Genomic DNA, 57,671 nt, shown 5'->3' with positions numbered 1-57,671 from the left:
TCGAGCTATTTCGCTGACCTTGTCCAAGAAGACCCAGAATTTGCATTATCCATTTGTGCGGAACCGCCAGGCTGGTGTCCAGTAATCGAGGTCTAAATCTCATGTCTCTCAAACAAAAAAAGCAAATCTCATCTCCCGCACAGCTTGCATCATGCGAGTAAGATTTGCTTCTCTATGTCCAAAATAAAATTGTTATTTCGCCGGAAGAACATACAGCAATATGGCGAAGAAATGGACGATTGAACCGCCAAGTACAAACAGATGCCACACTGCATGATGGTAAGGAAAAGCGCGCCACATATAGAATACCGTGCCGAACGTATACAGTAATCCTCCTGTCACGAGCAGCTGCACCCCGCCTGGAGCTAGATGTGTTGTGAGCGGCTTCCATGCCAGCACGATTATCCATCCCATTGCGATGTATATGATCGTTGATGTGAATAGAAATTTTGATGCAAAAAAAGCTTTGAACGCTACGCCGACTAAGGCCGCTCCCCAAACGACGCCAAACAACACCCATCCAAGCGTACCTTGCACAATATGGAACAGAATCGGAGTATAAGTACCTGCTATAAAGACATAAATAAACGAATGATCCAGTGACTCAAATACCCGCTTCGCTTTTCCCTCTGGAAAGCTGTGAACGAGCGTGGAAGCCGCGTATAGCAGCAACATGGCTGATCCATATATAGTAAAGCTGACAACATGAAAGGCTGTTCCTTTCGTTGCCGCGAATACAATCAACACGACAAGCGCCGCAATGCTGAGTACAGCCCCAATCCCATGTGTGATGGCATTCGCAATCTCTTCCTTCTTTGTATACGTATGAGTGTTCGCCATGGGTCCTTCACCTCCTAAGTCGTAAGCCCCTCGCCCTAAAAAATGACAAGCTATTGCTTACTCTAACCTTAGTGTATAGGATCAGACCCACCCTTTCAACCAACCCCGCACGCGATCCACTGTTTTGTCGAGATTGCAAACAGCCTCTTGGTCGCTAAAGTCCTCCGTATGGCGGAAATAATCCGCATGCCCGCCCACAGTAGGTATCCCTTCAACATAACCAGGAGCATACTTCATGCGATTCCACTTTGGCATCGCGTATTTGCTTATGTTCCATCCACCCCATGTCCCGATTCGGCTAATCGGATCATTGAGCTTGCCTAAGCTGTCAATGGAATGAAAATAACTTACTTTCTCCTGCAGTTTTGGTTCGATCGGAGTTCTTGGTGATCCGACTTGTACGATTCGAAAATCCTCGACTTTATCTTGTTCATAAAGCATTTTTGCCGCTTGATAAGCAGCTGCACCGCCTCCGCTATGTCCAATTAGCAGTAAACGCTCGCTGCTCATCGTCTGCTTAATTTTCTCAAGCGCATGTTGCCCACCGATCCGACCAGCCGTTAAACGGTTGGACAAATCACTCTTCACCTCAAGCACTTGTCTAACCAAGCTGCGACTGGCATCGCCATATGGAAATATGACGTGGATGACTGGTTCGACACCGTCGGATTGAAACATTTGTTCCAGCTTAACTTTACATTCCGTAAAAATGCTATTGGATGTTGCGACACCGGCAAGCAAATAGATACTCATTCGTGATGGTTTGGTCGCCGTCATAACGAATCCCTCCGTAATTAACTTAAACGTCATTCATTATCATGTATTAATATTTTTTCTAAATCATCGTTGTATATTCATTATGCGGGATAGTCGATTGATTCATTCTCGCCTATTGCTGTTATTTCCGTCCATTTTAGACATCAACCTTCGAGCTCGCTTCTCCGCTTCTTATATCATTATATAAGAAAAACGCCTAGCTGTTACCAGCTGGCGTTCCTCATTGTTGCTATTTCTGCATTCAAAAAATAAAGTTGAAGCCCAAAGCTACACACCCATTTTTTTACGCTGATTGTTGACTTTCTTCGTGTTCTGGCTCTTCAGTGCCTGCGTCCCCGTAGAAAGATGCGATTGGCCCGGAGCTCCTCCAGCTTTCGCTTGTTTCTTCTGAGCGAGCAATTGCTTCGCTTTCTCCGCTTGAGTCAGCTTCTTAGGCTCCTCTTGGGATTCGTTTTGTTCGATTGTAGACATAGGTTCACCTCGTTTCATGCGCTACATAGTTCTTATTCTACTACACTTATATATCTGGTAAAAGAGGCTTTGCTCAGGGTTGTGCTTTTTATGATCCTCCAAGATGCCAGCTCTAATTGCCTCATGATTGGATCAGTCGTGACAATAACCGCTCGCGTCGCCCACCTTCTTACACTCTCAAGCATAACAAGCTGCTCGCGTTCTGGCAAGACAGAGCATAAATTGTAAGGCATATCCACAATTGCAACATCGTAATGATCCTCGAGAAGGCGCATATCACCTAGTCTTACCCGGTCTGGATAACCAAAATGAGCAAGATTCACGCGCGCGCCCCTCACAGCAAGCGGGTTGATGTCCATGCCTTCGATGTCTAAGCCCATCGACATGCCTTCAATAAGAACGGTTCCCATCCCGCAACATGGATCAATAAGCTTAAGCTGTTCTGCCGCTTGCCCAGCAGCAAGATTCACGATCGCCCGTGCTGCTCTCGTAGGCAGTGCAGTCGAATAATTTTGCGGCTTATTCTGATGTTTAAGCCATATAGCGCCGTTCTCCTCCATCGGTCCAAAGTACCAGCGTCCGTTCAGCTTCATTAAGCCAAACCATTGCTCCGCTTTGCGCATATCCGCTTTGCCGTGAATGACCGCGCCGGCAGCTCGCTCGAGTTGTCTTTGCTCATCGAAGGTGAAGGACTCATCGCCTTGTGTATAAACAACCTTGAACGTATTCCCGCCTAATTCAATTGACGGTAACATAACAATCAATTCTTCCATACTGTTAGCTTCGAGCATGACTGCTATACGCCGTTTCACGAAAGGACTGCGATCAACCGATAGCCTATACGTGCTGCTGACAACTCCTTGTTTCGGCTTCTCGCCTAATAAGGTTTGTAGCTCAAGCTCACATAAAGCTGCTTCATCCTCATGGCATGCATACGTATAAATAAACATTAATGGCCTCACGATCTGTTAAATAAATTATTCCTTTTGTGGAACTTCCGCCTCTTCCTTCGGCTCCGTGCGGATCGTTGCCTTGGATAAACCAAGGAGCTCCGCCTCGGTTGAGAGTTCAGCAAGCTGCTTCTCTAAAGATCTGACTGTCCGCTGCAAGCGTATCTGACGAATCATGCCCAGCAGCCCTACAGTTAAGCCTCCAAGCAATGTCGATCCCAATATGACAAGAATGAGCGGTAGGGTTGCCTTCGTAAATAAAAAGTTCACTTGTACCGAATCGATATTGATCACAGCAAATATTGCAATAAGAAGCGCGAATATTAATGCGGAAATCAGCATTCCCGGTCCTTTCATACCGATTCCTCCCTTTTCCAAAAATCATACCACAAACGCAATCGATTCGCCTATTGGCGATCGGTGAATAAGCATTAATCAAAAAAAAGGCGGGCGTCCTAAGGACACCCGCTATTGCATCGTTATTTGGCTTCTGCTGATTTTCCAGTTGAAGTCGTTTTTCGCAGCTGCGTTAAAATTACCTTTACAATAATAAATGCTAATACGGCTAACTGAGGCAGTGTAGTTTCCCAAGTCGGATAAACACCTAACGCCCCAATGGTCGGCATTCCTGATGCTGTATGTGACGGCACCCACCCTGATACCTGTAAGGAATGAATGCTCTCGCCAAGAAAACGAACAACAAGATAATAGATTAAAGCTGATGCGACAAGGAAAAATGGCCGCACTGGCAGCTTCGTGCTGAATTTAATAATCGCGAATCCGAGCGCAATCAATAGGATGAAGGTTACCCCGAATCCAAGCGCCAGTTGAAGCGGATCGATAGAAGGCGCCATCCCGACATAAAAAATCGTCGTCTCCGCACCTTCGCGAAAGATCGCGAGTCCCGAAACAGCAAACAGCGACCATAAGCTGCCTCGTGCGAGCGCGCTGCCCATTTGCTTATCAATGTATTGATTCCAATTGTTCACATTGGACTTGTTGTGCAGCCAATTGCCAACTGTAATCATAAGAACAACGGAAAGCAAGCCAGCAATCCCTTCAATCGACTCACGCGCACTTCCAGCTGCGACCTGAGCAATGGCATAGGTTAGCACAACAGCCATAATGCCGCTTAGCAATAAACCCACCCATACGCCAGACCATACCCACTTGCGCTTATCTTGATTGCCGGTACGCTGCAAGTATGCAAGTAAAGCAGATAATACAAGGATTGCTTCAAGCCCCTCGCGAAGCAAGATCATCCCCGCATCCCATGCGGTATAACGAGTGTCCTGCATCATCGGTTCCAGCTGTCCAAGCATTTCGGCAATGAGCTTCTCTGCCTTATCTGCCGCTGGAGGATCGGAGAGCAAATACCCGCCTGCCTCAGCCATTCCAATCTCCATACTGCTATATATAGCAGCCGATCGCAGGGCAACAACGCCTTCAATAGCAGGCCACTGCACGATAAAAGCTTCCATCTGTCCGGCCGCTTCTGGATAATGACCCTGCTGAACGTCATTTAATGCCTGATTAAGAATATCGACAGCATCCGCTACCGTTAAACCAGACTCCTTCGCCAATGCTGCTACTTTTCCGTCGCGATATTGTTCAATAAGCTGAATGAGAGCTTGAGCCTCCGTCTCTGCTTGCTCAGCTCGTGGAGGATCAGCTTGAACAGCGATGCGCAGCATGCTCATTTTCGTTTCCAAGCCGCTGTATACGTTGAAATTATCCGCTCGAACTGCCGGCTCGATTTTAAGCCAGCTCTTATTCATCTCACGGTATTCGCCATACGCCTTTTCCCAGTCGCCAGCTTGGATGCTTACAAGCAGCTTCTCTACTAAAGGAAGAATGCTGACTGCTGCATCTTGACCTGATAGCTCAGAAGGTGCATCTTGAACGCTCTTCACGTACTTATTGAGTGCCTTCGCTAGTGTAGATAATGTAGCTTTGGCAGCGTCAGAATCGTTTTCCGGTGCAGTTAACGCTTTTACAGCTCCCGCAATTGCAGAGTCCACTGCTGCCGATTCCTTCGTTGCCGCAGGTTTAAGCTGCTTCCACTTAGCCGACGCATCATCAATATGAGCCGCCGCTTCCTTCCACTTTCCTTGGCCTGCTTCAACAAGAGCACCGCCAACGAGTGGAAGCAAACGATCCAGCTCAGCGGCTTGATCACCCTCAGCAAATGTATATATTCCGCTGTTGCCTAACATTATGATCAACAGTACAAAAACAGAAACGAAACGAATAACCCGTTGTTTCAATCTGCCGCGTTGTGCGAACATAGACGTCCGCCCCTTTCATCATCAAGAGCTATTTTCTTCCCAGCCCATTGCCTTATTTATTTAAAATAACGTTTCTCCGATATACCCGCCTTCACGCACACCGGGAAAACATGCAAACATCGCACTGCCCGTATGAACGACATACTCGTTCATAAGATCACTTTGCCCGAGCTTCGTCTGCATCGGGATAAACTGTTTACGTGAATCCCGGTTAAAACAAATAAACAACAACCCGGCATCCAATTGTCCAGTTTTATGATCGATTCCGCTCGAATACGAGTAGGAGCGGCGCAATATTTTTACCGAGCCATCTCCATGGGCTAGACGCACATGCGAATTCATCGGAAGCAAAGGCTTACCCTTCTCGTCCTTCTTCTCCAAATCGAGCTTATCGAACTCATGAGCTCCGCCAAGCGGGGCCCCGCTGTCCCGATGCCGCCCGAAAGTCGTCTCTTGATCCCCAAGCGTCGAACGATCCCACACCTCAATGCGTATCCGTATGCGCCTAACGACCATATAGCTGCCTTTATCCATCCATGGCGTGCCGTCAGCTGCTGCTGCCCATACAACCTTGTTCATTTCACCATCATCATTAACGTCTGGGTTGCCTGTTCCATCCTTAAAGCCCATCAGGTTGCGAGGCGTAGCACTCGCAGGATCAGCTCCGCTCGTACGCTGGAAGCCTTCCTGCGTCCATCGCAGTACCGCTTTCCCTCTAGCGATTCGAGCCAAGTTGCGTATCGCATGGAAGGCAATCTGCATATCATTGGCATTCACTTGAACCCCAACATCGCCCCCAGACCATTCTTCACGCAGCTCGTCACCTCCAAAAGCAGGCATATCTGCAAGCGCAGCCGGCTTCTTGCCAGCTAATCCATATCTGGCATCAAAGAAAGACGGCCCCACACCGAAAGTAATAGTCGTGCGTGAAGGCAATAGTCCTTCTGCTTCTCCAGTATCGGATGGCGGAAGGTTTAAATTGTCGTTGGCCTTACCGAGCATCTCACCACTTGTCATCGAAGCTGCAGCACTCGTCCACGCTTGAAATAACTTGCGCACCTCATCCAGCGTACTTGCTGTTAAATCAAAGGCAGCGAATAAGATAAAATCTTGTGCCGGCGTCGTGATGCCAGCCTGATTCTCTCCATAAAAGCTGACGATTTGGTCCTTATCTGCTTTGACTAGCTTCGAAGCAGGCTTAGCTGCACTACGCTCCTGCGTGGAAAACAATCCGCCAACTCCTGCTGCCCCAAGCAGCAGTCCTGCTCCACCAACGCCAGCCAGCCGCAGTAAATCTCTGCGGCTGATTTTTTTTGCATCTATTTTTGGATTGCTCTCACTTTGATTCGAATCAATAGGTTCCGTCATGTTGTTAAGCCTCCAATATCGTACCCATTTGAGAAAGCGGCTCGGCAAGCGCATCGATAAGCTGGCTAAGCTTCTTCGTATCTTCCTCTTTCAAATCTAAATAGGACACATAGCCATCACCTGATTTGTAAGCCGACAGCGCTTGCTCAAGATCAGCAAAACCTTTGCCGATTTGCTCATCTAGTGCAGCATCCTTTTTATTCAATTCAGCTTTAACCAGCTGATAAATCTTGTCTGCGCCTTCCACGTTAGCTGCAAAATCATACAGATCTGTATGAGAATAACGTTCTTCCTCACCCGTTACCTTCGAAGAGGATACTTCATTAAGCAGCTCTACCGCTCCAGTGACAAGCAGGCTTGGTTCAACCTCAACCGTCTCCATCAAGGCGCGAAGCAGCTTTACATCCTCCAATAAACGATCAGCATATTCGCCCATACCCTCGGTAGAGTTCTTCTCCCACAGCGCCTGTTCTATGCGGTGGAATCCACGCCAGTCCTTTTCCTCAACGTCATTCTCGCGTGCATCAATGTTCGGATCGAGATCGCCAAGCGCTTCAGCAATCGGCTCAATACGTTCAAAGTACATGCGCGTCGGTGCATACAGCTGTTTAGCTGCAGCAACATCGCCGCTTTTCACAGCTGTTACAAACTTCTCTGTTTCCAAAATAAATGTATCGGCCTGCTCAATCGTAAACTGACGGTAGCTATCCAAGATTGGAGCCCAAACTTCGTCCGAAACGGCAGCTTCGCCTGCTCCATTGCTTACCGCTTGTTTAGGATCATTCTTATCTGCACTATTTGAGCCGCACCCTGTAAAAACAACCGTACAAGCCAGTAAAAAGGTCATTAATTTAAACTTCATTATAATTGCTCCCTACTCCAATAAATTGGATCTGTTTTTGTCCTAAAATGAAGTATATTCGTTAATGATAATCATTGTCAATGGATTATTTCAGTACTAAAGAAAAGTGCTTCCGCAGCTGTTTTAATTAGCTTCGGAAGCACTTTATCATACCTTATTTTATTTTGTATGAAGCTTTAAGTTACTCAGTGAATCCATTTCGATTTCTCCGAGTCTCCATATTGCTGCCTTGCTATAACCGCTTCTCTTAGCGATGTCTAGCCACTGGGATATCGTTACTTGATCAGCATACCATACGGTATGCTTCATATTATCGGTTTCCGCATCTGTATATTCAAAGTACATGCTTCCACTCGCTTGATCACGCTGCGCAGTACTACCTGTCTGCTTTAACAACAGCGCCGCCCTCTCCTCGGTCAAAGCTTCGACCTTGCCATCCTCACGCCAATCAAAGCCGCCAACCGAGAAAGCCATATACGGCTTGCCAGGCAGTACTTCCATTCTGCTTGCCAATTGTTCAATAAAAGCTTTATCAGCATTCGGTCCTGGTCCGCTATGTGAGCCATATAAGTTGTAAGCCATCATAACATAGTCAGGGCCTTCCGGAAGCTTGAATTGTTCAATAGGCGCTCGTGGTTCCAATACAATACGAAGTGATTTTCCTTCTTTCTGCAAGCGAGCATAAAGCTCCGAATAGAAAAGCAGTACCCGCTCCCAATCTTGTTCCTCGACTCGCTCATAATTGATCTCAATACCGTTCACGCCAAATTGATCAACGGCTGCAAGCAATTCATCCACATGTTTCTTACGGCTCTTCTCAGAGGCGACTAACCGCGTGATTAAGCTTGAATCCTTTTGAATAGATTCACCGTTTTCATTGAATTGGTCGTTTACAATGGTCATATATATTTGCTGCTGTTCGTTCTTCTTATATACCTTCATGATTTCAGGCAACGCCTGCTGGAATTTATCCGTAAAATACAGACTATCCTTATAATCGAAATAGGCTGCAAACAGCTGCAAGCTCGTTAATTCACCTTTAATAATACTCAGGTCCTCTAAGCCCTGTTTCCATTGCCAATCCACAATCCATGCTGATAATACAGGTAGTGCGACGTCTGCAGTATGCTGCTTATTCCCATTAGACGAATGCTCCCCTTCCTTCGTGCGATCCATAAGGCTGAAAATAATGATAGCCGCGCCTATAAGCACCACAAGCAAACATGCTGCAATGAGAGCATTTCGTTTCGTCATCCATTTAAACTCCTCGATTAATTAAGTTCTGATTATGTTAGAACGTATTGATCGCCCAGTCGAATGACGCATTGATCGCGTTCTTCATACGACTAATCAACCATCGCACTCTTGTCAAATTATAAAGGCTATCACTACTTTTATTCAAGGTAAATCCCTCACGGTCAAAATGCATACCGAACATCGCTTTAATATTGTGATCGTTCACAAAATAAAAAAAAGACTCTATCACAATAATAGTGATTAGGAGTCTTCTATTTATATAATAATTTAAGCACAGGCTATGCGTCACTCCTGCATGTAATTGGTACCAATTTTGCATAGTGCTAATTGTCCTATTGGCGGTCAAGATCATTCAGTCATCCAGACTTGTCTTTCTGTATAAACCGTTTGTCCTGATGCCATCGCTTCCCCCATCAGTAAGGCCAAGTAGTGATCCTGTGCCGCTTCTGCCAGGCTATAGAAGGAAGCTCCCTGCCCAGAGGCGAGAAGACCCATTCGCAGCAAGCATGTCGCTATTGCAATCTCATCATCACTAAGCCTTGCGGGAGCAACTGGATTCTGGTACAACCATTCTCCATCCGCGATAACCCCGCGATGATAATAACCTTCCAAATTGCCGTGATGACCGGTGTCTACCCTGCGAAGCTCCATATGGATGGGCGTTGCGTAATCCTTTAAATAACTGACTTCCGAGTCTACAAGCTCACCTTTACTGCCTCTTACGAGCATGCGACTGCGCCGTATCCAAGAGAAATACTGATCTCCCGTAAAATCGTACACAGCCAGCTTATCGCCGAATCGGAGAGTTGCGATTCGCTGCACAGATTGAACCATTCGTTCTTCGAGCGGATCCCCTTGTCTGCTCGGCCCTTGCATGATCTTCGATTCGAATGTCTGTCCGATAATGCTTGCCTGCTCGAAGCCAACGCCAAGAAGCTGTCTAATTAAGCTAATCCCGTGATAATCATGAGCAGCTGATACCTGTGCTTGCGATATCTCACCAAGCTTCCCAGAGCGGGCGATCTGAATACGAGCGGCATGCATCGGTTGAAATAAATACTGTTCGGCCACTTGTACCATTGCATCCTTAGGCAGCGAATGATACAGTGCGGTTAATGCTTCCAAATCGGCCGCTGGAGGCGTCTCCGCAAGCACCGGAATTTGCCGTTCGGCTAACTCTTGGATAATAGTAGGAGCCGCTGTTCTCGGAACGGATACGACAGCGAAGCTGAAGTCCTTAGCCGCAGCCGTAAACTGATCCATATTGCGAACAGTCCGTATGCCCCATTTTGCCTCCAGCAGCCGCCCTTTCTCCTCGTCACGAACGAGTATCGTATGAATGTAGAATTTATCAGGCAGTGCTTTTGCAATACGTATGTAAAACTCTGCGCGCCAGCCTCCGCCGACTATTCCAAAGCTTATAACAGACATCGTTAACCAGCCTCCTTGCTGTGATCATTTTTTCGTCATGTTACCACTATAAAAAAGAAAAAGACCTCAACACGTGAGATCTTCTTTACGCCGTTCGGAAGGTTCCAGTTGCTTTTATTTCCTCTTGTACCCCTGTATAAGCGTGCAGCTTACCGTGGTAAACTAACTCTAGTAACGTTGTTTTCTCCAAATCAGCAGGCGTTACGAATAAGGAAGGTTTATTAACAAGATTCACGCCGCTTTCCTCAAAAACAGAGGCTACGAACTGCGAGCAAAAGTATGCGTATTCTCGTTTCATCTCAATATTAAGCATGATGCCAAACATGCCTAGCAGGTTGTATTTATACTGATCGCGATTTTTCTCCATGTAATGAATTTGATTTCTTATGTTTATATATGCACAATGGCTTATTGTACATCTATATAAAGCGCAGGTTGAATTCTCAAAAAAATCGCCCCGTACATCCTCTTTCACAAATCCAGCAAAAAACGGATTGTTCGGATTTTTTCTACCAAAGCTATATACTTCATTCAAATCCCTGTCAAATGCTATTGACGCGTGATTCAGCATATTTTTAGTGTACCATCTGATTGTCTTTGAGAATAGTGTTCCCGTATTCGTTAAGAGAACATAAATTTCAACATCTCTATTCATGCCATACTACCTCCACATTAAAGAACTTTCATCTAGGTATTAACTTTAATGCAGGAGCACTAAATTCTAAACCTGCTCAGGTAATAGATTCATCCCCGACCTTAGTCCAGTTCTATAAGCATAGCGTGACAGAGGTTCATCTACTAACTTCACCTATTTTGTTAATCTTAATCCATTTTACTGGATTTCCTCGTATTACTCAATACAGACTTCGGCTTTTTCTTCCTCATGCTTAAAAAAATGTTAAGATTTTCTTTTTTGAAAAATGATATAGTAGGAAAAGATTGACACCGTTCATATACTATTTATATGCATCAAATCGTTATTTAGTATAGTCGATTGCCTTATATCCCATCGCAGCGGAGGACATTTTCATGGAATGGTTTACCCGTTATATCCCACAGCTCGAGAGTATTTACGCCCAAGCAGAGGCTCGTATTGCGACTTTCCCAACACCGCTTGACAGCATTGGTCTCGTTTATGCACATAAGTTCAATCCCGTTAAGCAGGATAGCAATAAAGACTACATATGCAGCCTTCTACCCTTCTGGATGAAAGAGCCGAGTGAAATTAATGATTCACAATGTGAAGCGCTTGCATTAGCTAATGTATATGGAATGCTTTATTTTTTTATTCAGGATGATGTGATGGACAGCAAGCCTGCATCAAATTGGAAGGAACAGCTGGCGCTCGGCAACCTCCTTCTACTCGAAATGTTCCATGTATTCCGTGATCTGTTTCCATCCGATTCACCATTTTGGGGGTATTACGACCATTATGTAACGAACTGGGCCGAAAGTGTCACCAATGAGGATCGCGATAATTATTTTGTAAACAACCCTATTCGCACAGCTGGCAAAGCAGGTCCCGTCAAAATCGCAAGCACTGGCGCGCTCTTGTTAGCAGGGCGCTCGGAGCTCATTGAGAAGATGGAACTTGCAATTGATATCGTACTGATGACTCTTCAGATGTCTGACGACTACCAGGATTGGAAGGAAGATTTGGCTGAAGGCAGCTACAATGGCTTGCTTGCGATGATTGCTGCTAGTAGGACATCTGACGAGCCTTTAACTGAACAAGAGATTGAGAATGAGATCTTTATTCGGGGATGCCTGGGGCCTTATGTTCAGCTTGCTATGGATAATGAATATCGACTAAGCGACTTGGAAACAGGATCTAGTGAACTAGTAGCATTTCATCGTTATATACTAAATCATTTGAACCACGTTAATAAGACGATAGAATCAAACAAAAAGTTGCTGCTTGAGGGTGGATTTAACTACTTTTTATCTAAAATATCTATATAAAAGGTACAATAGAATCTATTAATTGTCGAATATTTGAAAATTTATATAGAATTTGTCGAAAGGGCATGATAGACTGAGTATGGTAAACTTATACATATTCGGAAGGGTGATTATTGTGTCCAATGAACAACCATTAAAAGATCAAATTATTCAAAAAGCTTGGGAAGATGCCGAATTCAAGAAACAACTTATCGCCAATCCGAAAGAAGCGGTAAAAGAAGCTTTCGGAATCGAAGTTCCGGATACAATCGAAGTAGAGGTTGTTGAAGAATCGGCAAATAAATTTTATTTGGTGCTTCCGGAAAATCCTAAAACTATGAAGAGCGTAGATCAAGTCGAAGCAGCAGCTTGGCAATAAAAGAAAATAGCGCTAATTGCTCTCATAAGAGCAGTTAGCGCTATTTGTTTGCTAATGGAATTTGAATAATAGCTTCAGTACCTACACCCTTCGTACTAATAAATTCAACCTTTCCTTGCATGACTTCAATTATCCGGAAAGTCACCATCAAGCCTAGTCCTGTTCCTTTTGTTTTCTTAGAATAGTAAGGCTCACCCAGCTTTTTCAGATCAGCTTCATTCATCCCCTCGCCATTGTCTTTAATACAAATGACAACGTTTTGAGATTCATCTTGATAAGCTCGTATGATAATAGCCCCTTCTTTATGTAAAGCTTCTATGCTATTTTTAATAATGTTGATAAGCGCTTGTTTGAACTTAGATGAATTACCACGAACATATAAATCAGATGCTAAATCAACCTTAATGACTCCGCCCTGCATCGTTGCTAGTGGCACTAGTATTGCTTCTATCTTCTTAATCTCTTCAGCTATATTCAGAAGTGTCGTATGTTCAAGCTGAGGTTTAGCAAACGTCAAAAAATCCGTTATAATATCTGAAGCTCGGTCTAGCTCATCGATGGCTAGCACCATATAGCCCTTTTCTTTATCGTTCGTCGATTTTTCTCCTAGCAACTGAAGAAAACCTCTTGTCACCTGAAGCGGATTACGAACCTCATGTGCTACTGAAGCAGCCAATTGACTGATGATTTCCATTTTTTCGGATCGTTGCAGTTCATTATTAAAAACCTCAAGCTGCTTCGAGTAGCTAACAACCTGTTCATAATTTTGCAATATTCTTCTAGCTAAAATTATAATTAATGCAGCAATAAAACTAAAAATACCCCATTTCCATAAAAACAAGTCATAGTTCATACCTTTTATAAAATACCATATTACTTCTAATACGCCGATTCCCGCAAAAACGCAAAAACCTATTGTTATAATGATTGCTTCTTTATTTTTTTGCAAACAAAGCCTGATCAGATATACAATTAATAGCCCGTTTCCTATGAGAATTATTCCACTAAATGACATGGTTGTAAATGCTATATAAAAGTATGAAATTTTCTTTGCAATTAGTAAGGAAAGGGACCACCCAATTAACACTGTTGACACTATCACTAACAATTTTCTAAATCGAGTAATCAACCCAAAAGGACCTTTCCCGAATATCTTCTCAAAAAAGAAAAAAACCGAAGGCATTAATAAATTTGAACCGATATCAAACATGAAGTAAATAATAAACCCATATTCCTTATAAACCATATGCAAATAGGGAGATAAAGAGAGAATCATTAATCCAATTGAAAAAATGATGATACAAAGTGAGTTTAGACCGTCTAAATAAGATTTATTTAGGAAAATAAAACACAACAGCATAGCTAGCGAAATAATTAATAAAGATGCACCAATAAAGACGTCAAACATCTCTTTTTTCATAAAAAGCATGCTGAGAGACTGCTCTTCACCAACAATTATTGGTTTCTTCAGACCTAACCAATCTGAATCCGTATGTAAAAGAATATAAACCATGTGATTTGCTTCAGTACCCGTTGTAGACAAAATAATCTCGTTTTTATTGAAAGGATAATTTCGTTTAGACTCATAAACGAGCTTGTTATCAATAAATATTGATACATCTTTGGCAGTAAGCTTGTTAATCAATAATGCTGGCCTTGCTAAATCATAGTCAGGAAGCTGAAACCTGAGCCATGCTGATTGAATATTTGCCGGTTTCACTGGTAAAGTATCACCATAAGAAAAAGGCTGCCACTCACTTGCTCTCGAGTCTGATGCAGCGTCTTGAACAGTGCTGGATGGATCTGCTTCCCACATCATCTCCCAGTCTGTAATTTCTGTGTTTGGTGCATTCGATATGGCATAAGAAGCCGTAGCAGAAAAAGGCGTGACAATGAAGAGTAAAAAAATGAAGATCATCAAAAATTTACGTTGTACTTTCATCATGCACCTCAAAAACTCGATTATGTAAACGCTAATATCATACTATATTTCGACAATGTTCGATATCCCCCTTTCTAAAATTTGCCTGTTGACAAAAAAATTAAACCATTTTATTGTAAGCAGCTGAAAAGAAAAAGCCGCTCCCTCAGATCATGATGATCTTTGGAAACAGCTTTAAACTTACGCTTAAAATAACTTTTTCTTAATGGCTACACGGCGAAGCATCAAATAGTTCAGTGCCACGATGCATGCCATCACAAGAAGCGCAAAGATTACGACTACTGCTAGCGAGGTGCGCTCTACCCCCAATACAGATTGCAAGAGATTGCCAATCCAATCAGACGATAATACAACCTCCATCGCCATCCCTGGCAGTATAGAAACAACTGAAATCAGTACTCCTATTTTCCAATTAAACCGATAAAATCCGGAACCTATAAGCCATCCGCTGCCAAAGTAAGCAAAGAACAAGCAAAAATATTCAATAAAGATCAAGCCCCACTCTGAAGAAGAGGAAAATAAGTGCGGATTTTTCAGCTCTAGTGTCCAATTATTTTTGTCATATATGAACTGCTCGACGGGATAACCTATCGTTAACATAATGGAAAATATAGCTGAGATCATGACGAGTACTAAACTCACCCCGCCTATAAAATGTCTTCGCGTCACTCCGCTGGAAACAAAACTTGCAAGCGACATAGGGGTCAGCAGAATGCCAATGACAAGCAGAAATATTCTCGGAGAAATGGTTGTGCTTTCCCAAATTTCTTGGCCTTCGAAATCAGAGCCTACGATAGCTTCGGAATTCGTTAACACCCCAATACCAATATAAATCAGAATAAAAATGATCCAATACAAGATAATCGTCCAGCGATAGCTGTACATAATATGCTGTGCAACATTAAGCACGGGATGTTTTCTTTTATCGCTCATTGTTCATCCCCCCTTTCTTGGTCAAATGAACGAACAAATCTTGCAGAGATACAGGACCAAGCTCCAGCCCTGCTGCAAGCGCCTGCTTGCGCTTGGCATCTGTGAGATCGCCGAATACGGTGATCGACTTCGTTTTGCCAAGCTGCTGCTCCCCAAGCACCGTCAATCCTTCAGCAACACGATCCACACTCTCGCTTGAACCGGTAATAGATGAGCCGCGCGCCCTCAGCATCTCTGTTTCCTCATGCATGATCAGACGACCCTTATCCAGAATAAGCACCTCTTCAAACAAATTGCCTACTTCCTCAATTAAATGCGTAGATAAAATGAATGTACGAGGCGTTTCCATATAATCATTAAGGAGCTCATCATAAAAGGTATAGCGAGACGGAGCGTCCATGCCTAGATATGCCTCATCAAAAATCGTAACCGGAGCTCGGCTGGCAAGGCCAATTGTCACGCCAAGGGCCGACTTCATTCCACGCGAAAGCGAAGATATACGTTTCTTAATCGGTAGTTCATAATGTCCAATGAGACGCTCTGCATATTTTGCATCCCAATTGGGCCAGCAGCTAGCCGAAAGCTTCAATACATCACGAACGGATAAAGTGTCCGGCATATGGCCGCTTTCTTGGATGAAGCAGACTTGCGCCATGATGCGAGCATTCTCGAAGGGAGCTTCACCATCTATGGCTACTTCGCCACCTGATTGCTGACAATAGGAGGCTAAGATCGATAATAGACTTGTTTTGCCTGAGCCATTCCTTCCGAGCAAACCGTATATTTTGCCACCCTCGAGCTTGAACGAAATATTGTGAAGCGCTGTAAATGATCCATATCGCTGCTCCAATTGGTTCACTTCAATACTTAGCGTCATTCTTGAGTCCTCCCTTTTACTTGTTCGATGCGACCAATGATATCCGCAAGGGGTACGCCGATCTTCTCTGCTTCCGCAAGCATTTGATCAACAACCTCTTCGAAAAAACGGTCTCTGCGCTGTGCCAGCAGCATTTGCCTCGCCTCACCATTCACAAACATGCCGATTCCCCTTTTCTTATACAAAATGCCTTCCTCCGTCAATAAATGAAAGCCTTTCGCTGCTGTAGCAGGGTTTATACGATAGAACGCAGCATATTGGTTTGTAGACATGACCTGCTCATCTTCTTGCAAAATGCCGCTTATGATGTCGTCTTTAATTTTGTCTGCAATTTGTTGGTATATGGGACTTCGATCATCAAACACGTCATCACCCCTTCAGGTTACATGGTTCATTAGTTATGCAACTAACCATACAACCATAATCAATTAATGTCAAGGCTATTTCATCAAAGCATGTCTCTTCAAACTTTTTGACCAAAGGATCAGAACAAAAAAAAGCTGCCTCCGGTCATTGACCCGTGAGACAGCTTCTTGTCCTATTATGATAAGCATTACTCTCGTCCAAGCTTCTGGACAATCTGTTATTTTGTTGCTTGAATTCCTTTCATCCATCCGATCAGCTCACTGCTTACTTGTTCCAGCTGCTCCTCTGGCTTGATGCTTGCTGGTCGATCCCCTTTTTGCGTGCCATAGGAACCAAATTGACCATGATTCCCTCCTTCAATGGTGACATACTGCGTCGAGCTAGGCATATACCGCTTTCCTTTGCCCCAAGCCTCCCAGTTCAGCACACCATCATTAGACGCCGTGACTTGCAATACTGGCAGCTTAGCATCTTCAAGACTTCCAGCTTTTTCTGCATAGGCTGCAAGGAAGAAGATGCCATCGATTTGCTCCAAATGTTCCGCAGCATATCGTGAAGCAAAAACACCGCCCATCGAGTGGCCGCCTATAACGAAGCTCTCCTCTGGATGCTCGGCAATAAAATCATCCGCTTTGTTTTGCCCCATTAAAGCAAGATTGAGCGGCATGGTTGCAATGTATACGCGGTGGCCTGCACCTGCAAGCTTGCGAGCTAGAGGCGCGTAGCTCTTAGGATCTACCAACCCGCCTGGATAAAAAATAACATTAGGCTGAACAATATTTTTTTCTCCAGCAGTCGGTTCAAATCGGTATCCTGCTTGTCCAATGCTGACCGTAACTTGTTCATCGCTCTTCATAGCAGATTTGGCTGCAGCAGATGGTGAATAAACCATCATCTGATACGCGATGGCCAGCAACAATAATAAGACCAAAACAATGGCTATCGTCCATATAAGCATCTTTTTTTTGCGTGCTTGCTTCGGTTTAGGCAATGCCTTTGCCTTTGAATCGTGACTCATGTCGTGCACTCCCTTTATTCCAGCATCCTCATTAGCAGCTGTTGAGATTTCAAAGCTTCTTCACCATTCACGACTGGACGCTTATCCTCTACGATACATTGAATGAAGTGAAAAACAGCATCCTCGAAGCCGCGTTGTTTCAGAATCGTTTGCCAAGAAGGTGGCAAAGTATTTGTAATCATATCGTCTCGCTCTACTTCGAGCAAGCTCATATTTTTCACACGAATGATTTCGCCTGCGGAAACGATTTCAAGCTGCTCCAAGCTCGTTCCGGCATTGCGATGCATCGCAGTCGATAAAGTAAAGCCACCTGAGGTGTTATAATGATGCTGCGCATAAAGCAGCTGATTATGCTCGTTGACATTGACGATGCCGTTCATCACACCCATATTCCCATCTGCAAGCCAGCGCGCTGTATCAACCACATGCAAATAATCATCCAACATCGTAAAATCTACCGTTTGCGGACCCACTGCATTTGTTCGATGTTTCTCCATTCGAATCCATGCCGTGTCCTTCATTCGCTGTTTCGCTTCTATGTATAACGGAGAAAAGCGACGATTAAAGCCAACCATTAGCTTCCTGCCGAGCTTTTCGCTAAGCTCCGCAAGCTGCTCTGCCTCATGCAGTGTGGCTGCAAGCGGCTTATCCACATATACGTCCTTACCCTGTTTGAACAGAGTTGACACTACCTCATAATGAGTGTCTGTAGCGCTATGTACAAATACGGCATCGCAGCTGCCAGCAAGCTCGAGCAAGCTTCCATATGATGCAATACGATACTGCTCACAAATTGCCGTACGTTTCTCCGCGTTAGGTGAAAACGCCCCAACGAATGTCCAATCAGTGGCTTTTGACAACAGAGGCAGATACGCCTTCTGTGCAATTCCTCCAAGTCCAACCATACCGATACGCGGTTTAGTCATTTTCAAGCACCCCTTCATAAGTTTCATTATTAACAGGATAACATCATACTAGTAGCAAATAATACGCGAGAAGCTTTACTCTATTATATTTCTGTACAAAAACACCCTCTAATCTCTCGAAATTTGGTACACTATTAGCAAAATTGTTATAAAAAAGGATGATGACGATGTCCGATTATAATGACCGCGATGATCTTGCAGATCGACGGCGCAGTAAGCTGAAGGTGCTTCGCTTTGATAATAACGGCAAAGATTTAGTTGAATCCGAGAAACCGGATGAAACATTTGCGGACGTTGGCGGGCTTGAGGACGTTAAGAAAAAAATTCGTATGAACTTCATTTTGCCGCTGAAGCAGCCTGAGCTATTTGCAGCCTATGGCAAGGAAGCTGGCGGAAGCCTTCTGCTGTACGGACCTCCCGGCTGCGGCAAAACATTTCTGGCAAGAGCTGTTGCTGGTGAAATCGATGCAAATTTCATGCATATCGAGCTGCAGGCTATTCTGGGCATGTATGTCGGTCAAAGTGAGAACAATCTGCATGATATTTTTGAGAAAGCTCGGGAAAACAAACCGTGCGTCATCTTTATCGATGAACTTGACGCGATGGGCGGCAGCCGCAATCAGATGCGTCAGCATCATGACCGCATACTCGTCAATCAGCTTTTGATGGAGCTGGATGGGCTCCGTACGTTCAATGATCAAGTATTTGTCATCGGCGCGACGAATACGCCTTGGTACCTTGACTCGGCGCTGCGCAGGCCAGGCCGATTTAATCATATGATTTTTGTACCGCCGCCTGAAGAAACAGAGCGTACAACGATCTTGCAGCTAAAGCTTGCAGGAAAACCGCTTTCCTCACTTGATTTAAGTAAAATCTCGAAGGAAACGAAACATTTCTCAGGTGCGGATTTGGAGCAAATCGTGAAGGATGCCGTTGAAAGTGCGCTGGAGCGTACACTCGAAATTGGAGAAATTCAGCCCATATCCCAGGAGGATTTGAAGAAAGCATCGAAAAATAGGAAGGCCACGACACTGGATTGGTTTGCCACAGCCAAAAACTATGCTACGTTCAGCGATATCAATCAGGACTATCAAATCGTTCTGGAATATATGAAACAAAGCGGTTTGAAATAATTCCTATATAGCGAGGTAACCATAGTTATGATTGAAGTAGAAGAAGAAATGAGCAATAAACGATACGAGAGAATACAGCAGCTTGCGGGTTGGAAGAAATACAAAGAAGCCTCTGTCGAGGCCCTTGCGCTAATTCAGGATACACCAGAAGATCCCTATGCTTATGCACTGCTCGGGCAAGTTAATCTGCTTATGGATAATCTTGATCAGGCCCTTCATTGGTCGGAGCAATCCCTACAGCGCGACCCAGAAAATGAATTAGCCTGGTTCGTTCGCAGCAATGCGTATTATACGATGGAAAACTGGAAGGAAGCCTCGAAATCGATTGCAGAAGGACAGCGAATCGATCCCTATGAACCGCATTATTTTTTCTTGCTCGCTAATATATCGAATAAAGTAAGACGGTATGAAGAAGCCAAAGATTTACTATTGAAGGGACTTGAAATTTCTCCTGAAAATTCGTTATATCTCGCTAATTTAAGCTATAACGAAGCGCTGCTGAATCATTTTGCCGAATCAAAGCTTTTAGCTAACAAGGCTTTACGGCTTGATGTTGAGTCAGATATGGTTTACTTATATTTGGCATGGTCAGCGGAAAGACGGAACGACTACGACGACTATCTACTCATGCTCAAGAATGCCATCAGACTAGACCCTGAAGACAAGCAAATTCGCCAAGAGTTTCTCGAAGGTCTACAGAAAAATTATAAATTCTATCGTTTTATGCTCTTGCCCGGGAATCTATTGAAGAAGCTAAAGCCTTGGCAGATTCTTCTCTGTTGGATTGTGTTATGGATCGTATTTAGACCACTCGTTATTTTATTTATCATTCTCTATGTCGCCACACACTGGATAACAAGGTTGCTCGTGCATGTAAAAGTGTTTGGCTGGAAAAGAAGAAGGTGAGCAGCATGTGCTCACCTTCTTCTTTTATTATAGGCACGCTTAGATGTTATTCAAGCACGGAATCCAAACGCATTATAGTCATATAAGCTTGTTGTCGTGTATATGTTCCCTTCGGGCTAAACATATTATTTCCAGTGCCCTTCATAACATCATACATCGATACGAAATCAACGCTTAGCATAGCCCAGCTAGCTATACTGCTGTTGTCAGCAAATACCGAAACATCCGCCGCAACTTCATAACCAAGCACCTCTGCCGTGTTCGCGAGCATGACGGCTGCCTCTTGCCTTGTGATGCTGCCGCTTGGATCAAACTTGCCGTTTCCTTTACCGTTTACGATACCCATCAGATTAGCGGCAATTACTTCCTTAACCTTTGTATCCGTGAATGGATTATCACTGAGGCTGACCTCATTTTCCAATAAAATGTCGTCAATCGTTTGACCCGTTTTAACTTCGAGCAATCTAATAATAATTTTCGCAAAATCTGCACGCGTTATTTGTTTTTTGTAGTTGTTTTGCATCTCCGTCGGTACAAGCCCAGCAGCAATAGCTGCGTCTACTTCCTCCTTCGCCCAAGCATCGGGCTGCTCACCTGTAGCTGCACCCTTATCAATTTTGAAGAAGTAGCTTGTCATGTCACCGGTTGCTTCATCCCAAATAAATAATTCATAATAAGGAACGCCAAATTCAAAAGTTACAGTTCCCGTCGTATTCGCAGCTAGTTCACTGATTAGCTCTTTTTTGCCGTTTATCGTCCAAGGTACTGGTTCTGAAACCAACATCCCTTTATCCAATTTATAGCCTAACACAACTACGCTAGTGTTAACCTTCGCTGTGTAACTTAAGACTGCATTTTCTGGAACGAGTGTTGAAGTAACCACTTCATCCTCATAAATTTCTCCCAAATCATTGAACGTCAGCGATTCCGTTACATCGCCAAATTTCTTCGATAACGAATACGTATACTTATCCTTCGAAACTTCAGAAGCAGCAGCCACCGGCATCACGAAAGAAAATAGCATTAAACATGCTGTCATCCATATAAGTATCGTTTTTTTACCTTTCTTCATATCCTTACCTCCAAATTATGTTGTTTTGCTACTGCTACTATTTCCACAATATAGTTGAAATCTCCTTTATTTTCGACAAATCTCCTCAATCATAATGTTAGTCATTAAGATTTGGCTGCTATAAACAGAAAAAGACATTTGTGCACGAGAGTGCAACAAATGTCCTTTATTAATAAATAGCACCCTATTTTCTATGAAGGCAGCTACTGCTGATGCTTCTGTATCATTTCCCGCTTCAACTCCCACGTTGCTTCACTTAAATTAACGCGGTACGCTTCCGCATTGAGCTTACGCAAATATTGCGGCCAAAATAGTTCAAACTGTCCCTTATGATAGCTTCGAATTTGATCTAAGCTCGGCAAGTCATACACCAACTCGCCTTCCATAAAAATCGGCTTTAATAACGTTATCGCTTCATAGTGAGTAATAAATTTATGAATGTAAGAATGAACGGGGTCAAACAGTTTTATTCGCTCTCCCCTTTTCACATGCTGCTCATCCCTCAGCGTAATATAATCCGCCTCTGCTTTTCCAGTCGATGTGTTAATGATGCGGTACAGCTCCTTGAAGCCTGGAGTCGATACCTTATCGGGATTAGCCGAAATTTTGATAACCGGCTCATAGCTGCCGTTTTTCTCGCGCGCGACAAGCTTGTACACACCGCCGAGTGAAGGCTGGTCCGCTGCGGTAATTAGCTTCGTTCCGATACCCCATACGTCAATCTGTGCGCCCTGCGACTTGAGGTTAGAAATAATGACTTCGTCCAAGTCACTGGATGCAACGATCTTCACATAAGGCAGTCCAGCTTCATCCAGCATTTTTCGTGCCATTTGTGATAAATACGCTAGATCGCCACTATCAAGCCGAATCGCATTCATCCGTTTGCCTTGGCTCTCTAGCATATGGGCGATCTTAATTGCGTTAGGCACACCGCTTTTTAGCGTGTTATATGTATCAACAAGCAGCGTCACAAAGTCGGGCAACGACTCCGCATACGCACGAAATGCTTCTTCCTCCGTGTCATGGCCCTGCACCCAAGAATGTGCATGCGTTCCTTTGGCAGGAATGCCGAACAGCATGCCAGCTCGCATATTCGACGTCGCATGGAAGCCCGCAATATAAGTAGCCCTTGCTCCCCATACAGCAGCATCCGCCTCTTGCGCACGCCTTGTTCCGAACTCAAGCAGCACGTCATCTGGGGCAACTTGCTTAATTCGAGCAGCCTTCGTCGCAATCAACGTCTGGTAGTTCATCATGTTGAGAATAGCTGTTTCTATAAGCTGTGCTTCAAATACACGTGCCTCAACACAGAACAGCGGTTCATTCGCAAAGACAAGCGTTCCTTCCTCTACCGAATATATATTTCCTGTGAACCGAAAGCTGCGCAGCTCATCAAGAAACTCCTCTTTGTAGTTTTCTTCCTGTGTACGCAAATATGTAATTTCTTCTTCTCCGAATTGAAGAGATTGGATATATTCCACGATTCTCTCCAAACCTGCGAATACTGCAAATCCGTTATTGAAGGGAAGCTTGCGGAAATAGGCCTCAAATACCACCTTCTCATCTTTGCTCCCTTGCAGCCAATGCGCGTACATCATATTGATTTGGTACTTATCCGTATGAAGTGTCAAATTTGTATAACTCATCCCATTAACTCCCTTCCATAGTACTCTTTCCAATACTTATTCCTTTAACTCTGGAAAACAAAAAAAGCGCCGTTGAGATCGAATGACTCCGCTCAATAACGCAACATATTTTTTACTACGGTGCTCATATATCCGCAAATTATTTGAACCAGCCCTTCTCTTTAAACCGAGTAATCGCCTCAATGCGGTTGCTGACATCAAGCTTATCGAGAATGACGGAAATATAGTTGCGAACGGTACCCGTCGTAATAAATAGCTCGCTTGCAATTTCCTTCGTGTTTTTCCCGTCTGCTACGAGCACAAGCACTTCCTTCTCACGCTCAGTTAACGGGTTTTCTTGCCCATATGCCTCGTCAACAAGCTCCGACGCGAATATGCGTCGTCCAGCCATCACACTGCGAATCGAATTTGCAAGCTCCTCGCTTGGGCTATCCTTTAGCAAGTAACCGCTAACTCCCGCCTTAAGAGCACGCTCAAAGTAACCGGATCTAGCAAATGTCGTCAAAATAATGACCTTGCAGCCCTGTCCTTTCAGCTCCTCAGCAGCATCCAGCCCCGTCTTAGCAGGCATTTCAATATCCATAATACAAATATCTGGCTTATGCTGATGAACAAGACTTATCGCATCTTCTCCATTGCTTGCTCTTCCGACGACCTTCATATCCTCTTCCAAATCAAGCAAGGAAGCGAGGGCGCCCAGCAGCATGCGCTGATCCTCGGCAATGACGATTCTGATCATATCCCCTCAATCCCTTCTTTAGCTGACCATTACATTTGTTTAATGACGTTTGGCACCTTAATAATGAGCGTCGCTCCATCATTCGTAACAATATCCAAGCTTCCGTTCACGAACTCCAGACGCTCCTTCATGCCTTGAAGGCCATGCCCTCCGCAGTTTCTAGCTTCCTCAGGAATCCCTACACCATTGTCCATCACCTTCAGCGATAGCTCTGTACGCGATGACTGGATTGTTACGGTGCACGTCGTTGCACCGCTATGCTTGACGACATTCGTTACAGCTTCCTTCAAACACATGCTGAGTACATTTTCGGTCAACAAGTTCGCAGTACCAAGCTTCAGTTCTCCCACAAGTTCGAATTCAATTTCGGCTGCCTTCAAAATCTGCTTTACCCGAAACATCTCATCCTCAATTCTTGTTCCGCGCATTTGAGTAACCATTTCCCGTACTTCTTTCAACGCTGTTCTTGCTGTCTGGCGAACATCATTGATTTCAGCTTGTGCTTGTGCGGGATTCTTGACCATCAGCTTGCCGGCTAGATCACTCTTCAAACCGATTAACGACAGCTTTTGTCCTAGCGTATCATGCAAATCACGCGCAATCCGCTGCCTCTCCTCAAGCTTAACCAGCTCCGAGATCCGCTTATTCGCATCCTCAAGCTGTCCTTCGAGTTGTCCCTGCTTATTCCGGTTGTACGTGTTGAAGGGAAGCAGGATAACGACGATGAGACTGATAAGAATGAACGGAAACTGTGTGAAAAACAATGAGTTTTGTGTAGCAAAGCCATAATTGACCGTTACGAACGTACTGACGATATGAATCGTATACAGCGTAAAAAATCCGGCTCGATTCTGAATATGTCCGATAAAAAAAGCTAGAAATATCGAAAAATAAACGTAGCTGAACAACACGGTCATCGCGATGGATATGATTATTTGTACACTCGTCCAGAAATAAACGAGCCAGCCCTTAGAAACAAAGGATAGCCGATAACATATAAAAAACAAAATAATCATGATGATACCGGATACGGCTTCATAAGGGGAAGACGAGCGAAAAATAAAGTAAAAAGGTAAAATGCAGAAGACGACCCACACATATGGGCTTAGACCTGTGTTTTTCTGAAAAATCTGATACCACTTGTTCATGGTCGTCCATCCTTTATCCCATGCCATACGATGGTTATGATTATTTTTATAATCATTTTATCATATACAACAATTCAAGTATTTATTTTCCTTGTTGCTATATGCACGAGAAGCCAGCCTGTTAGGGCATGGCTTCTCGTGTGTATTTAAATAGCGTTATTTAAATTTCAAGTTTGCTTGCGAAGCTTTTATTTTCTCGGAAGCCGTTTTTGCTTTCTGAAGGCGGTGCTTAATCCCTTTGAAGCTGACAAATTTTTTGTCTGTTTCATCCCAGAGACGGAATTGGAGCGATTCTAAGCTCTCGCCGATCGTAATAGTCGTCGCTTTGTGAAGAGGCGGCGTCGCATTATGCGCTTTTTCCAAGTTATAGTTAGGAACCTTTGGGCTCAAATGATGAACGTGGTGGAAGCCGATGTTGCCTGTAATCCATTGCAACACTTTAGGCAGCTTGTAGTAAGAGCTTCCATCAACGGCAGCTTTCACATAGCTCCATTCGTCTTCATTCTCAAAATAGGAATCCTCGAATTGATGTTGTACATAGAACAACCATATGCCGAGCAGACCGGATACAAAAAACACAGGACCTTGAACAAGCAGGAATGCTTGCCAACCTATAGCCCATATAAGCAGAGCATAAGTACCTACGATCAAAGCATTCGTCAAATAAGTGTTCATGCGTTCCTTGCGTCTAGCACCCTTAACATTAAAGCGATATTGAATAAGGAAAACACCGATTGGACCAAGTCCAAACATAACTAGCGGATGACGATACATACGATATGCAATCCGGCGCATAAGCGGCGAAGCAGCATATTCTTCTACGGTTAGAATCCACAAATCGCCAACGCCCCGTTTATCGAGGTTGCTGCTCGTTGCGTGGTGGATGGAATGTGAATTTTTCCACTGTCTATAAGGGACAAGCGTAATTACGCCCGTAATCGTACCTATGATATCGTTTGCTTTTTTACTTTTGAAAAACGATCCGTGAGTGCAGTCATGAAAAATGATGAATGTACGAATAACGAAACCAGAAGTAAGCAGCACCAGTGGAGCAGTAAGCCAGTACGATATTGAGAGACTATAGTAAGAGGCATACCAGAGCAGAACGAGTGGCACTAAGGTGTTAATGAGCTGTCTGATGCTCGACTTTAAATCCGTTTTCTCAAATGGTGCAACTTCTTTTTTCAGATGAGCTTGTTTAGGCTCTGTCATCGCATTCTTCCTCCTCAATATGACGCTTGGAGAGTATCCCGGACGTCTAACGCAGTATTCTAACTTTATTGTAAAGAAAAGTGTCAGGTCATTGTAGTCATAAACGTCAATACGATGACATGACATTTGTCATATAGCACACTGGGAAGTTGTCTTATTTATGTAAAAGAATCCACAAAACAGAAAAAAACTATCCGAAAGAAGCATTTGCCTCTTCCAGATAGCTCTATATCTTATCGCTCTACTTAAATCGCCCAATTACCTTTACGGAAGATCGGTACAACTTTGCCATCCTTCGTAATGCCATCGATATCCATCTCAGCAGAACCGATCATGAAATCGTTATGCGTGATGCTGGCATTAACACCGTTCTGGACAAGCTCTTCAGGAGACATCGACTTGCCGCCTTCGATATTGAAAGCATAACCGCTGCCGATTGCCAGATGATTAGACGCATTCTCATCAAACAACGTATTGTAGAACAAAATGTTAGACTGTGAAATAGGCGACTCATGCGGAACGAGTGCAACCTCACCAAGATAATGCGAGCCCTCGTCAATGTCTACCAGCTGCTGCAAAATGTCTTGCCCTTCTTCAGCCTCAACCTTCACAATACGTCCATTCTCAAACGTCAGCTTGAAACGATCGATAATGTTGCCGCCATAGCTTAGCGGCTTCGTGCTTGATACATAGCCGTTTGCGCCTGTTTTTAGCGGAACGGTAAACACTTCCTCGGTAGGCATGTTCGCCATGAAAGGAACGTTGTTGATGTTCGTACTGCCCGCAGCGACCCAAATATGATTCTCCGGCAATTCAATCGTAAGATCCGTACCAGGAGCGGTATAATGCAATTTATGAAAACGGTTCTGGTTGAGCGTCTCGCCCTTGCTATGCAGGCTTGCATTATGCTCTTCCCACGCTTTTACAGGATCCTCCGCATGCAAGCGAACAGAATCAAAAATCGCCTTCCATAGCAGCTGAACCGCTTCTTCTTCCCCTGCTTCCGGGAAAACCTTGGATGCCCATTGCTTGCTCGCAGCGGCAACCACTGTCCAGCTTACCTTGTCAGCTTGAATGGCTCTGCGAAACTCCTTCAAGCCTTGGCCGGATGCTTTCTGGAAGCTGGAGATGCGTCCCGAATCGATGCCTTTCAATAAATCAGGACTAGATGACACGATGGAAATAAACACTGCTCCGCGTTCTACGAACGAGTTGCGCTTAGCCGTCTCCCATTCTGGGAAACGCTCAAATACCTCATCCGCTGCTTGCTCATATTTTAGTCTGGACAATGAATCGTCAGTCCAATCCACATGCACATTGCTCGCGCCTGCTGCATAGGCTTTGCTGGCTACTAGTCTAACAAGCACTGCTTGATCGACAGCCCCTGTTACGAATACCTCTTGCCCCTGCTGTACATTCACTCCAATTTTCACAATCAACTCTGCATACTTATCTAAATGATGCTCAAATCCACTCATGATTTCATATTCTCCCTTCATTAACGCCTCTATGTACATACATGCTGTAGTCTAAATTGTATCGAATAAACAAGCCCATAGTCAAATAACATGGACTTACGATTCAGACTCTGGCTCCGAGTTGCAAATACCATAAAAGAACAGATGAATAAACTCTTCAAGAAAATCGTCTGCCTGCTCGCTTTGCTGCGCCAAATCAAGGAACATATGGGATTGCGCCTTTAACATATTGATATAAGCGATAATGGTCGGAGTCGACACCTTCGCCGAAATTTCCCCCTTCCGCTTGCCTTCCTCGATGAATTGTACGACCAGCGGCATACCCTTCGTTCGGTACAACTCCTCAATATATTGATGCGTCTCTTCATCGATCAGGAACTGAGTGAAAAATTCTGGAGTGAAGGCTCGATAGGCCTCTTTATCCACAAAAACAATATACTGAATGATCTCCTTCAAAGAGTGATCAGCTTGAATGAATGTTTCGAAATCCGTAATGCTTTTATCGATAAATTGTTTAAATACCTCGCTAAGCAGTGCGTCCTTGCTCCCGAAATAATTGTAGATCGTCACCTGGGATACGCCGGCTTCCGCTGCAATATCGGCGATTCGTATTTTCTTCGGCTCCCACGTCTTAAGCATGTCTAAAACCGTCTTCTTAATCTTCTCCTTAATTAATTCCTTCCTTCTCTCGAATCCGTTCATCCTGCCTCCTGAAATCACTTCTAATTTAATTTAATGAAATTATAGCACATTTAGATTTCATAACCCATTGACTTCTACCTCCAACAAATTTATCATCAATAATGAAATTATATCATAATAATATTTCATAACTTTGAATGCGGGGTGCAGCGCGGTATGTTAATCGTTGATGGGCTGACGAAGCTTTTTCGAAATGGTCGAGGCGTTACGGATGTCTCGTTCACGGTAAACAAAGGGGAAGTATTCGGTTTTTTGGGACCTAATGGTGCAGGCAAATCGACGACTATCCGTCATATTATGGGGTTCATGAAGCCGGATCATGGAAGTGTATCCATCAAAGGGCTCGACACCTGGGCGCAGCAAGGGACCGTGCAAAAGTATATTGGCTACTTGCCTGGGGAAATTTCATTTATTGAAGGCATGACAGGTAAAGCATTTCTAGAATTTCTGTCCTCGATGCAGGGAGTAGACAGCTCAGACAAGCGGCGCAGCCTAATCGACCGATTGCAATTCGACGTCAACACACCGATTAGGAAAATGTCTAAAGGAATGAAGCAAAAAGTCGGAATCGTAGCCGCCTTCATGCATGATCCTGAATTGATCATTCTTGATGAGCCTACTTCCGGCCTCGATCCACTCATGCAGCAGACATTTATAGAACTTGTTCTCGAAGAGAAAGCGAAGGGAACTACCTTTCTCATGTCTTCCCACAGCTTCCCAGAGATTGAGAGAACTTGCGACCGCGCCGCGATTATAAAGGATGGGAAAGTAATGACCGTCAAAAACATTCATGAGCTTCAATCCATGCAGCGGAAGCTGGTTGAGATCGTTTTTGAGAATACGGAGGATGCTGGGACGTTTGTGCAAAGCGGTACAGTGCCTATTGATTCGCACGACGGCAGACGGGTCACTGTCGCTGTACAGGGCAACTATAACGAGTTGATTCGAGAGACAGCCAAATACCCTATTCGAAGTCTCGATATAACCGCACAAAATCTTGAGGACGTATTCATGCATTATTACGACCGGAAGGAGACTGTCCGATGAACTCGCCCCTCTTCAAGCAGATGATGAAGATCAATCTCAAAGGGATGAGCAACTATGCCTTCGGCTCGGCCTTCTACATTCTGCTCATGTTTTGGATGTATCCTGGAATCGCACAGAATACAGGCGCACTGAATGAGCTTATGCTGGCTCTGCCCAAGGGAATCGTCAATGCTTTTGGAGTTCAAGCTGGCTTCGGAAGCATGGAGGCTTTCATATCCGGGGAGTATTACGGACTTATTCTGCCGCTTCTACTGTCGATATTCAGCATCATGCTGTCAACCGGTCTGATGGCAAGACTAGTCGATCAAGGCTCCATGGCTTATCTGTTGTCTACGCCGACGTCTCGGCGGCGCATAGCCGCGACACAAGCCAGTGTGCTTATCACCGGACTACTACTGATCATGGTCGTTACGACAGCAGCAGGGTTTATCGGCAACGCGTTGTTCATCGGTGATCGATATGAATTTGACGGCTCCCGTTTCATTTTATTGAATGTCATCGCATGGATGCTGTTCTTCGCAATAGGCGGCATTTCCTTCTTCATATCTGCAATCTCCAGCGACGAGAAGAAAGCACTAGGCATCTCGGGGGTTATTACGTTTGGCATGTTCGGATTCGATATGCTCGGCAAAATCAGCGAGAATGTAGAATGGCTCCGTTTCGTCTCCCTCTTTTCATTATATAGACCGAGCGAGCTTGCGAGCGGCGGCGGTAACCCGATACTAGCCTTGGTCATTCTCTTTTTGATCGGAATAGCTGCCTTTATGGCAGGCATCATCACATTCAGCAAGCGAGATTTGCCGTTGTAATGCCTCATTAAGTATTGTGACAGGCAAAAAAACAGGAAGCCCGACTCTAAACTGGTACCTATAGACTGGACACTTTAAAAAAAAGGTGTTCAGGCTGTGGGTACCTTTTTGTATACTAGAGTGAGTAACGGAGGGATTTCGTGAGTAAGAACGAGAAATCTTTGAGACGCACAGAGATGGCTTATTTATCGACCATCTTCTTTTTTTACCCTAGTATTAGATCCCGTTATTAATACCAACAACCATTCAATTCACTTTTAGAAGACCAGCTGCAACTACCTTTTGAACGGCCTCTTCACGATTACGCACATCCAACTTAAGGTATACGGAAGAAGCATAGTTGCGTACTGTCCCGTCGGATAAATAGAGTTTTGAAGCTATCGTTTTGTACCGAAGTCCTTGTGCAACTAGCTGTAATATTTCAAGTTCTCTGGCTGTTAGGCCGTATGATTCCATTACAACCTTACTATCATGCTCGGTGATTGAACTACCCCTTTCCTCAAGCATCACTTCTGACTCGCCAAACAATTGATTAGATATTAATGGTGCAATAATCGTTCCTCCACGATAGACGAGACGTATCGTTTCAGCTAACTCACGTGGCTCCATAGACTTTAATAAATATCCATCTGCGCCACTTCTCAGCACTTCCTTTGCTTTTTCCATATCCTGAAAAGTAGTAAGAATAAGAACGCGGACAGCTGGCCAATTCTGTTTGATCAACTTAGTTGCTTCTATTCCGTCTCTATTCGGCATATCCAAATCCATTAGAACGACATGCGGCTGTAACTGCTCGCAATATTCTGTTGCCTGTACCCCATCTTCAGCCATTCCAACGACAAGCAAATCACGCTGACCTTCTAACAACGTTTTTAGACTTTCTCTTATGAAAGGTTGGTCATCCACTACTATCAATCGTATCATCTCGTTTGGCTGTGCCGTTTGCCTTGGCAACGTACACGTAACGACTGTGCCTTCACCAACTTCAGAATAGATCGACACTTGACCTTGAAGATTGCTTGCACGTTCTTTCATCGCCCTCAGTCCGAATCCATCCTGTAACTCCGCTGTCCCAAGACCGTTATCTTGAACTTCAAGCCTTGTTTGTTGCTCCTCAAATTGAAGAAGGACAACAAGCTCTGTAGCTTGACCATGTCGTACAGCGTTCGTTAAAGATTCTTGTAAGCAACGATAAAGAGTCGTATGAGCTAGTTTAGTTATCGTTGTTTCTTCCCCTAATGTTCGAAAACGGACGACAACGTTGGAATTGGATTGAAATTCATCTACAAGTCCCTTCAAAGCTTCAACCAATGTTAATCGATCATGCGGTGTTTCTAGTTGATGTACAAACCCTCTGCCTTCATCCATACTTTTGCGTGCTAAGCGCAACAAAGCCTCAAGCTTCGTTTGACCCGCACTAGTCATAAGTTCCGTTCGAAGCGTCTCTAAACCCATAATGATAGACGCATAGGAATGGCCTAACGTATCGTGCAAGTCTTTCGTAAGACGGCTGCGTTCTTCGCTTATGGTTACTTTTTCAATTTGAGATACATACTGCTCTAGTACTGCATTTTGATTACGAATAATTCCATTCTGCCGATGATTGACAACAAGTAGATGAAAAGCAAACCCAATTGTATAAGCAAGTCCTATATCTATAATCAAATCCAATAACACATGGTGCTCGGCAGCCGCATTAATGACAAGTGGAATAGCGAGAACCGTAATTGGGGCCGACCATCGATAAGATTGTTTTGCGCTGTTGGCTGCGATCATAAAGGCAGGTATCAAAAAAGTCGTATAAGCTTCAGGGAAGATCATACTTAAATATAAACTTATACCTCCAGAAAGTACCATTTCAGATACAAGATAATAGTTATAGTTAAACAGCAAACTAAGCCACGGGATAGAAAATGCGATAATCTGCCAAATTATCATTCCCCAAATCGGTATCGTTAATTGATCTTGCTCATCTACCATTGCGGACATGACAGAAACACTAGCCAAAATCCGAAATAGAAGCAATATCCAATCATACCAAAACCATTGTTTGACTACATCAAACATGTGTAGCACCTCACCTAAACTTCATCCTTATTATACGTAATAGTATAGAGTATTCACTCTCCCGACGCATCCTGTTTACGCAGAATCGCCAGATATCGCCTTAACCATGTATCGTGTATATCCTCCAATTGCTTGCGTGATACCTTTTCCTAACCATGCGCCAAAAAAGATAAGTACAATACCTGCTAACATAATGATTAAAGAATGTTCCAACGTATCAATCGTCATAAACATTATTTGAATATTCACAAATGGAACAAGTAAAGGTGCTGCAATAAAGGCAAGCGGCACAATATATAATATGACAGCGCAGAAAAGACTTATCCAGCCTACGACCAGCTTTAGCATTAACCAAAAAATAGCATTCCAGTTGCGTTGATCTAGAAGCTCTCGCTTAGCTTGAACCCATAACGATCCTTCTACTAGTAGTTCCACATCTTCCAACTCTAATGTTAGATCAGTATAAATTTTGGTTTGTGTACGTTCATATCGGACGAACTTCCGTGCTGAACGCATAACAAACGTTAATATCGGTATCCCAATTACCGTAAACGACATACCTAATCCAAATGTTAGAGTCACTAAATAGAAGCAAAAATAAAACAGGCCCGAAATAAAAGTAAAGAACAAAAAGATTACGTTTTGCAGGTTGTTTAACAATAGCTTTTTCAAAAGAAATGCACCTCCAGAGTTTTGTAATGCCCTTATATCCTCTGCAGTTTAATCGTCAAACCCTCACTATTCCTAGTGTCAAAACGTCATATGACATGTAACATTGTTTATCTTAAGCAAGGAAACGAAAGGGATGACATAAGGTAACTTGTTAGAATGACACTCTTTTTGTGATACTCGTGAAGCAGCGTTGTCCATTTGACTTGTACGCTAGCCAACTACAAACACATAAGGAGAATGAACAGTGAATAACAAATTTCGCAAGGTCAGTATCGTCGCTTTACTTTCATTTACAACTATATTTACAGCCTGCACGGCGCCCGTTTCCAATCGAGATACTAGTCCAGTCGCATCTCAGATATCGAATGAGGTCAGCACAAATGTTAAGTTAAACCCACAAGAAATTGAGGACTTTATTGATCCTGTATTTGAAAATATGATGGAGAAATACAACGTGAATGGATCCAATTTTGTCGTTGTTCAAGATGGTAAAGTGCTCGTCAATAAAGGGTATGGCTTTGCAGACAAAGAAAAGGAAATTGCTGTAGATAAAGATACTGTGTTTCAAATCGCATCTGTTTCAAAAACATTTACTGCTTTAGCTGCACTGCAACTCGTAGAAGGTGGGAAAATGGAGCTAGATCGAGATATTCAAGACTATCTCGGGGGAATGAAAGTACCTAACAAAACAAATACTCCGATTACGTTATACAATTTGTTGACTTACACAGCAGGATTTGATTACCCGGATAAATCCCTCTTTTTAGACCCTAAATATGTCGATCAAGATATTCCGATGAAGGACTTTATGACAGAAAATATGCCTACAGTTGTTCGAAAACCTGGCGAAGCTTATACGTATGACAATTTTGCTTTTTTATTGGCTGGCTATGCGATTCAAAACGTAAGCGGTAAATCATACCCGCAATATATGGAAGACAATGTATTTAAACCGTTAGGGATGAATTCTACAAGCTCTCGATTTACGCCCGAGTTGCTGGGTAGAATGGCCACACATTATGGACCGGATGGCAAACCACATCCAGTATCTGGACATGCACCGACCGATGGCCCACATGGCAGTATTTTGTCAACGGGTGAAGATATGGCAAAATATTTGATCATGTTTCAGCAGGAGGGAACAGTTAACGGCAAGAAGATCATTAATGAAAAAACTGCGGAACAGATGCAAACCTACGCAGTATTTGCAGACAAATCAATTCCTATGACTACAGTTGGCGGGTTTGAGGGTTATCGCAATGATATTATGAATGGCCACCATGTTGTACTGAAAGGCGGGAACCTGCCTGGTCATCAGTCCTTGATTGTGCTGTTGCCGGAGAAAAACGTTTCCTTCTACATGTCCTATAATAATGATACGATGATGAGCTTAGAGGTATATGAAGCATTTATGGATCAGTATTTCCCTGACGAGAGAGAAGTAGAACAACCGAAGTACATTCCACTAAGCGAGAAGGATGCGGAGCAATATGTTGGCTCTTATTTGAACACAAGATTCTTTTTCTTGAATTCCAACTTCACTTACGGGGATGGCAACCTCATTATGGAGACAGGAACCAGTGGCAAACACACGTTACAAATGGTTCACCCACTGTTGTTTGAAGATGAAGCAGGCAACAAATTAGCTTTCAAAAAAGATCATCAGGGTCAGATTGAATATTTTTATTATACAAATCCCAATGGTCTTGATTTTGGTTCTGATGCGCGTAAGGTTCATATTAAGCCAGCATTCAATGATGTCCCTAATGATAGTGCATATTCGTCGTACATTAACAATTTACATGCGCGCGATGTCCTATTTGCCAAAGAGGGCAATAACTTTGAGCCAAGAGGCACAATGACACAAGGCGAGTTTATGGACGTCCTTATGATTGCTCATGGCTGGCATAGTTTTCCTGATATGATTGAAGGTCACAAGAAGCAAATGATAACTGGTATTCCTGGTGTTGATAGAAATGCAGTCATTACAAGACAAACAGCTGCAACTATGATTCAAAATTTAAAACAAGCTAAGCTTGAGCGAGACATTAAGCTTACTGACGACACTGCTCCATGGGCTGTTGAAGGAATTAAAGCACTTATTTCCCAAGGCATTGCAGATCCCGATACAAAAGTAAACGAGGACGGTTCAGTTGACTTCCGTTCGCAAAAGCCACTGCTTCGCCAAGAAGCAAGTGCTTTACTTGATCTTGCATTTGGATATTATGCTCTGCCACGTTCACCTTAAGAAACAAATGTAACGATAGTAATAGCGAAAAGGAGATGATTCCTCTGTGATCCATACGGAGTAGTAATCATCTCTTTTTATTCCCACCTGCTCTATTACACTTAGAGCTTCCACTTTTTTTACAAATCGCCATATAAAGCATAAATAGCTTTTGCCTCTGCTATAACTTTTTGCCGCAGCTCAGCAGGCTCGACGACTTCCATTCGTGAACCGAAGCTTAGAACAATTTCGCAAGCCGATTCCAGAACTTGAAATTCAACTCGAGCTGTTAGCCAGCTCCTTTTCTGTGAAGGACTGCTTTCCACTATTTTGACATATCGCTCCTTGATTAACCGAGAGAGTACGGCTTCATGTAACGTAATCACAGCAGGATATTGCGGCAGCCTTTGCTTAAACTCACCCATGGACTGCTCCCAGTACTCAGCGAGGTCAAAGTTTGCCGGCCGCTCAAGCCGTTCATCCAGCATGACTGCATCTAACAGCCTTGAAATTCGGTATGTCCGCTTCTCTCCGTTCACTTCGCCAATTAAATACCAAACATTACGCTTGGCAACGAGACCTAAAGGATTGACGATTCGCTCGGCTATGCCATCCTCGCGATGGTAGCGAATCTGCAATAACCGCTCTTCCCAGACCGCTTCCTGCACGATAGACAAGAATGGCAATGACTCTTCCATCTGATGCCAGCCCGCTCCATCAATATGTATTTTTTGTCTCATTTGATAAGCCCCTTTACTTACGTCAGCAGGAGCAGCAGCTAATATTTTCTGGATAGCAGCTTCATAATGACTTGCAATTCCTAGATCGCTGAGCAAGGTGGATGGGCTGCCAACGATAACAGAAATCAATTCATCTGCATGCATACCGGTCAAATTAGTTCGATACCCCTCGGACAAAACCCATCCTCCGTGCACTCCCCTCTCCGCATAAACTGGAATGCCCGCTTCACTTAGCGATTCCATATCACGTATTACCGTACGCTCAGACACCTCCAGCTTTTCTGCTAGCTCTTTTGATGTCATTTTCCCGTGATTTTGCATCAATAATATAATCGCAATTAATCGTCCTGCTCTCATGCGCCAAACCTCCTGAGTCCGCTCTTATCCGTTTCAAGTTTTTTTCATTGTAGCATGAATATATGACAGTAGCTGTCGTATATCGTTTGCTAAACTGACAAAGAGTAAACCTTAGAAACAAGAATGGAGCGATACAATGAAACCACTAGCAGGAAAAATAGCAGTCGTTGCTGGATCTACCCGCGGAGCTGGCCGTGGAATTGCTGTAAGCCTTGGAGAAGCAGGAGCGACCGTATATTGCACGGGAAGGAGCATTCGCGGCCAAGCCTCCGATTTGAACAGAGCGGAAACGATTGAAGAAACAGCCGAGCTGGTCACTGCACAAGGAGGCGTAGGCATCCCAGTTAGAGTTGACCATACCGTTGAAGCGGACGTTCAAGCTTTATTCGAACAAATCAACAAAGAACAAAATGGACAACTGGATGTGCTGGTCAATAACATATGGGGAGGAGAAAAATTAACGGTATGGAAAAAGCCGTTTTGGGAGCATTCCTTAAGCAAGGGGCTGTTAATGCAAGAGCGTGCCGTCAAGGCGCATCTTATTACGAGCCATTATGGAGCTCCTTTAATGGTGAAACGGAGAAAGGGTTTAATTATTGAAGTAACCGACGGAATCGATTACCGTTATCGCGGAAGCTTGTTCTATAGTTTGGCCAAAATTTCACCTATCCATCTAGCGACAGCCATGGCAACTGACCTTAAGCCCTATGATGTATCGGCTGTTGCTGTAACTCCCGGCTTCCTTCGCTCCGAGGAAATGCTGGAGCATTTTGACGTAACGGAAGAAACTTGGCTTGATGCTGTGCATGGCGGTAAACCAGATTCCGAGCATTTCGGCCAATCGGAAACGCCATACTTCATTGGACGCGGAATCGCAGCGCTTGCAGCAAGCGACAATCTGCTGGAAAGATCAGGACAAGTGTTCCCAAGCTGGCAGCTGTCTGATGAGTTCGGCATAACCGACGTCGATGGCAGACAGCCGCACTGGGGAAATTATGCGAAGCAGCATGGCTTCTTATAAAATCTTTTTTACCCGTTTACAACTTCTCCGCCGTTAATGTGCAGCATTTGTCCGGACATATAACTGGAGTCATCACAAGCTAAGTAAACATAGGCAGCTGCTAACTCATGCGGCTGTCCTGGTCGTTTCATTGGTGTATCTGAGCCAAATGTAGCTACGGACTGGTCATCAAAAGTCGCTGGAATAAGCGGAGTCCAGATCGGTCCGGGAGCTACGCCATTAACACGAATACCTTGCTCAGCCAAATTTACCGACAACGCGCGTGTAAATGAGACGATGGCACCTTTCGTTGCGGAGTAATCAATCAAAGTCGGATTGCCTTTGTATGCCGTTATGGATGCCGTATTAATGATTGAGCTGGAAGCCTTCAAATGCGGCAAAGCCACAATCGTCAAATAGAACATGCTGAATACATTCGTACGGAACGTAGCCACGAGTTGTTCCGATGTAATATCCTCAAGTTTCTGCTGCACATGCTGCTCCGCTGCGTTATTAACCAAAATATCCAGCTTGCCGTACTCCTGAATCGTCTGCTCCATTACGCTCTTACAAAACGCCTCTTCACCTATATCACCCGCAATAAGCAAGCATTTCACGCCAGCTTTCTCTACAACTTCTTTCGTTTTCTTCGCATCATCATGTTCATTCAAATAAACGATCGCTAAATCTGCGCCTTCTTTCGCATAAGCAACGGCTACCGCACGGCCGATGCCGCTATCTCCGCCAGTAATAATAGCCGTCTTGCCCTTCAGCTTCCCTGCAGCCTTATAAGTATCAGATTCATAAATCGGCAGCGGCTTCATTTCGGATTCAATACCGGGTTGACGGTTCTGGTGCTGGGGTGGGTTAATATTTTTTTGCGATGTGGATTTAGACATATGAAAATCAGCTCCTTATATTTTTTCCATAAAAAATTTCATCCATCTCGGTCTTCAATCTTCTCGTAATTTCTTCTTGCTCTGTGGTCGACAATGAATCCTTCGTATAGCCGAACAAATAGTTGTTCAAGTCAAACTGCTTCAGCTTGCATTTTGTATGAAACACATTTTCCTGATAAATATTAACGTCGATCATGTCATACAAAAGAGATTCTTTCTTCGGTATGTAATTTTGAATCGAGTTAATATCATGATCAATAAAAAGCTTATAACCGTTAATGTCGCGAGTGAAACCCCTCACACGGTAATCCAGCGTCATAATATCCGTATCAAATGAATGGATTAAGTAGTTCAGCGCTTTAAGCGGAGAAATTTCTCCACAGGTAGACACATCGATGTCTGCGCGGAACGTGCTTATGCCTTCATTCGGATGATATTCGGGATACGTATGAACCGTTATATGGCTTTTATCCAAATGCATGACAACTGAATCAGGCAAGGGACCCGGTGATTCTTCAAATGATTCATTGGGTCCGCCGATAACCGGACCTTCCGATACAAGCAAGGTGACGCTGGCGCCCTGCGGCTCATAATCTTGTTTCGCAATATTAAGCACATGCGCTCCTATGATGTCCGACACCGTCTCCAAAATATTTGTCAGCCTATCCGAATTATATTGTTCGTCTATATAGGCGATATAGGCTACTCGCTCTTCCTTCGTTCTCGTATAACACACATCATACATATTGAAGCTGAGTGACTTCGTTAAATTATTAAAGCCATGCAGCTGGATTCGTTGTTCCGGTGTTAATTTCAAGCGCGCATCCTCCTTTTCAATAACTACTATTTCCTTTTACCCAAAGACCGATGCGGCAAAACTTTTATATTGTAAAAATAAAAGCATTTCACACCCCGGCTTTCACCGAATGCAAAATGCTTTTTTCAATCATAAACATTAATTATGTTTTTTCAATTCCTTAATTCGGAGTATGGGATCGCCCACATAAACTTGTGTTTGAGGCAGCATGCCGTCTCGCTGCTTAATGGCAAGGAGATTAAGCGTATTAACGAGCGCATCCTGCTCCTTCTCTTTTAATTGGAATTGCACACCGTATTCATAAATATCATTGCCCAGTTCATTGTACCAGACAATAAATCCGTATAACACGTACATTTGATTAAGCATTTGAGTCTTAAACATCAAGAGGATGTCGCTGTTAACGGGCAGCTTTACGCCCACCATAAACCGTAGTCCACCTGGACCGATGTTTTTAACCAGTACCTCTGTGCTCCCAAGCTTCACACTGCTGCCTTTGAACATCGTAATGGTCATCTCTGCGAGCAGACAATGCTTCAAATCAATTCGAAAGCTTTTTCTTCGATTAACGAGCATCTCTCTGCTTGGCATAAGGGAGACTGGCTCTTTCCACGACTTTCTGCTCAATAATTGTACGATGTTATCTGGCTCCACTGGACGACTGAAATAAAACCCTTGGATTTCGTCGCATCGCTGCTCTCGTAAATAGTTGAATTGCTCCTTCGTTTCAACACCTTCGGCCACCACCTGCATATTCAGCTCGCCAGCGAGCTGAATGATGCATGCAATGATGCTCTTATTCCTTTTATCCGTCATCAACTCCTCGATAAACGATCGATCGATTTTGATCGTGTCGAGTGCCAATCGCTTCAATAGATAGAGTGAAGAATATCCCGTTCCAAAATCATCAAGCGATACTTTGATTTTTCGCTTTTTCAGCTCAAGCAGCAATTCAGTCACTACATACTCATTACTTATAAAGGAGCTCTCCGTTATTTCAATTTCCAATCTATCCGGTGAAATTCCTGTCTCCTCGATGATTTGATCAATCGTGTGCAATATATTTTGCTGCAGCAGCTGCTGTACCGAAAAATTAACCGACACCGTAACCGAAGGCAAGCCTAAGCTCTGCCATCGTTTATGCTGCAAACAGGCTTCGCGGAGCACCCATTCCCCTATCGGTACTATGAGTCCCGTTTCCTCTGCGATCGGAATGAATTCCGACGGAGCAACTAATCCCCAATCCGGATGATTCCAGCGCAGCAGCGCCTCTACACCAACAATAGCCATCGTTTGCGAATGCACACGAGGCATGTAATGCAGAAACAGCTCACCTCTTTCCAGCGCCTTACGCAAGTCATTGCTAAGTGAAAATAATTTAAACGATTCCACACTTAAGGAAGAGGAGTAGCATTGCAACTGATTGCTTCCTCTTGATTTGGCATGATAAAGAGCCGCATTCGCATTTTTCATCAACAGCTCTACAGAGCTCCCATCGCCAGGCGATTGACTGATTCCTATACTTGCGGTTACATTCAGCTCATACCCTTCTATAAAAAATTGTTCATTTATGAGCTTTATAATAGTAGCTGCCAAATCCTTGATGTCGTTTTGTTGCCGCACAACATCTAAAATAATTGCAAATTCGTCACCACCCAGTCGGAAGACGGTTTGTCCATCGCTCAAATTGCTCATCAATCTGTTGGCGATTTGTTTCAGCAATTCATCTCCAATCGGATGCCCCAGCGTATCATTTACATACTTGAAACGATCCACATCAATAAGCATGATCGCTAACCCCTGCTTAAAATACTCACTTACCCTTAACTGCTTGTCTAACTGGTCTTCGAACTTTCTGCGATTCGGCATCTCCGTTAAATAATCGTGGTATGCCAAATATTGATTTAATTCCTCGGCCTTGCTCCGATCCGTAATATCAAGCACGATGCCTACGATCGCTTTCTCACCCATATTGGATACTTGTTTGTAGTGCACATCGCAATGAATGATGGTTCCATCTCGCTTGATAGCCCTATGACGAAAATTGGATAATGACTGACCTTCCTTTAACCGCTTGACCTGATTAACGACCGCTTCACGATCCTCAGGATGGACATTTTGTATAATATCTGTACCAATCAAGGTGTCATAGCCCATCATTTTATTGAGCTGCTCGTTTGAATAGATGAAGTTATTTTTCTGCGCGACAAAAATACCGACAATAGACTGCTCTATGATGCTGCGATATTTTAATTCTGTCTCGGTTAAAGATTGTTCAATCATTTTTTGCTGCGTAATGTCCTTGGCAATTCCATAAACACCAACAAGCTTATTATTAATGATGATTGGGATATTGGTTACATTGAATTCGATCGTTTTTCCTGATTTCGTAATGCCTGTCGTATCATAATTTTGTGGCTTCAGCGTATTGACCGTTTCCTCAAAATGCTGAATCGTTTTATCCAGAGAGTCGGCATGCACAAATTTATGAAAGCTATCTTTTATAATTTCATCTTTCGAATAACCAAACATTTGTTCAAGCACTGAATTACATGACAAAAAATTTCCATTTACGTCAAAAGAAAAGACCGCGTCCGGATTATTTTCAAATATGGATTTATAATGCTGCTCTTCAACCGTAAGTCGATGCTGCAATTTTTTATTATCAGTCACATCTTGGATCGTGCCGATAGTCAACAATATATGGTTGTCAGCATCCTGTATGAACGTGATATTTTCCACCACATTCCTGACTTCACCGCTATGGCGAACGATCCTGTACTCGTAAACGCTTTCCTTTTTTGACTCTATTGAATGATGATACTGCTGTTTAACACGTTCACGATCATCGGGATGCACGAACTCAAAAAATTCTTCTTTCGTCATTGAGAAATCAGAGCTCATATCATATATTTCGAACATTTGATTCGACCATGATGCTTCATTGCGAACATGATCGAATTCCCAGTAGCCTAAATTTGCTATATTTTGAACAATATTAAAACTGCTGACATTAACGTTGCCATTAATACGTCTAATGTTTTGTTTCATTGCTTAATATCCCCTCTTATTTAAATCATAGGCGGTAACTTGAAGTTTTAAGGAGAGGATATACGAATAATATATCTCATCCTTTTGGCAACCCAGCCACCTTTGGATATTTCCTTTAGGCCTGTTGGCTTTGCGTCATTGTCTTTCGACAACTTTGCTTTTTACTAGGACTTTTAACATATACCAGTATTCCATATTATTCTGATATATACCATAACCAATTTCATAATAGGTCGAATGATGTAGAAAAACCTCCCGAAATGGGAGGCCTAGTAGAATGATGACTTACAACCTTGGATCGATTTCCTTCTCTCTAGCAACCTCAAACAAAAGATTCGCAACAGCCGCTTGGTATCCATCATTGTCCGGGGCAATTTCAGCAAAAGGAATCGCCAGCATATGCGCCCCTAGCCGATACTCATTAAATGATGTGCGGAGTTTTAGATTGATGCTTTTTTGCTTGATGAGCTTATTGTACTTATGCGGGAATCGATAATCATAACCGTAAATAATCGACATGTATTCTTTATTGCGCACTTTCATATAAGGAACCGTGTTGTACTCACGTATCTCGGGCTTAATCACGACACCTTCCATATGATTATCCACCGTAAGCGTGTAGAAGTACTTCTCTGCGAGCTCATAGCTCTCGGCATCGGACAGCTGAAGCGTGATGAACGGATCGTCAGAGAGGAAGCGATACATCTCCGAGGTCTTCCACTCTGGAAGCATCTCGCTTCCGTCCTCATTTACGATTTTGAGGAGCGAAAATGGTTTGTATTCCAGCTCGCCTGCCTCCGCATACAGCTCCAGTTGCTTCTTGTACGTTTCATATGCCTTAATATGCTCGTCGATTGGCCTATGCTTCTCAAGAATAGTATGAACATGCTTGAAATTTTGATAGACGGCAAGGCCATATTTCTCATTTATAGCACCTTTGCTAAGGTGAAATTGATCCTTTTCAAAACCGCTTTCCTTGAACTCATGCGCAAGCTTCCCGAATGCCTCCTCGAACCCATTTGTCTTAAGGAACGCAAGCTCCGTCTCAAGCGCCTTCTCGATCGGTTTAAACTGCTTATCGATCAGACCTTCCCCAAGCGCTTGCCATGGCAGTAGTTCCCCATCCAGAAGGAGCATTGTTATATCGTTTTCCTTCATATAACTTCCAAACCTTTGCAGCAGCTTCTCATATACAGGGGTCAAGTCAACCTTATTGATTTTGTACCCATTGCGGCTAACTGCAAAACATAGCTCGATATCTACATGCAAATAAACATTGCATCGTGATCCCATGTATTTGGGCTGCAGCACGACCTCTTTCACACCGCGCTCTGCAAAATAGTTCAGCCCTTTCCTCAGCGATTCCAGCTCGCCCGCCGCTTCATCCTTATCTGCCGGAGACATGGTTCCCGAAATAAAGTTGACTTTATTGCGTGAGCAATACTGCAATCTGCGGGCCTCTTCATCATCCAGCTCTAGCAGCGACACCTTGCGTTCCTCTTTGAAGAGAGTAGGAAGCTCCTTCTCTTCCATTCCAGCTTGTGCTGATTTCTGAGATTTGAAAAAAGGCTTAACCGAAAGGGTAACGGAGGTAAGCAGGTTGCCATGCACAGCGCCTGAATCCAAATGAATTTTATTTTTGATCCGAAATGCGTTTTTAGCTGCGACATGCCCAAAAACATGATAAGGCTGGTTTCCTGCTGCATCCCGCTTCAGAAACGCAAGCTGCGCTTCAATCGGTGCAGATCGATCGATTCTGAAATTGCGCTGATGGCGGATCGCATTCACATCCAGCTTACCAATATATTTGTTCTCGCATGGCGCATGCGTCACATAATAGGATGGTCCTCTTTTTCCTACCAGCCTGTAGAACGGCTTCGATAACGCCACGAGATGATTAAACCTCTGAAGCAGCTCATCATCGCCTCTGAGCACCTCCGTTGAATCGAAGTAGGCATGCAGCAGCTCCTCTTCGACGCCTTTGATTTCACCTCGCATATACTTGTAAACGAAGTTTTCATGATTGCCAAGCACGAACAAAAACATATTCTGATTCGTATATAGAAAATCAATAATTTCCTTTGTCCGACTCCCTTTATCGATCCAATCCCCAACAAGCAATACTTTCGTACAGCTGACTTTTCCCGTCTCAATCAGCAGATCGCCATCGAGTTGATAGCCATGGCTAACGAGCAAAGCCTTCAGCTCATCCACGCATTCGTGAACGTCCCCGACGATGATTGTCTTCTGATCCAGCGGTAAAAAGGTATCCAGATATTGTTCGGCATCCTCGATAATTATTTTATAGTCCGCATTCGCAAGCTTATCGACAGGTGAATAAAAATCTTTAGCCCGCACCTTATGAATTTTGTTGTATCTCTCCTTCGAGAGCGAGCCAAGCACTTCCTTGCGCAAACGATTAATATGGCTCGTAATCAGCTTCTTCGAACGTTCCGATGAATAATAATCATCCCGCTTCTTGTAATCGAACAACACGACTTCAAGATTGTAGTTATTATCCTTCGCAACCTCCCTCACTCTCGACCGGAAATCCTCCGACAGGCCTGTTGTATCCACTACAACAAATTCCGCATTGATTGGGAAAGTAGTTACCAGTCGCAGCTTCTCGAACAAAAGGCGAAAAGCCTGATCGCTCGCTTCAAGCATGATCTGATCATATTTATCATAATCGGAGCCTAGAAGCTCCTGTCTAATGCTATCGGATGAAATATATTGTACATTCGCATTTATGCCCTTGCTGTCATCCCTGAATCTTAGCTGCGGCATCAGCACTTCGTTTGCAAAGGTTGTTTTTCCACATTCCGTCGTGCCGATCAGCATAAAAATCGTATGGACTCTCGTTCTAATTTCCATTACCGTTATTCCCTCCTCTTCCGCAAAATCGCACCTTGTGTCGTTTGTATGCCGTTCACCCCATCGCCAATTGCGACGAATTGACTTTCCACGGATTGCTCTTTAACCGTTTCGAGCAGCCACTCCTGAAACTCCGCTCGCCCGAGCTCCCACTTATGGTCATCATGCCGGAAGTCCTCCAGCTCATAATAAGCATTAAACTCTGCATTTGGTGTCGTCAGCACAAAATGATCAAAATCCACGTGCTCGCATATTTGCCGTATCAGCGCCGCTGCCTCATCCAGACTCATATGCTCAATAACTTCGGTTAAAACGACATCCACCTGTTCGCCATTATAGGCTTCCAGAAAATGTTCAATAGAAGGAAAGGTCGCGATGTTGTCTAGCTCCTTTGCTTTCGCTTTCCGCTCTACCACCTCTAGCAGCGGCTCATTGATATCAACCGCGTAATAGCTATCCTCGATCTTGGACGCATATGGAATCGCATAGAAGCCCTCACCACAGCCTACGTCGAGTATCGCCTTATTGAACGGAAGTACGCTTCCGATATAGCTTCTGCGCTGCTGAGCCGTCCCGCCAAAGGCCAATTGAACCGCGTAACGATCCGTTTTCTCCAGCTCCTCCTTGTATTTCTTGAATCGTTCTCTTGAGGCCAGGAAGTTACGTGCAAACAAACTTCGTATATAAAAGGGCGCGTCAATGATCTGGATACTCTTCACATATTTAATCAAAACATCATCAGAAATATCGATATACTCATCGCTGAACATCGATAGGAAGAGACACAGAACGCTAACGACATGCATAAGCTCGTATAACGATTTATGCGTCTTGATGGTAAGCGAATAGCTCTTATGCGCTAGGTGCACCGCATCAAACGTATAGTCTGTAAGATGTTTCTCAAAAAAATGAATATAACGCAAAAGCTCAATATGAATCATGTTAATATGAAAGGTATGTTCGTATTGCTCCGTATCACTCGAATGCTGCGCTTTGAGCGGTGCTGCAAAAAACTCATTGATCGCTCCCAGTACAAATAATGGTGTATTGTAGCGCGATACATTTAGATATTCAAATTGATCCTGCCTATGCTGCTTGTATGATACTTCATTGTCAGCATCCTTAAAGTAAACGTTGAATGTTCCTTCATCGGTATACCAGCCGTATGCCATTCCTTTGCGAACGGCGCGCAGCAGCATCCTTGACCCTGGATTTTTTCTGATGACGAACGAAAAGCTTGGGTTCGTCGACTTCAATTGCACGATAGCCATCTTTACCTTCCCCTTACCTGTCAATTAGACGCAATTGCCTTTAACACCATACCTCTTGTAATGCACTGCGGAACAAATCATCAAGCTGGTTGTCCTGCGCAGTTCCACCTTGGCCCATTGCGAATGCGATTTGTTCGAAATGAGCGATTCGTTCTTCCAAATAATCATTTATAGCATGAAGTCTAGGTTCATAATCGAGCTCCTCGCCCGCTTTTTTCCGCCGCAACAATTGTTCAACCGTAGCACGCAGCTCGCTCTGTTCAGGAATAAGTGCCTCTACCAAACGATCGAATTCGATCGGAGGCATCGAGTTATAGTTCTCAATCCAGCCGCAAGCCAGAATCGGCCTTAAAACGTAAAAATACTTTTTTATCTTCACTTGTTCGCCCTGCAAGTACTCTCTGTAGTTCCCTCTTGCCATATGGAGATAATGGTACATGCACGACTTGGGTGAGAAGGTTAACGTAGAAGCGCTGCGGATTTGTTTGGTTACTGAGTATTTCGTAAAGTATGGAATCGGTGATTGCAGCCATTCGAGCAGCGGCGGATTTGATTTACGAAACAGATTAAGCGCTTTGCGCAAATCCCATCCGTTAATATCGAGCAGGTCGCTGATGGGGCGTTCTATCACATCTCTTTTGTCAAAAATCGATAAATACCATTCCACCGGCCTGACGTAAATAAACCGAACGTCGTAATCGCTGTCCTTGGAAGGGAACCCCCACGCCCTGCTTCCCGATTCACAGGCATAAACAATGCGAACCTGTTCCTCACGCTCGATTTTACCCAGTTCCAGTAAAATATTCTCATGTATGTTGGTCATTCTAAACACTCCTTTATGTAGCTTCTTCATGCAAAAAAAAAAGACCATGGACAGTATCGTCCACAGTCTTGGAAAACGAATAGTCAGCAATGCGGCTAACGCAAAATCAGCGCATGCTTCCCTTCAAATACCAATAAACAGGTCCGAGGAGTGGAGCTATTCTCTTTGCTCGAGTTAAACGAATTGCATCCTTCAACGTTTACGTTAATTAACTGCACTTCTAGATATTGGTTTAACATTCTCCTCGTCCCCCTTCTTTTCCTTTATTTACGTTCCTTTGACAGCAGCTAACGGTTTGCATTTCGCTACAACCTGCGCAAGCCCAGCTCCTACCACACTCTCAATAATTTGATCTACATCCTTATATGCTTGCGGTGATTCATCAACCAGTGATTCCATAGAGCGCTGGTTTACGACGATTTCATCATCTGTCCCTACGCGCATTGCAATAGCGACCTCTTCTACCGATATGAGCTGCTTCGTTGCGTTTCGCGACCTGATTCGTCCTGCTCCATGACAGATGGAATAATGATTTGTCTTCCCTTCAGGGCTTCCGACCATAATATACGAGGCCGTACCCATTGATCCTGGTATAAGCGCTGGATGTCCAGTGCTAAGGTAAGGCTCTGGATTATCCGGATGTCCGGCCGGAAGTGCTCTTGTCGCACCCTTCCGATGAACGAAATACGATTGTTCATCCTGTTCTTCTTCCCATGCATAGTTATGCATGAGATCATACAGCGTCCGCAGCTCGAATTTGGAGCCGAACACATCTTTGCCAGCCTCTCGGACAGCATAAGCAATCAGGTGACGATTCACGACCGCATAATTTAATGCTGAATACATGAGGTTGACATACGTTTGACCGAGCGGGTGCGATAGAGGCGCATATAGCAGCTTAGGATCAGCGGTACCAATGCCTTCATGACGCATCATTTTCGCAATGTCAGTGCTGCAATATTGACTGACCGCACCGCCCCAAGCTCGTGAGCCGGAATGAATCATGATGACAACCTGACCGTCGAACAACCCCCATGCTTCGGCAATTTCTCGATTTTCCTCGGCAATTTCAATCGCTTGAATTTCTACAAAATGATTGCCGCCGCCAAGTGTACCGAGCTGACGATGCGCTCGATGCCAGATGACTTCAGGAAACTTATCTAACACCTCTTCGTCAAAATCAAAGCGGCTGCTCTCCACATGGGTTAAAGAGGTTGCTTTGCGCGGCGTGTATGCATCGGGAATATATTTTTTTGGCAAGCCGTGCAAGCCCTTCTTCACGATATTCTCTAATCTGATATCCGAGAAGTAGCCTCTTGCATGTTCCTCGACCGGCATATATTTCTCAATGGCCTTAACCAGCTTTCGCCGCAGCTTCACTTCCTTCAATTCGTCCTTATGGAGATTCGTAAGCTGTACGCGCATCCCGCAGCCAATATCACTGCCTACGATCGAAGGAGATACGTAGCCGTCGCTCGTTTTCCATACCGCTGTTGTGCCGATGCAGGTTCCCACTCCAACATGTACGTCAGGGGTGTAGCTCATATAAACTTGATTCGGAATTTGTAAGTTGTTGTTCGCCATTTCAAACACTTTATAATCCAAGGACGCAAATAGCTCAGGTCCTGCATAAACATGCACCTGCCCCGAAGGCAGCTTTACTTTTTGGTAATACGTTTCTTTCATATCCGGTAATCTCCTCAAAAATCAAATGAACACAAAAAAGCCATGGACCTCTAACTGTCCATGGCTTTATCTCGCGCCTTTATTTCCTAATCCTCGCAGCACACAGCGTGCAAAATTTTAGAAAATAGTCACAGGCCCCGTAGAGGCCGATGAAATGGACTTGCTATATTTAGCTGCATTACGTTCTAAATTTTGTTCGAACATTGTCATCGACCTCCTTTCATTTGATTTACATCATAATAATCCGTTAAACCAACATTTGTCAACCGTTTTATAAAAATTCCAAATAAAGAAGCGAGGTGACAAGATTACTGCCAGCTCCCAATATTTTTTGAGAAGTATGATATGATTTATTAAAACTTGTACAACAAAAGGAGCACTTAGAATGACAATCCTAACGCAAGCGCCGATTGCAAAAGCAGAAATGCTCATAAGAAAACCTGTTGAAGAAGTGTTTCAAGCTTTTATCGACCCTGCTGTTACTACGAAATTCTGGTTCACCAAAAGCAGCGGGAAATTAGAAGCTGGAAGACGTGTCCAGTGGGATTGGGAAATGTATGGCGCTTCGGCAGACGTTGATGTAAAAGAGATGGAGGAAAACAAACGTATCCTTATCGATTTTGGTTCCACGGTTGAGTGGATATTTGATCCTCGGGCAGAAAATGAAACCTTTGTCACGATTATAAATTCTGGGTTTGCCGGAAATGCAGATGAGAGGGTAGGACAAGCCATTGATTCCATGGGAGGATTCATGATCGTGCTCTGCGGTCTAAAGGCATATCTTGAGCACGGCATCAGCCTAAATCTCGTTGCGGATAAGGCACCCGATGCCCACGTGAAATAAATGAAAAAGCGGCAGTCTAGGTCTGCCGCTTTCATTATGCTTGTTCTACCCTTTTTCACATCTCACACTCACTTACAAATGAGCCAATAAGTTCGAGCGTACCTCGGCCAGCTTCAGATCTCTAATCAGCTTCCCATCCTCGAAAACCACTTCAAGCTGATCCTCTGCTTTACGTGCTTCATACTCCGCAGCGCTAAGATTGTCGGTATAGGCAAGCTTCCCGTCCTGCTCTGTAACAAGAACAAGACCTGTCTGCGACTTCTTCACGCCGTTATCGGTTTTTGGGTCTTTATAGATTTTGCGCTCCTCGCCATTCACAATCGTAAACGTCGATTTTAATGCAAAACCAAATGTATCTCTCGTATTGTATTGATAAGTGAACGATCCGATACCATAAACCATATTCGTCGAAGCAAAACCTTTTGTCGCTAGCTTCTCGCAAATCTCGCTGCAGCGCGAAATGGTAATCGCATCGCCATAAATCGCGCCTATGTGGCTATCAAGCTGTCTATACCCCTTATCGGTAACCGTACCGCCAAAAATATCCCAGAGTATTTCAATAACGCCTTTACGCTCAAATTCACTTTCCCCATCCGGGTCACCGCAAATGATTTTGACTGGATCTCCGCTGTCCGGACGAATGACCACCTTGCCGTCCCTGCTCATAATATCTTCCTTCAAGCCGCGGATGACCACGTCCAGCACGCTCCATAAATCCCATGTATCCGATACGATCGAGACGAAACCATTTGGATACACCTCTTTGATCAAATAGCGGTACGATGCCATCTCGTCACGTCCGTGCGCGCACATGACGCTATGCTCCGTTGCCGGAATCGACGTACCCACTAATTCCTTCTCAATATTCGCGTTATAATAATTTTCTAAATAGAGGATAGCCGGTATGGTATCTGTTCCCGTGAACGATAGGAGATGACCTGCACTGCTGCCGAGGGCCGATTCAAGCGCGCCCATGCCGCGCATCGAGAAATCGTGACCTTGGAACGGTACTCCTGTACTGTCGCCGCTTGTTTTGAGCGCGTATTCCTCCAAAATTTTGCGGTATTCAAAAGCAAGCGTAGCGCTCGTAGCCGGCATCCACAGCTGGCACGACATCAGTGTCTCCAAATAGTTCGTCAGCCAGAAAAATTCCGGCTTCGTATTCTCAATTGTCAGCATAGGTACTCTTATCGGTACTAATGCGCCTTCTTTGATCGCTTTGATCTTGATTGGCAAATATCCGAGATCATGCAGCTCCTCTATATGCGATGCATCGGGATTGGCATCACCTAGCGCATATTGAATAAGCCTTTTATATTCACTCGCTACCTCTTCCTTAGTTCTTGCAAAGAAGTGCTCATTAAAATAATTTATGAGATATTGTTTGATGAACGATTGGAAGCCGAAGGCGACAACCTCGTTAATATCATCTAGTCGGCTTGTGCGAGCGGTCCACGTCGAGTAAACGAGCTCCGTTCCTTTTGGATACTGATTTTTATGGCTCACCTTGTAAAAGTCGCATAGCAGCGTTGCTGGATAAACGAATGTTTGAGTCATCTTATAGGCCTCCCATTGCGAATACGTGAATTTTGTCATGCTCTGCTTGATGGAGTATGGTATCGGTCGTAAACACTTTATCGATAAGATCGGATTCTAATATTTTCCCTTTGTAGATCGAATGCTCGCAGTGTCCTACCAGCAAATAAATATGAGTGGCTCCCATTTCCTTCAGCTTTTCTGCGCTAAGCATAAACGTGCCGCCGTACGAGCATAGATCATCAACAATGATGGCTTTAAAGCCCTCACGTTGGATATGTCCAACGACATCGAGGCTCTTAATTTGACCCGTTTGAAAGTCTCTAGCTTTATAACCTACTAGCTGCTTGTAGCCCTGCACCTTGCTGTAACGCTTCTGTGCCCCTGCATCTGGAAAAAACAAATAATCCTGCTCTGTGTCGAAGCCCACTGCTGAAACGACTTGTTCCAGCAGCTGAATGGTTGGATATTTCCCAATGCTTCGATCGATCAACGCCAGCGAAACATCCGAATGCGGCTCTATAATCGTCACTGACTCAAAATTCATGTTATTAATAAAGGCAGCCGTATATTTTAACGTAAATGCAGAGGCTCCTTCGATGCGATCCATCCGGCTGTAAGGCAAATAATAAATGGTCAATGTACATTTAACGCGTCGATCATCGAGATAGCTCTTGATGAACATGAGCTTAACAAGATCGCCATCATTCTCATATTTCCATACAATCGTATTGAATTCCGTCATATGCGTAAGTATTTCATCGCCATTAATGAGCGTCTCCCCATTCGGAAACTGTTTTAACCCAAGCTCCACACCATTAAACTTCAGCATGACATCACTCTCCTCGTAAGCGTTCAGCTATAGATAGACAACCTTGGTTCTTCCATTGTAAAAAGGTACAATTGCGCTGCTCGCTGCGAATATTGATTGGATTGCTTCGGATTCCCGTTCTCATCCCTGGCCTCTTCAATAATCGTGCTGCGGCTCTTCGTTGACGTCAACTTGCGAATAAAATTTTTCTCCTCAAAGTCAGGAACAACCGTCTGGATCACCTGATACAGCTCACTAAGCGTAAACTCCTCTGGGAGAAATTCCTTCGCTATCGTCGTGGTTAGCATCTTCTTGCGAATCTCTTGCAGCGCGTCGGACAAAATTTGCTTATGGTCGAACGCCAAGTCCATCTGGAGTGCTTCTTCAACTGTGAACAATTGCACATCCGAAGCATCCACAGCGGCTGCTCTTTGCTCAAGTGCACTCTCGTTAACTAGTGCTAGAAAAGCATGCGAGATAATCCAGCCCCTTGGATCACGCCCAGGAGCACTATACACGTTAAAATATTCGATATGCACGTCCTCGACCGCTGTCTCTTCATGAAGCTCGCGCATAGCGCAGTCATATACCGTCTCATTCTCCTTCGTAAAGCCGCCTGGCAGCGCCCATTTCCCTTCAAAAGGCCAAATATTCCGCTTGATCAACAGCACCTGCAATTCCCTCGTAGGCAACGCCTTCTTAAGCGACTGTCTTTCCGTCGATACGATCGTAAAGATGACGATATCTGCTGGTGCGCCGTCAGGCGATCGGTAATGATCTGCTGCGTAATTGGATTCATTTTCGACCATTGCTGCTGCACTCCTGATCTGTATTATTATTTCGATTTGATATTATCATAATGACATTATGAAATAACTTTGTCAATTACTTATGTAAAAAATAGGCTATTAGTCACGACTCACTATATCCAAAAAAAAAAGAAGCGGCTGCTCGCCGCTCCCTTTTATTATTTCGTTTCTACGGCATCAGCTGGGTAGACGAGACCGATCTGTTTTCTTGCCTCATCTATAATTTCCAGCGTCGTGAGTGAATTCGCAAACGTATTAATTGATGACTCTGTACGTCCAGCCTTTATCAGATCGATAAATTCCTTCGCTTCGTAATACATCGACTTGCTGTTTGTAGGCTGTGAAATATCTTCGTTTGTTCCGTTACGGTACTGGATTTCCACCTTGCCTATTTCACTGATCTTGTCGATGACGATGCTGCCGTTTTCCCCTTGAATCTCCGATGGCAACGACGAATGTGTAATTTTGGAATACATGATGACGGCATCCATGCTCTGGTACTGGAGTACGATACTTCCTTCCCCATCCACGCCAGAATCCAGCATGACACCTGTCGCTTTAATGACATCCGGCTTGCCAAATAACGCTACAAGCGGATATACGCAATAAATGCCAAGATCCATAAGCGCCCCGTTTGAGAATACAGGGTTAAAAGCATTAAGCACCGTACCCGCCTTATAAGCATCGTACCTAGAAGAATACTGACAATAGCTCGCAAAATAACGCCGTACCGTTCCAAGCTTGTCGATGTTGTCTTGTACGGCTTTAAAACCTGGCAGCATCGTCGACTTTAACGCTTCCATGAGCAGCACGCCGTTTTCCTTAGCAGCTGCAATCATCTGGCGCAGTTCATGCGCATTTGAAGCGATCGGCTTCTCACAGAGCACATGAATGCCATGCTTCATACAAGCAATCGCATGACCCGCATGGAATGAGTTCGGACTGGCAATGTATACTGCATCTATTTGTCCACTTGCTGCCATCTCTTCGATGTCCGTAAAAGTAGCAGCAATATTATGTTTTTCCGCAAAAGTACTTGCCGTTTCCAACGAACGCGAATAGACAGCCGATAGTTTAAAATCTTCAACTTCACTCGCCGCAGCAATAAATGACTCCGTAATCCAGTTTGTACCGATTATGCCGAATCTGATCATAGTCGTCTCTCCTTGAAAAAAGTTTATTGGGTTATCATTTGTTGTCGGACAGGTCAAAAAACGTTATACCGCTTCTGTTTATTATAGCCATGTCAAGGACGACCTGTCCAAATGTTCCGGCATGTTTTTGACAATTCGCATCTTTTGTATTAGCATTTGCAATACAAATAACACATAGTTATAAGGGGTGATCCGATGATTATGAAGCTTGACTACAACAGCGATATACCGATCTACCTGCAGCTCCGCAACCAAATCGTCATCGGAATTGGGGTAGGCGGGCTCGATTATGGCGAGAAATTGCCTACGGTTAGGCAGCTCGCTGATGATTTAGGTGTAAATGCAATGACGGTTAATAAAGCCTATGCCCTTCTCAAAAACGAGGGTTACATTACCATTGATCGCCGACATGGAGCCAAAGTTTGTACGGAATGGAACAAGCAAGCCGATTTCAGCCAAAAGCTAGAGTACGAATTAAAGCTTGTCATTTCCGAGGCTAGTCTTAAAGGAATCGAGCAAGAACATTTTATGCAGATTTGCTCGAACATCTTTGCTGCCGCAATGAGCAAAAATCATCCGCTGCCAGAATAGGAGACCTTTCATGAACAATATTATTTTAATTATTCCAGCAGTTATTGCCTACATCACTATTCTTGTTACGTTTTTGAAGCAAGCCATACCAAGCAATCATATTTTATTCGGTGTAACGTTTCCTGCGCATGCCTTCGAGGACACGGAAATTAAGCAGCTTCAAGACGAATACAAAAAATCATACCTTGTGTATGCTGGCATCACTTTAATAACCTTAGTGCCGTTCTTGCTGCTTGGAAGATATTTCTCTTTGGGCTTTACTTACATGCTGCTTTGGTTTGTAGCTTTTATCTATACATCCAAGCTCCCATTCAACAAAATTCATCATAAAGCTACAACGCTCAAAAGGGATAAACAATGGTATGTCGGAGAAAAACGAGTCATTCGTATTGATACGAAAGTAACACAGCTCAAAAAAGCGCAACTCGTTTCGCCTTATTGGTTTCTGATTCCCGCACTTTTATCTGTTGTCCCTATTATTGTAGCCTTGCTGAACAGCGATGTTCTCTTAAAAATGACCGGGATTGCTTCGCTTGCGATGACAGCGATCTTGTTTGTCATTTATTCTGCCTTTGACAAAATGAAGACGAAGGTGTATAGCGAGAACCACGACATCAACGCTGCTATAAACCATGCAGCACGTCGCTATTGGTCAACGCTCTGGCCTAGCCTTGCTGTTTTTGAGAGCATCAATGCTTTTGTCGCTTATATGATTTTAACACAGGGGAGCTCACTAAGCTTTACGCAGTGGATGATCGGAATCGTGATGGTTTCTCTCTTACCGCTGTGCAGCATCTACTATGTACATAACAAGATACGGTCAGTGGAGGAGAGTCTTGCAGAAACGGATGGCCAAAGCATTGTAACCGATGATGACGGCTACTGGATTAATGGCTCTACTTACTACAACCCGGACGATCAGACGATCATGGTTCCTAAAAGAGTTGGAATCGGTACAACGGTCAATTTAGCAACCCGAGGCGGAAAATGGATTCAATACGGCGGGATCGTGCTTGCACTTGTGATCGTCATTCCCCTGACTGCTTTTATCGTGCAATCTGACAATACGGCTCCTTCTCTAACGATTAAAGACGACGGTATCGTCTCTATTGACTATCCCTTATATGATTACAGCTTTAACTTAAGTGATGTAAAGGGGATTACGCTTGAAGAAGTGCTTCCAAGTGGATTCAGGACAAATGGCACAGCGACCGCAGAATATGCCCGTGGCAACTTTTCATTAGAGAAGCTGGGTGCTGCCAAACTCTATGTATTCAAAAACTCACCACCGTACATTACTATCCAGTTAAACGGCTTAACTGTTATTTTCAATGATAAAGACCCCGGCAAAACGAAAGCTCTCTTCGACGAGCTAACGGAAAAAACTCCTGCTAGTTGAGCTGCTTAGGTGTATCGTACTGTTTAACAGGAGTTTCTCCTTTTAAGTTGATAAGAAAGAGTCTCCATATACAAACTGATCTAGAGTTGCTAAAGACTGCTCGGTCAGAGGTGCGGAGTTGTCAAAATAAAGTACTGAGGATGCTGATATATTCCATTTCAGCTCTCTCCTCACCAAGGAGCTGTTGAACTCATTCCAGTTGTCCAATTTATACTGGTCCAGAACAGAACCTCTTTGTACAATTCGCTCATAATGAACCTTATCGTCACGAAGATATACAAATACAACCTTAACTTCAACGTCTAATAACGAGGCCCCGATTGCTGAGAGCTCTTGCTCAATCCAATCCGGGGCCTCTGTTTCTTTCGTGAAGGGCCCGATCACAAATATATCCCCACCATTAGCAATGTTCTCCAGTGCAGCATCCATCGTAATTCGGTAGCCTAAATCGCGGCACAGTTTCTTATAGATACTTGAATCTCGATCATTCGGATCATGCCCTGCCAGCGTCATGAGCGCAACCGCTGCCGGCCTGAGCACCGTATCCATATCAATAATGGCCACACTCCGCCTCTTGGCCAACGCTTTCGCAAGTGTCGTCTTGCCAGCACCTGCACCGCCTACAAAAAATACTAATTTGCTCATGGCGAACCCCTCATCATCGTTATTGTCTTATTCATAACAAAAAAACACCCTGCAATGCAAGGTGTTTTGGATGTAAAAGATTGGAGCGGAAGACGGGAATCGAACCCGCGACCCTCGCCTTGGCAAGGCGATGCTCTACCGCTGAGCCACTTCCGCATATAGATGGCTGGGGATTCAGGGATCGAACCTGAGAATGACGGAGTCAAAGTCCGTTGCCTTACCGCTTGGCTAATCCCCAACATATATTTTGTTACTCATTTTGTAAAAGTGGCGGAGCTGACGGGATTCGAACCCGCGGTCTCCTGCGTGACAGGCAGGCATGTTGGGCCACTACACCACAGCTCCGTATGTAAGCTCGGATAAATCCGAAAGTGAAACCTTGGTTTGGTTGCGGGGGCAGGATTTGAACCTGCGGCCTTCGGGTTATGAGCCCGACGAGCTACCGGGCTGCTCCACCCCGCGACATTTACTACTGAAGCTATTCATTTACAGAACGTTTACTAATGCGAGCATTAGCAGATTGCGCCCTGAAAACTGGATACGAAAGATTAGGCTTGCTGAAGCCTTAATGCTGCTGTCTACCGGATGTATGGGTCACGGTAAACGTGTTTAGGATAAGCCCTCGACCGATTAGTATTCGTCAGCTACACACATTGCTGTGCTTCCACCCCGAACCTATCAACCTCGTCGTCTTCAAKGGGTCTTACATACTGGGAAATCTCATCTTGAGGGGGGCTTCACGCTTAGATGCTTTCAGCGCTTATCCCGTCCGTACTTGGCTACCMAGCGGTGCTCCTGGCGGAACAACTGGTACACCAGCGGTACGTCCATCCCGGTCCTCTCGTACTAAGGACAGCTCCTCTCAAATTTCCTGCGCCCG

At 44.1% G+C, this 57,671-nt stretch carries 51 protein-coding genes, 4 tRNA genes and 1 riboswitch (1 of these 56 cut by a window edge); of the genes, 12 read left to right on the top strand and 43 right to left on the bottom strand.

All coding sequences use genetic code 11. The features are described 5' to 3' along the window. Positions 1-96, top strand: partial view of a lipase family protein gene (locus tag AC787_RS21415; RefSeq protein WP_054026640.1) — the end only. The gene continues 720 nt to the left of window position 1, outside the view; 96 of the gene's 816 nt are visible here — the last part of the coding sequence; the start codon falls outside the window, past its left edge; its stop codon occupies positions 94-96. A gap of 96 nt (positions 97-192) precedes the next feature. On the opposite strand, the gene trhA is transcribed toward AC787_RS21415, so the two are convergent. The 11 genes from trhA to AC787_RS21355 form a co-directional block, all read right to left on the bottom strand. Continuing rightward, positions 193-840, bottom strand: a complete 648-nt coding sequence (trhA, locus tag AC787_RS21410; protein ID WP_054026639.1) for a PAQR family membrane homeostasis protein TrhA — start codon at positions 838-840, stop codon at positions 193-195. Positions 841-921: 81 nt separating this feature from the next. Continuing rightward, on the bottom strand, positions 922-1,617 hold the full coding sequence (locus AC787_RS21405; RefSeq protein WP_054026638.1) for a lipase family protein: 696 nt from the start codon (positions 1,615-1,617) through the stop codon (positions 922-924). A gap of 267 nt (positions 1,618-1,884) precedes the next feature. Beyond that, a complete protein-coding gene (locus tag AC787_RS21400) occupies positions 1,885-2,088 on the bottom strand; it encodes a hypothetical protein (RefSeq protein ID WP_179089865.1) in 204 nt (67 codons plus the stop codon). A gap of 32 nt (positions 2,089-2,120) precedes the next feature. Next, positions 2,121-3,038, bottom strand: a complete 918-nt coding sequence (locus AC787_RS21395; protein WP_054026636.1) for a TRM11 family SAM-dependent methyltransferase — start codon at positions 3,036-3,038, stop codon at positions 2,121-2,123. 27 nt (positions 3,039-3,065) lie between these two features. Then, positions 3,066-3,395 carry a lipopolysaccharide assembly LapA domain-containing protein gene (locus tag AC787_RS21390; protein ID WP_063847554.1) on the bottom strand — a complete coding sequence of 110 codons (330 nt, stop codon included), beginning with the start codon at positions 3,393-3,395 and terminating at the stop codon, positions 3,066-3,068. Between the two features lie 122 nt (positions 3,396-3,517). Beyond that, entirely contained in the window at positions 3,518-5,326 is a 1,809-nt protein-coding gene (locus AC787_RS21385; protein WP_054026635.1) for an FTR1 family protein, read from the bottom strand. Positions 5,327-5,386: 60 nt separating this feature from the next. Beyond that, positions 5,387-6,694 carry an iron uptake transporter deferrochelatase/peroxidase subunit gene (gene efeB / locus AC787_RS21380; protein ID WP_054026634.1) on the bottom strand — a complete coding sequence of 436 codons (1,308 nt, stop codon included), beginning with the start codon at positions 6,692-6,694 and terminating at the stop codon, positions 5,387-5,389. Positions 6,695-6,698: 4 nt separating this feature from the next. Further along, positions 6,699-7,556 (bottom strand): iron uptake system protein EfeO, encoded by an 858-nt coding sequence (gene efeO / locus AC787_RS21375; protein WP_054026633.1) that lies wholly within the window; start codon positions 7,554-7,556, stop codon positions 6,699-6,701. 159 nt (positions 7,557-7,715) lie between these two features. Then, complete coding sequence (locus AC787_RS21370; RefSeq protein ID WP_054026632.1) at positions 7,716-8,810, bottom strand: glycosyl hydrolase family 18 protein; 1,095 nt, start codon at positions 8,808-8,810, stop codon at positions 7,716-7,718. A 351-nt stretch (positions 8,811-9,161) separates the two neighbouring features. After that, positions 9,162-10,244, bottom strand: coding sequence for a Gfo/Idh/MocA family protein (locus AC787_RS21360; protein WP_054026630.1), 1,083 nt, complete (start codon positions 10,242-10,244; stop codon positions 9,162-9,164). An 85-nt stretch (positions 10,245-10,329) separates the two neighbouring features. Then, positions 10,330-10,899, bottom strand: a complete 570-nt coding sequence (locus AC787_RS21355; RefSeq protein ID WP_054026629.1) for a hypothetical protein — start codon at positions 10,897-10,899, stop codon at positions 10,330-10,332. Between the two features lie 374 nt (positions 10,900-11,273). Between AC787_RS21355 and AC787_RS21350 the strand changes: the two genes are divergently transcribed. Both AC787_RS21350 and AC787_RS21345 read left to right on the top strand, forming a co-directional pair. Then, entirely contained in the window at positions 11,274-12,206 is a 933-nt protein-coding gene (locus AC787_RS21350; protein ID WP_054026628.1) for a hypothetical protein, read from the top strand. A gap of 115 nt (positions 12,207-12,321) precedes the next feature. After that, positions 12,322-12,564 carry an NHLP leader peptide family RiPP precursor gene (locus tag AC787_RS21345; RefSeq protein WP_063847553.1) on the top strand — a complete coding sequence of 81 codons (243 nt, stop codon included), beginning with the start codon at positions 12,322-12,324 and terminating at the stop codon, positions 12,562-12,564. A gap of 40 nt (positions 12,565-12,604) precedes the next feature. On the opposite strand, the gene AC787_RS21340 is transcribed toward AC787_RS21345, so the two are convergent. The 6 genes from AC787_RS21340 to AC787_RS21315 form a co-directional block, all read right to left on the bottom strand. Continuing rightward, on the bottom strand, positions 12,605-14,509 hold the full coding sequence (locus AC787_RS21340) for a sensor histidine kinase (RefSeq protein WP_082360899.1): 1,905 nt from the start codon (positions 14,507-14,509) through the stop codon (positions 12,605-12,607). Between the two features lie 183 nt (positions 14,510-14,692). Next, positions 14,693-15,439 (bottom strand): hypothetical protein, encoded by a 747-nt coding sequence (locus AC787_RS21335; protein ID WP_054026625.1) that lies wholly within the window; start codon positions 15,437-15,439, stop codon positions 14,693-14,695. After that, positions 15,429-16,316, bottom strand: coding sequence for an ATP-binding cassette domain-containing protein (locus tag AC787_RS21330; protein WP_054026624.1), 888 nt, complete (start codon positions 16,314-16,316; stop codon positions 15,429-15,431). The genes AC787_RS21335 and AC787_RS21330 overlap by 11 nt, the downstream gene beginning before the upstream one ends. Then, complete coding sequence (locus tag AC787_RS21325) at positions 16,313-16,681, bottom strand: GntR family transcriptional regulator (protein WP_054026623.1); 369 nt, start codon at positions 16,679-16,681, stop codon at positions 16,313-16,315. The genes AC787_RS21330 and AC787_RS21325 overlap by 4 nt, the downstream gene beginning before the upstream one ends. A 218-nt stretch (positions 16,682-16,899) precedes the next feature. Further along, on the bottom strand, positions 16,900-17,700 hold the full coding sequence (locus tag AC787_RS21320) for an alpha/beta hydrolase (protein ID WP_063847552.1): 801 nt from the start codon (positions 17,698-17,700) through the stop codon (positions 16,900-16,902). 14 nt (positions 17,701-17,714) lie between these two features. Beyond that, positions 17,715-18,626, bottom strand: coding sequence for a Gfo/Idh/MocA family protein (locus AC787_RS21315; RefSeq protein WP_054026622.1), 912 nt, complete (start codon positions 18,624-18,626; stop codon positions 17,715-17,717). A 167-nt stretch (positions 18,627-18,793) separates the two neighbouring features. Here AC787_RS21315 and AC787_RS21310 point away from each other — a divergent pair, with 167 nt between their 5' ends. Beyond that, complete coding sequence (locus AC787_RS21310; RefSeq protein ID WP_054026621.1) at positions 18,794-19,759, top strand: ATP-binding protein; 966 nt, start codon at positions 18,794-18,796, stop codon at positions 19,757-19,759. A 27-nt stretch (positions 19,760-19,786) separates the two neighbouring features. Continuing rightward, positions 19,787-20,665, top strand: coding sequence for a tetratricopeptide repeat protein (locus tag AC787_RS21305; protein ID WP_054026620.1), 879 nt, complete (start codon positions 19,787-19,789; stop codon positions 20,663-20,665). Between the two features lie 46 nt (positions 20,666-20,711). Here the strand turns inward: AC787_RS21305 and AC787_RS21300 are convergent, their stop codons facing one another. The 7 genes from AC787_RS21300 to AC787_RS21270 all read right to left on the bottom strand — a co-directional run bounded on the left by AC787_RS21300 (position 20,712) and on the right by AC787_RS21270 (position 28,662). Beyond that, positions 20,712-21,737: an S-layer homology domain-containing protein gene (locus AC787_RS21300; RefSeq protein ID WP_054026619.1), complete on the bottom strand. Its 1,026-nt coding sequence runs from the start codon at positions 21,735-21,737 to the stop codon at positions 20,712-20,714. Between the two features lie 203 nt (positions 21,738-21,940). After that, positions 21,941-23,383: a nicotinate phosphoribosyltransferase gene (locus AC787_RS21295; protein ID WP_054026618.1), complete on the bottom strand. Its 1,443-nt coding sequence runs from the start codon at positions 23,381-23,383 to the stop codon at positions 21,941-21,943. Between the two features lie 139 nt (positions 23,384-23,522). Next, positions 23,523-24,122, bottom strand: a complete 600-nt coding sequence (locus AC787_RS21290; RefSeq protein ID WP_054026617.1) for a response regulator transcription factor — start codon at positions 24,120-24,122, stop codon at positions 23,523-23,525. A 29-nt stretch (positions 24,123-24,151) separates the two neighbouring features. Continuing rightward, positions 24,152-25,270 (bottom strand): sensor histidine kinase, encoded by a 1,119-nt coding sequence (locus AC787_RS21285; RefSeq protein ID WP_054026616.1) that lies wholly within the window; start codon positions 25,268-25,270, stop codon positions 24,152-24,154. A 156-nt stretch (positions 25,271-25,426) separates the two neighbouring features. Then, a complete protein-coding gene (locus tag AC787_RS21280; protein WP_054026615.1) occupies positions 25,427-26,482 on the bottom strand; it encodes a fatty acid desaturase in 1,056 nt (351 codons plus the stop codon). Positions 26,483-26,727: 245 nt separating this feature from the next. Then, on the bottom strand, positions 26,728-27,960 hold the full coding sequence (locus AC787_RS21275) for an aminopeptidase (RefSeq protein ID WP_054027188.1): 1,233 nt from the start codon (positions 27,958-27,960) through the stop codon (positions 26,728-26,730). A gap of 96 nt (positions 27,961-28,056) precedes the next feature. After that, a complete protein-coding gene (locus tag AC787_RS21270; protein WP_054026614.1) occupies positions 28,057-28,662 on the bottom strand; it encodes a TetR/AcrR family transcriptional regulator in 606 nt (201 codons plus the stop codon). Positions 28,663-28,818: 156 nt separating this feature from the next. Between AC787_RS21270 and AC787_RS21265 the strand changes: the two genes are divergently transcribed. Both AC787_RS21265 and AC787_RS21260 read left to right on the top strand, forming a co-directional pair. Then, entirely contained in the window at positions 28,819-29,709 is an 891-nt protein-coding gene (locus AC787_RS21265; protein ID WP_054026613.1) for an ABC transporter ATP-binding protein, read from the top strand. Continuing rightward, a complete protein-coding gene (locus AC787_RS21260; protein WP_054026612.1) occupies positions 29,706-30,518 on the top strand; it encodes an ABC transporter permease subunit in 813 nt (270 codons plus the stop codon). The genes AC787_RS21265 and AC787_RS21260 overlap by 4 nt, the downstream gene beginning before the upstream one ends. 246 nt (positions 30,519-30,764) lie before the next feature. On the opposite strand, the gene AC787_RS21255 is transcribed toward AC787_RS21260, so the two are convergent. Together AC787_RS21255 and AC787_RS21250 are read right to left on the bottom strand one after the other, a co-directional pair. After that, positions 30,765-32,585, bottom strand: coding sequence for a hybrid sensor histidine kinase/response regulator transcription factor (locus tag AC787_RS21255; RefSeq protein WP_054026611.1), 1,821 nt, complete (start codon positions 32,583-32,585; stop codon positions 30,765-30,767). Between the two features lie 75 nt (positions 32,586-32,660). After that, positions 32,661-33,257, bottom strand: a complete 597-nt coding sequence (locus AC787_RS21250; RefSeq protein WP_054026610.1) for a sensor domain-containing protein — start codon at positions 33,255-33,257, stop codon at positions 32,661-32,663. A gap of 244 nt (positions 33,258-33,501) precedes the next feature. Between AC787_RS21250 and AC787_RS21245 the strand changes: the two genes are divergently transcribed. Further along, positions 33,502-35,505 (top strand): serine hydrolase, encoded by a 2,004-nt coding sequence (locus tag AC787_RS21245; RefSeq protein WP_054026609.1) that lies wholly within the window; start codon positions 33,502-33,504, stop codon positions 35,503-35,505. Between the two features lie 119 nt (positions 35,506-35,624). On the opposite strand, the gene AC787_RS21240 is transcribed toward AC787_RS21245, so the two are convergent. Further along, positions 35,625-36,581 (bottom strand): helix-turn-helix transcriptional regulator, encoded by a 957-nt coding sequence (locus AC787_RS21240; protein ID WP_054026608.1) that lies wholly within the window; start codon positions 36,579-36,581, stop codon positions 35,625-35,627. A gap of 136 nt (positions 36,582-36,717) precedes the next feature. On the opposite strand from AC787_RS21240, the gene AC787_RS21235 reads away from it, so the two are divergent. After that, positions 36,718-37,602 carry an SDR family oxidoreductase gene (locus AC787_RS21235; protein ID WP_054026607.1) on the top strand — a complete coding sequence of 295 codons (885 nt, stop codon included), beginning with the start codon at positions 36,718-36,720 and terminating at the stop codon, positions 37,600-37,602. An 8-nt stretch (positions 37,603-37,610) separates the two neighbouring features. Here AC787_RS21235 and AC787_RS21230 read toward each other — a convergent pair whose 3' ends face one another. The 7 genes from AC787_RS21230 to AC787_RS21200 form a co-directional block, all read right to left on the bottom strand. Continuing rightward, positions 37,611-38,480 carry an SDR family oxidoreductase gene (locus AC787_RS21230; protein ID WP_054026606.1) on the bottom strand — a complete coding sequence of 290 codons (870 nt, stop codon included), beginning with the start codon at positions 38,478-38,480 and terminating at the stop codon, positions 37,611-37,613. Positions 38,481-38,487: 7 nt separating this feature from the next. Further along, positions 38,488-39,297 (bottom strand): adenosylmethionine decarboxylase, encoded by an 810-nt coding sequence (gene speD, locus AC787_RS21225; RefSeq protein ID WP_054026605.1) that lies wholly within the window; start codon positions 39,295-39,297, stop codon positions 38,488-38,490. 138 nt (positions 39,298-39,435) lie between these two features. Continuing rightward, on the bottom strand, positions 39,436-42,348 hold the full coding sequence (locus AC787_RS21220; protein ID WP_054026604.1) for an EAL domain-containing protein: 2,913 nt from the start codon (positions 42,346-42,348) through the stop codon (positions 39,436-39,438). Between the two features lie 83 nt (positions 42,349-42,431). After that, a riboswitch (cyclic di-GMP riboswitch) is annotated at positions 42,432-42,517 on the bottom strand. A 116-nt stretch (positions 42,518-42,633) separates the two neighbouring features. Continuing rightward, positions 42,634-45,222: a metallophosphoesterase gene (locus AC787_RS21215; RefSeq protein ID WP_054026603.1), complete on the bottom strand. Its 2,589-nt coding sequence runs from the start codon at positions 45,220-45,222 to the stop codon at positions 42,634-42,636. A gap of 5 nt (positions 45,223-45,227) precedes the next feature. After that, positions 45,228-46,493, bottom strand: coding sequence for a methyltransferase domain-containing protein (locus AC787_RS21210; protein ID WP_054026602.1), 1,266 nt, complete (start codon positions 46,491-46,493; stop codon positions 45,228-45,230). A 40-nt stretch (positions 46,494-46,533) separates the two neighbouring features. After that, positions 46,534-47,316 (bottom strand): nucleotidyltransferase domain-containing protein, encoded by a 783-nt coding sequence (locus AC787_RS21205; RefSeq protein WP_054026601.1) that lies wholly within the window; start codon positions 47,314-47,316, stop codon positions 46,534-46,536. A 267-nt stretch (positions 47,317-47,583) separates the two neighbouring features. Continuing rightward, positions 47,584-49,002: an RtcB family protein gene (locus tag AC787_RS21200; RefSeq protein WP_054026600.1), complete on the bottom strand. Its 1,419-nt coding sequence runs from the start codon at positions 49,000-49,002 to the stop codon at positions 47,584-47,586. Between the two features lie 385 nt (positions 49,003-49,387). Here AC787_RS21200 and AC787_RS21195 point away from each other — a divergent pair, with 385 nt between their 5' ends. Further along, on the top strand, positions 49,388-49,846 hold the full coding sequence (locus AC787_RS21195) for an SRPBCC family protein (protein ID WP_054026599.1): 459 nt from the start codon (positions 49,388-49,390) through the stop codon (positions 49,844-49,846). A gap of 72 nt (positions 49,847-49,918) precedes the next feature. On the opposite strand, the gene AC787_RS21190 is transcribed toward AC787_RS21195, so the two are convergent. The 4 genes from AC787_RS21190 to AC787_RS21175 form a co-directional block, all read right to left on the bottom strand. Continuing rightward, complete coding sequence (locus tag AC787_RS21190; protein ID WP_054026598.1) at positions 49,919-51,403, bottom strand: nicotinate phosphoribosyltransferase; 1,485 nt, start codon at positions 51,401-51,403, stop codon at positions 49,919-49,921. Between the two features lies 1 nt (position 51,404). Further along, positions 51,405-52,214 (bottom strand): ribose-phosphate pyrophosphokinase, encoded by an 810-nt coding sequence (locus AC787_RS21185; protein WP_054026597.1) that lies wholly within the window; start codon positions 52,212-52,214, stop codon positions 51,405-51,407. Between the two features lie 23 nt (positions 52,215-52,237). Then, positions 52,238-53,002 carry an NUDIX domain-containing protein gene (locus AC787_RS21180; protein WP_054026596.1) on the bottom strand — a complete coding sequence of 255 codons (765 nt, stop codon included), beginning with the start codon at positions 53,000-53,002 and terminating at the stop codon, positions 52,238-52,240. 158 nt (positions 53,003-53,160) lie between these two features. After that, a complete protein-coding gene (locus AC787_RS21175) occupies positions 53,161-54,156 on the bottom strand; it encodes a Gfo/Idh/MocA family protein (RefSeq protein ID WP_054026595.1) in 996 nt (331 codons plus the stop codon). Between the two features lie 195 nt (positions 54,157-54,351). Between AC787_RS21175 and AC787_RS21170 the strand changes: the two genes are divergently transcribed. Continuing rightward, complete coding sequence (locus tag AC787_RS21170) at positions 54,352-54,747, top strand: GntR family transcriptional regulator (protein ID WP_054026594.1); 396 nt, start codon at positions 54,352-54,354, stop codon at positions 54,745-54,747. 10 nt (positions 54,748-54,757) lie between these two features. After that, entirely contained in the window at positions 54,758-56,146 is a 1,389-nt protein-coding gene (locus tag AC787_RS21165) for a DUF5808 domain-containing protein (protein ID WP_054026593.1), read from the top strand. Positions 56,147-56,188: 42 nt separating this feature from the next. On the opposite strand, the gene AC787_RS21160 is transcribed toward AC787_RS21165, so the two are convergent. From AC787_RS21160 to AC787_RS21140, 5 genes are all read right to left on the bottom strand, one after another. Further along, positions 56,189-56,791 (bottom strand): AAA family ATPase, encoded by a 603-nt coding sequence (locus AC787_RS21160; protein WP_054026592.1) that lies wholly within the window; start codon positions 56,789-56,791, stop codon positions 56,189-56,191. An 81-nt stretch (positions 56,792-56,872) separates the two neighbouring features. Next, a tRNA-Gly gene (locus tag AC787_RS21155) sits at positions 56,873-56,947 on the bottom strand. A 7-nt stretch (positions 56,948-56,954) separates the two neighbouring features. Then, positions 56,955-57,029: transfer RNA gene (locus AC787_RS21150), tRNA-Gln, on the bottom strand. Between the two features lie 30 nt (positions 57,030-57,059). Continuing rightward, positions 57,060-57,136, bottom strand: a tRNA-Asp gene (locus tag AC787_RS21145). 40 nt (positions 57,137-57,176) lie between these two features. Continuing rightward, positions 57,177-57,253: transfer RNA gene (locus AC787_RS21140), tRNA-Met, on the bottom strand. Positions 57,254-57,671 lie beyond the last annotated feature (418 nt).

The organism is Bacillus sp. FJAT-28004, from assembly GCF_001280845.1.
Classification (GTDB): Bacteria; Bacillota; Bacilli; order Paenibacillales; family Paenibacillaceae; genus Pristimantibacillus.
Note: the sequence above shows the minus strand (reverse complement) of the source record. Positions and strands in the feature narration are given on the sequence as shown.

Bases quoted from the DNA above. Each gene is read 5' to 3' on its own strand.
- AC787_RS21310 (WP_054026621.1), top strand. From the start codon at position 18,794: ATGTCCGATTATAATGACCGCGATGATCTTGCAGATCGACGGCGCAGT.
- AC787_RS21275 (WP_054027188.1), bottom strand. From the start codon at position 27,960: ATGAGTGGATTTGAGCATCATTTAGATAAGTATGCAGAGTTGATTGTG.
- AC787_RS21400 (WP_179089865.1), bottom strand. From the start codon at position 2,088: ATGTCTACAATCGAACAAAACGAATCCCAAGAGGAGCCTAAGAAGCTG.
- AC787_RS21175 (WP_054026595.1), bottom strand. From the start codon at position 54,156: ATGATCAGATTCGGCATAATCGGTACAAACTGGATTACGGAGTCATTT.
- AC787_RS21195 (WP_054026599.1), top strand. From the start codon at position 49,388: ATGACAATCCTAACGCAAGCGCCGATTGCAAAAGCAGAAATGCTCATA.
- AC787_RS21385 (WP_054026635.1), bottom strand. From the start codon at position 5,326: ATGTTCGCACAACGCGGCAGATTGAAACAACGGGTTATTCGTTTCGTT.
- AC787_RS21405 (WP_054026638.1), bottom strand. From the start codon at position 1,617: ATGACGGCGACCAAACCATCACGAATGAGTATCTATTTGCTTGCCGGT.
- AC787_RS21280 (WP_054026615.1), bottom strand. From the start codon at position 26,482: ATGACAGAGCCTAAACAAGCTCATCTGAAAAAAGAAGTTGCACCATTT.
- AC787_RS21350 (WP_054026628.1), top strand. From the start codon at position 11,274: ATGGAATGGTTTACCCGTTATATCCCACAGCTCGAGAGTATTTACGCC.
- AC787_RS21290 (WP_054026617.1), bottom strand. From the start codon at position 24,122: ATGATCAGAATCGTCATTGCCGAGGATCAGCGCATGCTGCTGGGCGCC.
- AC787_RS21395 (WP_054026636.1), bottom strand. From the start codon at position 3,038: ATGTTTATTTATACGTATGCATGCCATGAGGATGAAGCAGCTTTATGT.
- AC787_RS21160 (WP_054026592.1), bottom strand. From the start codon at position 56,791: ATGAGCAAATTAGTATTTTTTGTAGGCGGTGCAGGTGCTGGCAAGACG.
- AC787_RS21255 (WP_054026611.1), bottom strand. From the start codon at position 32,585: ATGTTTGATGTAGTCAAACAATGGTTTTGGTATGATTGGATATTGCTT.
- AC787_RS21315 (WP_054026622.1), bottom strand. From the start codon at position 18,626: ATGACTAAACCGCGTATCGGTATGGTTGGACTTGGAGGAATTGCACAG.
- AC787_RS21340 (WP_082360899.1), bottom strand. From the start codon at position 14,509: ATGATGAAAGTACAACGTAAATTTTTGATGATCTTCATTTTTTTACTC.
- AC787_RS21260 (WP_054026612.1), top strand. From the start codon at position 29,706: ATGAACTCGCCCCTCTTCAAGCAGATGATGAAGATCAATCTCAAAGGG.
- AC787_RS21335 (WP_054026625.1), bottom strand. From the start codon at position 15,439: ATGAGCGATAAAAGAAAACATCCCGTGCTTAATGTTGCACAGCATATT.
- AC787_RS21205 (WP_054026601.1), bottom strand. From the start codon at position 47,316: ATGACCAACATACATGAGAATATTTTACTGGAACTGGGTAAAATCGAG.
- AC787_RS21270 (WP_054026614.1), bottom strand. From the start codon at position 28,662: ATGAACGGATTCGAGAGAAGGAAGGAATTAATTAAGGAGAAGATTAAG.
- efeO (WP_054026633.1), bottom strand. From the start codon at position 7,556: ATGAAGTTTAAATTAATGACCTTTTTACTGGCTTGTACGGTTGTTTTT.
- AC787_RS21170 (WP_054026594.1), top strand. From the start codon at position 54,352: ATGATTATGAAGCTTGACTACAACAGCGATATACCGATCTACCTGCAG.
- AC787_RS21185 (WP_054026597.1), bottom strand. From the start codon at position 52,214: ATGCTGAAGTTTAATGGTGTGGAGCTTGGGTTAAAACAGTTTCCGAAT.
- AC787_RS21295 (WP_054026618.1), bottom strand. From the start codon at position 23,383: ATGAGTTATACAAATTTGACACTTCATACGGATAAGTACCAAATCAAT.
- AC787_RS21320 (WP_063847552.1), bottom strand. From the start codon at position 17,700: ATGAGTCACGATTCAAAGGCAAAGGCATTGCCTAAACCGAAGCAAGCA.
- AC787_RS21355 (WP_054026629.1), bottom strand. From the start codon at position 10,899: ATGAATAGAGATGTTGAAATTTATGTTCTCTTAACGAATACGGGAACA.
- AC787_RS21235 (WP_054026607.1), top strand. From the start codon at position 36,718: ATGAAACCACTAGCAGGAAAAATAGCAGTCGTTGCTGGATCTACCCGC.
- AC787_RS21180 (WP_054026596.1), bottom strand. From the start codon at position 53,002: ATGGTCGAAAATGAATCCAATTACGCAGCAGATCATTACCGATCGCCT.
- trhA (WP_054026639.1), bottom strand. From the start codon at position 840: ATGGCGAACACTCATACGTATACAAAGAAGGAAGAGATTGCGAATGCC.
- AC787_RS21285 (WP_054026616.1), bottom strand. From the start codon at position 25,270: ATGAACAAGTGGTATCAGATTTTTCAGAAAAACACAGGTCTAAGCCCA.
- AC787_RS21210 (WP_054026602.1), bottom strand. From the start codon at position 46,493: ATGGCTATCGTGCAATTGAAGTCGACGAACCCAAGCTTTTCGTTCGTC.
- AC787_RS21215 (WP_054026603.1), bottom strand. From the start codon at position 45,222: ATGGAAATTAGAACGAGAGTCCATACGATTTTTATGCTGATCGGCACG.
- AC787_RS21165 (WP_054026593.1), top strand. From the start codon at position 54,758: ATGAACAATATTATTTTAATTATTCCAGCAGTTATTGCCTACATCACT.
- AC787_RS21305 (WP_054026620.1), top strand. From the start codon at position 19,787: ATGATTGAAGTAGAAGAAGAAATGAGCAATAAACGATACGAGAGAATA.
- AC787_RS21300 (WP_054026619.1), bottom strand. From the start codon at position 21,737: ATGAAGAAAGGTAAAAAAACGATACTTATATGGATGACAGCATGTTTA.
- AC787_RS21390 (WP_063847554.1), bottom strand. From the start codon at position 3,395: ATGAAAGGACCGGGAATGCTGATTTCCGCATTAATATTCGCGCTTCTT.
- AC787_RS21360 (WP_054026630.1), bottom strand. From the start codon at position 10,244: ATGTCTGTTATAAGCTTTGGAATAGTCGGCGGAGGCTGGCGCGCAGAG.
- AC787_RS21330 (WP_054026624.1), bottom strand. From the start codon at position 16,316: ATGACGCTAAGTATTGAAGTGAACCAATTGGAGCAGCGATATGGATCA.
- AC787_RS21200 (WP_054026600.1), bottom strand. From the start codon at position 49,002: ATGAAAGAAACGTATTACCAAAAAGTAAAGCTGCCTTCGGGGCAGGTG.
- AC787_RS21190 (WP_054026598.1), bottom strand. From the start codon at position 51,403: ATGACTCAAACATTCGTTTATCCAGCAACGCTGCTATGCGACTTTTAC.
- efeB (WP_054026634.1), bottom strand. From the start codon at position 6,694: ATGACGGAACCTATTGATTCGAATCAAAGTGAGAGCAATCCAAAAATA.
- AC787_RS21230 (WP_054026606.1), bottom strand. From the start codon at position 38,480: ATGTCTAAATCCACATCGCAAAAAAATATTAACCCACCCCAGCACCAG.
- AC787_RS21220 (WP_054026604.1), bottom strand. From the start codon at position 42,348: ATGAAACAAAACATTAGACGTATTAATGGCAACGTTAATGTCAGCAGT.
- AC787_RS21265 (WP_054026613.1), top strand. From the start codon at position 28,819: ATGTTAATCGTTGATGGGCTGACGAAGCTTTTTCGAAATGGTCGAGGC.
- AC787_RS21240 (WP_054026608.1), bottom strand. From the start codon at position 36,581: ATGAGAGCAGGACGATTAATTGCGATTATATTATTGATGCAAAATCAC.
- AC787_RS21370 (WP_054026632.1), bottom strand. From the start codon at position 8,810: ATGACGAAACGAAATGCTCTCATTGCAGCATGTTTGCTTGTGGTGCTT.